52 protein-coding genes and 1 riboswitch (2 of these 53 cut by a window edge) are annotated in these 57,671 nt (G+C 64.2%); of the genes, 25 read left to right on the top strand and 27 right to left on the bottom strand.

Translation table 11 applies throughout. The annotated features are described in order from the left end of the window. The 6 genes in view from PKKP23_RS03920 to PKKP23_RS03895 are tightly spaced (at most 31 nt apart) and all read right to left on the bottom strand, a layout consistent with a single transcriptional unit that may run on beyond the window. Positions 1-559, bottom strand: the start of a protein-coding gene (locus PKKP23_RS03920; protein ID WP_126875850.1) for an MFS transporter. It extends 830 nt beyond the left edge of the window; only the first 559 of its 1,389 coding nucleotides appear in the window; the start codon lies at positions 557-559; its stop codon lies off the left edge, out of view. After that, complete coding sequence (locus PKKP23_RS03915; RefSeq protein WP_126875849.1) at positions 556-1,275, bottom strand: ABC transporter ATP-binding protein; 720 nt, start codon at positions 1,273-1,275, stop codon at positions 556-558. Before PKKP23_RS03915 ends, PKKP23_RS03920 begins: the two co-directional genes overlap by 4 nt. Further along, positions 1,272-2,057, bottom strand: a complete 786-nt coding sequence (locus PKKP23_RS03910) for an ABC transporter ATP-binding protein (RefSeq protein ID WP_126875848.1) — start codon at positions 2,055-2,057, stop codon at positions 1,272-1,274. Before PKKP23_RS03910 ends, PKKP23_RS03915 begins: the two co-directional genes overlap by 4 nt. Then, positions 2,054-2,941, bottom strand: coding sequence for a branched-chain amino acid ABC transporter permease (locus PKKP23_RS03905; protein ID WP_126875847.1), 888 nt, complete (start codon positions 2,939-2,941; stop codon positions 2,054-2,056). Before PKKP23_RS03905 ends, PKKP23_RS03910 begins: the two co-directional genes overlap by 4 nt. Further along, on the bottom strand, positions 2,934-3,827 hold the full coding sequence (locus PKKP23_RS03900; protein ID WP_126875846.1) for a branched-chain amino acid ABC transporter permease: 894 nt from the start codon (positions 3,825-3,827) through the stop codon (positions 2,934-2,936). The genes PKKP23_RS03905 and PKKP23_RS03900 overlap by 8 nt, the downstream gene beginning before the upstream one ends. A gap of 31 nt (positions 3,828-3,858) precedes the next feature. After that, complete coding sequence (locus PKKP23_RS03895; protein ID WP_126875845.1) at positions 3,859-4,953, bottom strand: ABC transporter substrate-binding protein; 1,095 nt, start codon at positions 4,951-4,953, stop codon at positions 3,859-3,861. A gap of 306 nt (positions 4,954-5,259) precedes the next feature. On the opposite strand from PKKP23_RS03895, the gene PKKP23_RS03890 reads away from it, so the two are divergent. From PKKP23_RS03890 to PKKP23_RS03855, 8 genes are all read left to right on the top strand, one after another. Continuing rightward, the gene (locus PKKP23_RS03890; protein ID WP_126875844.1) at positions 5,260-5,607 is read left to right on the top strand and encodes a RidA family protein; all 348 of its coding nucleotides are present in this window, start codon (positions 5,260-5,262) and stop codon (positions 5,605-5,607) included. A 33-nt stretch (positions 5,608-5,640) separates the two neighbouring features. After that, complete coding sequence (locus PKKP23_RS03885; RefSeq protein ID WP_126875843.1) at positions 5,641-6,885, top strand: D-amino acid dehydrogenase; 1,245 nt, start codon at positions 5,641-5,643, stop codon at positions 6,883-6,885. After that, positions 6,882-7,673: a maleate cis-trans isomerase family protein gene (locus PKKP23_RS03880; protein WP_017777818.1), complete on the top strand. Its 792-nt coding sequence runs from the start codon at positions 6,882-6,884 to the stop codon at positions 7,671-7,673. Before PKKP23_RS03885 ends, PKKP23_RS03880 begins: the two co-directional genes overlap by 4 nt. 126 nt (positions 7,674-7,799) lie before the next feature. Next, positions 7,800-8,522 carry a GntR family transcriptional regulator gene (locus tag PKKP23_RS03875; protein ID WP_017777819.1) on the top strand — a complete coding sequence of 241 codons (723 nt, stop codon included), beginning with the start codon at positions 7,800-7,802 and terminating at the stop codon, positions 8,520-8,522. A 117-nt stretch (positions 8,523-8,639) separates the two neighbouring features. Further along, on the top strand, positions 8,640-9,524 hold the full coding sequence (locus tag PKKP23_RS03870; RefSeq protein WP_126875842.1) for a glycosyltransferase family 2 protein: 885 nt from the start codon (positions 8,640-8,642) through the stop codon (positions 9,522-9,524). Between the two features lie 101 nt (positions 9,525-9,625). Continuing rightward, a complete protein-coding gene (locus PKKP23_RS03865; protein WP_017777821.1) occupies positions 9,626-10,561 on the top strand; it encodes a dihydrodipicolinate synthase family protein in 936 nt (311 codons plus the stop codon). Positions 10,562-10,755: 194 nt separating this feature from the next. After that, positions 10,756-10,905, top strand: a complete 150-nt coding sequence (locus tag PKKP23_RS34405; RefSeq protein ID WP_017777822.1) for a hypothetical protein — start codon at positions 10,756-10,758, stop codon at positions 10,903-10,905. Between the two features lie 1,172 nt (positions 10,906-12,077). Continuing rightward, complete coding sequence (locus tag PKKP23_RS03855; protein ID WP_240658717.1) at positions 12,078-15,749, top strand: autotransporter outer membrane beta-barrel domain-containing protein; 3,672 nt, start codon at positions 12,078-12,080, stop codon at positions 15,747-15,749. Between the two features lie 252 nt (positions 15,750-16,001). Here PKKP23_RS03855 and PKKP23_RS03850 read toward each other — a convergent pair whose 3' ends face one another. The 3 genes from PKKP23_RS03850 to PKKP23_RS03840 all read right to left on the bottom strand — a co-directional run bounded on the left by PKKP23_RS03850 (position 16,002) and on the right by PKKP23_RS03840 (position 18,988). Next, on the bottom strand, positions 16,002-17,357 hold the full coding sequence (locus PKKP23_RS03850) for a sensor histidine kinase (protein ID WP_168724521.1): 1,356 nt from the start codon (positions 17,355-17,357) through the stop codon (positions 16,002-16,004). Positions 17,358-17,466: 109 nt separating this feature from the next. Then, complete coding sequence (locus PKKP23_RS03845) at positions 17,467-18,159, bottom strand: response regulator transcription factor (protein WP_126875841.1); 693 nt, start codon at positions 18,157-18,159, stop codon at positions 17,467-17,469. Positions 18,160-18,169: 10 nt separating this feature from the next. Continuing rightward, the gene (locus tag PKKP23_RS03840) at positions 18,170-18,988 is read right to left on the bottom strand and encodes a MipA/OmpV family protein (protein WP_126875840.1); all 819 of its coding nucleotides are present in this window, start codon (positions 18,986-18,988) and stop codon (positions 18,170-18,172) included. A 292-nt stretch (positions 18,989-19,280) separates the two neighbouring features. Between PKKP23_RS03840 and PKKP23_RS03835 the strand changes: the two genes are divergently transcribed. After that, positions 19,281-19,580 (top strand): putative quinol monooxygenase, encoded by a 300-nt coding sequence (locus PKKP23_RS03835; protein WP_126875839.1) that lies wholly within the window; start codon positions 19,281-19,283, stop codon positions 19,578-19,580. A 361-nt stretch (positions 19,581-19,941) separates the two neighbouring features. Here the strand turns inward: PKKP23_RS03835 and PKKP23_RS03830 are convergent, their stop codons facing one another. After that, on the bottom strand, positions 19,942-21,072 hold the full coding sequence (locus PKKP23_RS03830; RefSeq protein WP_126875838.1) for a DSD1 family PLP-dependent enzyme: 1,131 nt from the start codon (positions 21,070-21,072) through the stop codon (positions 19,942-19,944). Positions 21,073-21,461: 389 nt separating this feature from the next. Between PKKP23_RS03830 and PKKP23_RS03825 the strand changes: the two genes are divergently transcribed. Next, entirely contained in the window at positions 21,462-22,196 is a 735-nt protein-coding gene (locus PKKP23_RS03825) for a cupin domain-containing protein (protein WP_126875837.1), read from the top strand. A gap of 3 nt (positions 22,197-22,199) precedes the next feature. After that, positions 22,200-23,525, top strand: coding sequence for an NAD(P)/FAD-dependent oxidoreductase (locus PKKP23_RS03820; RefSeq protein WP_126875836.1), 1,326 nt, complete (start codon positions 22,200-22,202; stop codon positions 23,523-23,525). 91 nt (positions 23,526-23,616) lie between these two features. Here PKKP23_RS03820 and PKKP23_RS03815 read toward each other — a convergent pair whose 3' ends face one another. Beyond that, the gene (locus tag PKKP23_RS03815) at positions 23,617-24,537 is read right to left on the bottom strand and encodes a LysR substrate-binding domain-containing protein (protein ID WP_017777831.1); all 921 of its coding nucleotides are present in this window, start codon (positions 24,535-24,537) and stop codon (positions 23,617-23,619) included. Between the two features lie 123 nt (positions 24,538-24,660). Between PKKP23_RS03815 and PKKP23_RS03810 the strand changes: the two genes are divergently transcribed. The 7 genes from PKKP23_RS03810 to PKKP23_RS03775 all read left to right on the top strand — a co-directional run bounded on the left by PKKP23_RS03810 (position 24,661) and on the right by PKKP23_RS03775 (position 33,307). Further along, positions 24,661-25,065, top strand: a complete 405-nt coding sequence (locus PKKP23_RS03810; RefSeq protein ID WP_017777832.1) for a RidA family protein — start codon at positions 24,661-24,663, stop codon at positions 25,063-25,065. Between the two features lie 53 nt (positions 25,066-25,118). Continuing rightward, positions 25,119-26,021, top strand: coding sequence for a GNAT family N-acetyltransferase (locus PKKP23_RS03805; protein ID WP_126875835.1), 903 nt, complete (start codon positions 25,119-25,121; stop codon positions 26,019-26,021). A 122-nt stretch (positions 26,022-26,143) separates the two neighbouring features. Continuing rightward, positions 26,144-27,421, top strand: a complete 1,278-nt coding sequence (locus PKKP23_RS03800; RefSeq protein ID WP_126875834.1) for an NAD(P)/FAD-dependent oxidoreductase — start codon at positions 26,144-26,146, stop codon at positions 27,419-27,421. Beyond that, complete coding sequence (locus tag PKKP23_RS03795; RefSeq protein WP_126875833.1) at positions 27,418-28,875, top strand: aldehyde dehydrogenase family protein; 1,458 nt, start codon at positions 27,418-27,420, stop codon at positions 28,873-28,875. The genes PKKP23_RS03800 and PKKP23_RS03795 overlap by 4 nt, the downstream gene beginning before the upstream one ends. Before the next feature lie 79 nt (positions 28,876-28,954). Next, positions 28,955-30,175: a M20 aminoacylase family protein gene (locus PKKP23_RS03790; protein WP_126875832.1), complete on the top strand. Its 1,221-nt coding sequence runs from the start codon at positions 28,955-28,957 to the stop codon at positions 30,173-30,175. Between the two features lie 180 nt (positions 30,176-30,355). After that, positions 30,356-31,522 (top strand): DUF4382 domain-containing protein, encoded by a 1,167-nt coding sequence (locus PKKP23_RS03785; RefSeq protein ID WP_126875831.1) that lies wholly within the window; start codon positions 30,356-30,358, stop codon positions 31,520-31,522. Between the two features lie 504 nt (positions 31,523-32,026). Then, positions 32,027-33,307 (top strand): NRAMP family divalent metal transporter, encoded by a 1,281-nt coding sequence (locus tag PKKP23_RS03775; protein ID WP_126875829.1) that lies wholly within the window; start codon positions 32,027-32,029, stop codon positions 33,305-33,307. A 67-nt stretch (positions 33,308-33,374) separates the two neighbouring features. Here PKKP23_RS03775 and PKKP23_RS03770 read toward each other — a convergent pair whose 3' ends face one another. Together PKKP23_RS03770 and PKKP23_RS03765 are read right to left on the bottom strand one after the other, a co-directional pair. Further along, a complete protein-coding gene (locus PKKP23_RS03770) occupies positions 33,375-33,851 on the bottom strand; it encodes a hypothetical protein (protein WP_017777839.1) in 477 nt (158 codons plus the stop codon). Between the two features lie 790 nt (positions 33,852-34,641). Beyond that, positions 34,642-36,585 carry a diguanylate cyclase gene (locus PKKP23_RS03765; protein ID WP_161978066.1) on the bottom strand — a complete coding sequence of 648 codons (1,944 nt, stop codon included), beginning with the start codon at positions 36,583-36,585 and terminating at the stop codon, positions 34,642-34,644. A 422-nt stretch (positions 36,586-37,007) separates the two neighbouring features. Here PKKP23_RS03765 and PKKP23_RS03760 point away from each other — a divergent pair, with 422 nt between their 5' ends. Next, the gene (locus tag PKKP23_RS03760) at positions 37,008-37,280 is read left to right on the top strand and encodes a DUF1488 family protein (RefSeq protein WP_026122051.1); all 273 of its coding nucleotides are present in this window, start codon (positions 37,008-37,010) and stop codon (positions 37,278-37,280) included. 13 nt (positions 37,281-37,293) lie between these two features. Here the strand turns inward: PKKP23_RS03760 and PKKP23_RS03755 are convergent, their stop codons facing one another. After that, positions 37,294-37,503 carry a hypothetical protein gene (locus tag PKKP23_RS03755; RefSeq protein ID WP_017777842.1) on the bottom strand — a complete coding sequence of 70 codons (210 nt, stop codon included), beginning with the start codon at positions 37,501-37,503 and terminating at the stop codon, positions 37,294-37,296. A gap of 486 nt (positions 37,504-37,989) precedes the next feature. On the opposite strand from PKKP23_RS03755, the gene PKKP23_RS03750 reads away from it, so the two are divergent. Beyond that, a complete protein-coding gene (locus tag PKKP23_RS03750) occupies positions 37,990-38,574 on the top strand; it encodes a Uma2 family endonuclease (RefSeq protein ID WP_081601942.1) in 585 nt (194 codons plus the stop codon). Positions 38,575-38,798: 224 nt separating this feature from the next. Then, positions 38,799-39,716: a sterol desaturase family protein gene (locus tag PKKP23_RS03745; RefSeq protein WP_126875827.1), complete on the top strand. Its 918-nt coding sequence runs from the start codon at positions 38,799-38,801 to the stop codon at positions 39,714-39,716. On the opposite strand, the gene PKKP23_RS03740 is transcribed toward PKKP23_RS03745, so the two are convergent. From PKKP23_RS03740 to PKKP23_RS03715, 7 genes are all read right to left on the bottom strand, one after another. Next, on the bottom strand, positions 39,713-39,982 hold the full coding sequence (locus PKKP23_RS03740; protein ID WP_017777845.1) for a hypothetical protein: 270 nt from the start codon (positions 39,980-39,982) through the stop codon (positions 39,713-39,715). The genes PKKP23_RS03745 and PKKP23_RS03740 overlap by 4 nt on opposite strands. 169 nt (positions 39,983-40,151) lie before the next feature. Beyond that, entirely contained in the window at positions 40,152-40,307 is a 156-nt protein-coding gene (locus PKKP23_RS34000) for a hypothetical protein (protein WP_017777846.1), read from the bottom strand. A gap of 35 nt (positions 40,308-40,342) precedes the next feature. Continuing rightward, positions 40,343-41,086, bottom strand: a complete 744-nt coding sequence (phbB, locus tag PKKP23_RS03735) for an acetoacetyl-CoA reductase (RefSeq protein ID WP_126875826.1) — start codon at positions 41,084-41,086, stop codon at positions 40,343-40,345. Positions 41,087-41,268: 182 nt separating this feature from the next. Continuing rightward, positions 41,269-41,841, bottom strand: coding sequence for a TIGR01841 family phasin (phaP, locus tag PKKP23_RS03730; RefSeq protein WP_017777849.1), 573 nt, complete (start codon positions 41,839-41,841; stop codon positions 41,269-41,271). Positions 41,842-42,039: 198 nt separating this feature from the next. Continuing rightward, positions 42,040-42,237, bottom strand: a complete 198-nt coding sequence (locus tag PKKP23_RS34895; RefSeq protein ID WP_026122052.1) for a hypothetical protein — start codon at positions 42,235-42,237, stop codon at positions 42,040-42,042. A 521-nt stretch (positions 42,238-42,758) separates the two neighbouring features. Then, a complete protein-coding gene (locus PKKP23_RS03720) occupies positions 42,759-45,110 on the bottom strand; it encodes an ATP-dependent DNA helicase (protein ID WP_126875885.1) in 2,352 nt (783 codons plus the stop codon). 5 nt (positions 45,111-45,115) lie between these two features. Beyond that, positions 45,116-46,951, bottom strand: coding sequence for a VRR-NUC domain-containing protein (locus tag PKKP23_RS03715; protein ID WP_168724520.1), 1,836 nt, complete (start codon positions 46,949-46,951; stop codon positions 45,116-45,118). An 83-nt stretch (positions 46,952-47,034) separates the two neighbouring features. Here PKKP23_RS03715 and PKKP23_RS03710 point away from each other — a divergent pair, with 83 nt between their 5' ends. From PKKP23_RS03710 to bamC, 4 genes are all read left to right on the top strand, one after another. Next, complete coding sequence (locus tag PKKP23_RS03710) at positions 47,035-47,373, top strand: nucleotide pyrophosphohydrolase (protein ID WP_126875825.1); 339 nt, start codon at positions 47,035-47,037, stop codon at positions 47,371-47,373. Positions 47,374-47,550: 177 nt separating this feature from the next. Then, on the top strand, positions 47,551-48,132 hold the full coding sequence (locus PKKP23_RS03705) for a hypothetical protein (RefSeq protein ID WP_126875824.1): 582 nt from the start codon (positions 47,551-47,553) through the stop codon (positions 48,130-48,132). A 174-nt stretch (positions 48,133-48,306) separates the two neighbouring features. Next, positions 48,307-48,534: a hypothetical protein gene (locus tag PKKP23_RS03700; RefSeq protein ID WP_126875823.1), complete on the top strand. Its 228-nt coding sequence runs from the start codon at positions 48,307-48,309 to the stop codon at positions 48,532-48,534. 214 nt (positions 48,535-48,748) lie between these two features. After that, positions 48,749-49,975 (top strand): outer membrane protein assembly factor BamC, encoded by a 1,227-nt coding sequence (gene bamC, locus PKKP23_RS03695; protein WP_126875822.1) that lies wholly within the window; start codon positions 48,749-48,751, stop codon positions 49,973-49,975. 631 nt (positions 49,976-50,606) lie between these two features. Here bamC and PKKP23_RS03690 read toward each other — a convergent pair. The 6 genes from PKKP23_RS03690 to PKKP23_RS03665 all read right to left on the bottom strand — a co-directional run. Beyond that, positions 50,607-51,569 carry a DMT family transporter gene (locus PKKP23_RS03690; protein ID WP_126875821.1) on the bottom strand — a complete coding sequence of 321 codons (963 nt, stop codon included), beginning with the start codon at positions 51,567-51,569 and terminating at the stop codon, positions 50,607-50,609. Positions 51,570-51,910: 341 nt separating this feature from the next. After that, complete coding sequence (locus PKKP23_RS03685) at positions 51,911-53,509, bottom strand: L-lactate permease (RefSeq protein WP_017777862.1); 1,599 nt, start codon at positions 53,507-53,509, stop codon at positions 51,911-51,913. Positions 53,510-53,733: 224 nt separating this feature from the next. Next, positions 53,734-54,174: a hypothetical protein gene (locus PKKP23_RS03680; RefSeq protein ID WP_126875820.1), complete on the bottom strand. Its 441-nt coding sequence runs from the start codon at positions 54,172-54,174 to the stop codon at positions 53,734-53,736. Between the two features lie 336 nt (positions 54,175-54,510). Then, a complete protein-coding gene (locus tag PKKP23_RS03675) occupies positions 54,511-54,735 on the bottom strand; it encodes a glycine zipper 2TM domain-containing protein (protein ID WP_017777865.1) in 225 nt (74 codons plus the stop codon). A 300-nt stretch (positions 54,736-55,035) separates the two neighbouring features. Continuing rightward, positions 55,036-56,967, bottom strand: a complete 1,932-nt coding sequence (thiC, locus tag PKKP23_RS03670) for a phosphomethylpyrimidine synthase ThiC (RefSeq protein WP_126875819.1) — start codon at positions 56,965-56,967, stop codon at positions 55,036-55,038. Between the two features lie 92 nt (positions 56,968-57,059). Next, a riboswitch (TPP riboswitch) is annotated at positions 57,060-57,176 on the bottom strand. Between the two features lie 134 nt (positions 57,177-57,310). Then, a protein-coding gene (locus tag PKKP23_RS03665) for a GreA/GreB family elongation factor (RefSeq protein ID WP_126875818.1) crosses the window boundary here: on the bottom strand, positions 57,311-57,671 show its 3' portion. 50 nt of this gene lie beyond the right edge of the window; only the last 361 of its 411 coding nucleotides appear in the window; its start codon lies beyond the right edge, outside the window; the stop codon is at positions 57,311-57,313.

Below are 57,671 nucleotides of genomic sequence, written 5' to 3'. Positions count from 1 at the left end.
GCAGGTTGACCCAGAAGATGCCGCGCCAGCCAATCGCGTCCACCAGCACGCCGCCGACACACGGCCCGAGGGCCATCGCGGCCGACACCAGCGCGCCCCAGATGCCGATCATGCGGGTGCGCAGCGGGCCGGGCGGGAACGCGAGCGTCAACAGGCTCAACGAACTCGGCATGAAGAGCGCGGCGCCCACGCCTTGCAGCAGGCGCGCGGCGATCAGCATGGCGGGTGTCGCCGCGAGCGCGCACAGCGCCGAGGCGGCGACGAACAGCGCGAGACCGAGCAGATAGATGGTCTTCGAGCCGTAACGGTTCGCCAGCGCGCCGCCCAACAGCAGCATCGCGGCGAAGCTGAGCGTGTAGGCGTCGACGACCCAGACGAGCGTCGTCAACGACATCGCGAGGCTGTTCTGCATTGCCTTCAGCGCGACGTTCACGATGGTCACGTCGAGCATCGCCATCACGAAGCCGCACGCAACGGCCACCATGACCGTCGCAGGGCGCGCCTGTGGTGCCGTGGCCGCCGCGGTCGGGCCGCTGGTGCCCGAGGTAGCCGGATTCATGCGGCTCTCCCGCCGAGGTAGAGCCGCCGCATGTCGTCGCTGTCGAGCAGTTCGGCGGCCGGACCTTCGAGCGCCACGCGCCCCATCGTCAGCACGATGCCGCGATCGGCAATGCGCAGCGCCTCGATCGCGTTCTGCTCCACCATCAGCACGGCGATGTGTTCGGTGTCGCGCATGCGGACAATCGCGTCGAATACTTCGTCCACCATCTTTGGCGACAGGCCGGCCGACGGTTCGTCGAGCAGCAGCATCGCGGGCCGCGGCACGAGCGCCCGTGCGAGCGACACGATCTGCCGCTCGCCACCCGAGAGCGCCGCGGCCGGCGCACGGTAACGGCGCCGCAGCACCGGGTATTGCTCGCACAGCTCCTCGATGCGGGCCTCGCGCGGAAACGACGACATGCCCTGGCCGCCCAGCATCAGGTTCTCGCGTACGGTCAGTGCGCCGAATACGTTGTCGGTCTGCGGTACGTAGCCGATGCCGTGGTGGCGAACCTTGCGATACACCGGCTCGCGCGCGAGGTCGCGGCCCTGCATCGTCACCGTGCCCGAGCGGGGCAGCACGAATCCGGCAATGGCCTTGAGCAGCGTGGACTTGCCGCAGCCGTTCGGACCGAGGATCGACACGATCTCCACGGCGCCGACACGCAGCGACACGCCATGCAGGATGTCGATGCCCTTGGTGTAGCCGGCAACGAGCTGGTCGACTTCGATCATGACGCCTCCAGCGGCCGGCGGCCGGCGCGCGCACGGCCGAGATACGCATCGAGCACGCGGCGGTTGCGCTCCAGTTCGACCGGCTTGCAGTTGGCGATGGCCGCGCCGCGATCGAGCACGATGCAGCGGTCGCACAGTTCGCGGATGAAATGCATGTCGTGTTCGATCACGACGAGCGTCACGCCGAGCCCGTGGATGCGCCGCAGTTCCGCGACGAGTTCGCCGCGCAGATTCGGATGAACGCCGGCCGTCGGTTCGTCGAGCAGCAGCAGCTTCGGCGCGGTCATCATGGCGCAGGCAATGCCGAGCAGCTTCTTCTGGCCGCCGGAGATCGATGCCGCGGGCAGGTGTGCCACGGCGGCGAGCTTGAGTTCGTCGAGCAGCGCGGCGGCACGGGCGCGCGTTTCGCGTTCGAGTGCGCGCAGCGAGGGGCCGCGCAGCAGCGCCGCGGCGAGTCCGTGGCGCGCCGACGAGGCAGCCATCGTCAGTTCGAGTACGGACATTCGGGCCGGCATGGACGGCAGCTGGAAGGTACGGCGAATGCCGAGTTGCGCGATGCGCTGCGGCGCGAAGCGGTCGATGCGGCGGCCGTCGAAGCGGATCTCGCCGCTTGCGAGCGGCGCGAAACCGGTCACGGCATTCAGCACCGTGCTCTTGCCGGAGCCGTTCGGGCCCAGCAGGCCCACAATCTCGCCGCTGCCGACCGAGAGCGTGAGTCCCGACAGCACGGTGTTGCCGCCATAGCGGATGGCGATGCCATCCAGCTCGAGAAGGGCGCTCATAGGTGAGTCTCCAGACGTTCGGGCAGCAGGCCGCGCGGCCGCCACATCAGACAGGCGAGCAGCATGAGCCCGACGAGGCCGAGCCGCACCGCGCCCGCGAGGTCGCTGCCCACGCCGAACCAGTCTTTCAGGAAAGGTGCGAAGGAATACACGGCCTGAACCAGCACCGCGCCCACCAGCACGCCGGCTTGGCTGCCCAGACCGCCCACCATCACGATGGTCCAGAGCGCGAAGGTTTCGGACGACAGCATCGTGTCCGGCCCGACGTAGCTGATGTACCAGGTGAGCAGCGCACCGGCCAGCGCGGCGGGCAGGGCGGCCGCGACACTCGCGCGCGTCTTCAGCGAAAGCGGGTCGTAGCCGAAGCAGACGGCGAGCGCCGGCTCTTCGCGCATGACCTTCAGCGCGCGGCCGAAGCGGCTGCGCACGATGCGGCGATAGGCGGCGTACACGAGCGCAAGGCAGCCGGCCGCCACGCCGAGGAACGCAAGGTCGGACCAGGGCGCGACGAGGCCGCCGAACAGCGGCGCGATGCCGCCGATGCCCTGCGCGCCGCCCGTCAGCCACGTTTCGTTGAGCGCGACGGTGCGCAGGATCTCCGCAATCGCCAGCGTTGCGATGCCCCAGTAGTCCGACGACAACTGGCGGCCTAGACGCGCAATCGCGACGGCCAGCGCGGCCGCCGCTGCGAGCGCGAGTGCCAACGCGGCGGGCAGCGTCCAGCCGAGCTGCGAGGCGATGCCGGCTGCGTACGCCCCGAGCCCGGCGAACGCGACGAAGCCGAAGTTGACCATGCCCGCGTAGCCCGCCTGCAGGTTGAGTCCGAGCGCCATCATCGCGGACAGGCAGGCCGAGGTCAGCAGATGGACGAGGAAGCTAGACACGCCGCACCTCCCTGTCGAAGATGCCGTACGGCCGGAACATGAGCGCGACGAGCAGAATCAGGAACGACACCGCGCTCACATAGGCCACGGGGAATGCCAGCTGCGGATAGCCCGTCAGCGCACCGAAATCGACGTTGAGCATTAGCGTTTCGGCGAGCGCGATCAGCAGCGCGCCAGCCGCTGCGCCGAGCGGATTGCCCAGACCGCCGAGGATCGCGGCCGAAAACACCGGAATGAGCAGCCCGTTGCCGAGGTTCACGTGCACGCTCTCGGTGAGGCCGAGCATCGTGCCGCCCAGCGCGGCGAGCACCCCGCTCGCGAAGGTGATGACGTTGGTGACGCGCTGGGCGTCGATACCGGTTGCGAGTGCGAGCGGACCATTCGACGCGAGTGCGCGCATCGAGCGCCCCAGATCGGTTCGGTACAGCAGCGCGGAGAACAAGAGCAGCGTGAGGGTGCCGCACGCAATCGAGTCCAGTTGCGCGCGCGACACGGCGATGCCGCCGATCAAGAGGGGCGGCGTCAGGTCCTGCGCGTACTGGAGCGGTCGCGAACCTGCCGTACCCAGCACGAGTGCGATGGCGATCAGCGACACCGCGAGCGAACCGATCATCGCGACCGCGCTGCCCGAACGCAGCAGTCGGGCGAATACGAAAACATTGAGCAGAACCGCGAGGCAGCCTACCAGCGTGCACGACACGGCGGTGGCCAGAACGAGCGGCAGTCCGGCGCGTTCGCAGCCGAGCGAGACGAACGCGCCCAACATCGCGTACTGCACGTGCGCGATGTTGGGAAAGCGGATCAGCGAATAGAGCGTGGACAGTCCGATCGAAACCAGCAGGAGGTCGGAGGTGCGGATCAGGACGTCGAGCAGGAATGGCAGCATGGCATTCTCCGTGAACGGCTGACGATGACGCTCACTGCGCGACGACGGCCTGTCTGAAGACCACCTTCTCGTAGGGCTGGACCGCGCGCTGGCCGTCGCTGTCGAACGCAATGTCTCCTGTCACGCCGTCGTAGCCCTTGCCGAGCGCGTCCATCGCCGCGCGAATCTTCGCCGGGTCCGCCGAATGCGCGCTGTTGATAGCCGCGGCGGCGAGCATCGTGGCGTCGTAGGCATAGCTGCCGAATGCCGAACGCGGCGCCTCCTTGTAGGCGGCCTGGTAGGCGTCGGCATACGACTTTGCGTTCGCTCCGCCCGCCGCAACTTCCAGACCGATCTGGCCTTGCGCGATCTGCGGCGTGGTATCGCTCGTGCACATGGTCAGATAGATGCCGTACCACGGCGCTTTGTTGAGTTGCATCTCGTAGGCCTGGCGATTCAGCGTGGCCGCTTCCTGGCCGTAGGCGCTGTAGACGTAGGCGTCGGGTTTCGCGCGTGCCGCCTGTTCCAGTTCGCGGCGATAGGTGGACTGCCCCTCGGTATAGAGCACGAGCGACACGACGGTGCCGCCGAGCGCCTCGAAGCGCTTCTTGAACTCGCTCGCAAGACCTTGCCCGTAACCGTTGTTCGGCGCGATGAACGCGACGTGGTGCAACTTGCGCGCGTACACGTCCTGTGCGGCGAAGCGCGCCGAGAGGTCGTCGAGTCCGATCACGCTGAACGAGCCCGCACCGATCTTGCGAATCTGCTGGCTCGACGAGCCGATGTTGACGTGCACCTCACCCTGTCTGACGAGGAACTGGCCGATGGGAATCGTCACCGACGACGAGAACTCGCCCAGCACGACGGGCACATGATCGACGGTAGCGAGCTTGCGCGTGGCGTCGAGTGCGGTATTGGCGGTGCCGCCTGAGTCCTCGATCTTGACCTGCAGTTTCTGGCCCAGCACGCCGCCCTGGGCATTGATCTTCGCGACAGCGAGTTCGATGCCGCGCCGCTGATCCTCGCCGATCGACGCGCTCGATCCCGTCAACGGCAACACAGCCCCAAGGCTGACATCGGCCCATGCGTTCGCCGCACACAGACACCACGCAGCGACGACTCCGGCACTCCAGCGATACAGCTTCATCGTGTTTCTCCTGATGGGTGATTGGACGTTTTGATATACAAAAGTGTGTACAGAATTGCTGATCAAAAATAGTTGTGCGATAAATTTTTGGTGGAATTTGGCGGGCTTGGGTCGAGCCGCGAATAGAACATGAAATGCCCATAAAAAGCGCACTTTATGCACGAAGAAGCATTCATGGATGCACCAATTCGAGTGGTCCGCTCAAGATTGGCGCACACGTCGGTTTTATTGAAAATGTGTATACACCGCTGAATTGTCGATGCTACGATCGACCTCAACTTGCGTAGGTCAACGAGAGGCGACTCAATGGAAATCAAGCGTTATGGAACGGGCGAGCGGATGAGCCAGATGGTGGTGGCGGGCGGATTCGCCTTCATCGCGGGGCAGGTGGCAGACGATACGTCGCTCGACGTCGCCGGCCAGACCCAACAGATTCTCGACAAGCTCGACCGCCTGCTGGAAGAGGCGAAACTCGACAAGCGCCACATCGTGTCCGCCAGCATCTGGCTCGCGGACCATCGCAGCTTCGCCGACATGAACCGGATCTGGGACGCGTGGGTGCCGAAGGGCGATGCGCCGGCGCGCGCATGCGTTGAGTCGAAGCTGGCTTTCCCGCAGTACACGGTGGAGATCGCGGCGATTGCGGCGTTCTAGATTCGGACTGGCTGAACTCGGCGGAGTATCGGGATGAAAACGGTTGTGCTGGGCGGCGGGATCGTGGGCGTGACGACAGCTTATTTTCTGGCGAAGGCGGGCGACGAGGTGGTGGTCCTCGACCGCCGCGATGGCGTCGCGCTCGAAACCAGTTTCGCGAATGCCGGCCTCATCGCGCCGGGGCACTCGTACACCTGGGCGTCGCCGCGCGCGCCGAAGATTCTGCTCAAGTCGCTGTTTACGGAAGGCCAGGCGCTGCGGCTCAAACCGAAGGCCGACTGGCGGATGTGGGCGTGGTGCTGGCTGTTCCTGCAGAACTGCACGGCTGAACGTTCGCGCCGTAATACGTCGATCAAGGTGCGGCTTTGCCGCTATGCGCAGCAGCAGCTCCAGCAGGCGACGCAGGAAGAAAGGCTGGCTTACGACCGGATCAGCGGCGGGCTGCTGTACCTGTATCGCGATCCCGCGTCGTTCGAACGCGGCGTGTCGAACATGGCGATCCTCGCCGACAACGGACTGCCGCTCGAAACGCTCGACCGGCAGGCGGTGATGGCGCGCGAGCCGGCACTGCGCGCGGGCGGCGGCGACATTGCCGGCGCGATCTACTGCCCCACCGACGAAAGCGGCGACGCGCATCTGTTTACCCGCGCGCTCGAACAGCGTTGCCGTGAACTCGGCGTCGACTTTCGCTTCGGCACCGCGATCGACGGCATCAGCGCGAGCGGGGATGCCGTGGACTACGTGCAGACGTCCGCAGGGCGGGTCACGGCCGACCGCTACGTGCTCGCGCTGGGCTCGTATTCGCCGTTGCTGGCTCGCGGACTCGGCTACCGGCTGCCGGTTTATCCCGTCAAAGGCTATTCGGTCACGCTGCCGATCGAGGCGTCGCACGAAGCGCCCACGCTGGGCGGCGTCGAGGAGAACCAGCTCGTCGCGTGGGCGCGCTTCGGTCAGCGGCTGCGCCTCACCGCGACAGCGGAGTTTTGCGGTTACGACACAGCGCACACGCCTGCCGATTTCACTCACATGCTCGGGACCGCGCGAGCGTTGTTCCCGAACGGCGCCGATTACGCGCGGCCTTCTTACTGGGCCGGATTGCGGCCGATGACGCCGGAGGGTACGCCGCTGATCGGCGCCACGCGACATCGCAATCTGTTTCTCAACACGGGGCACGGGCACATGGGCTGGACCATGTCCTGCGGCACCGCGAAGATCCTCGCCGACGTGATGAGCGGGCGGCAGCCGGACATCGATATCTCAGGGATGACACTACAGTGAGCGAACTTCTCTCGAATCGCGTCGAGCGCAGCCAGAGTCCCTATGCGCGTTTCGGCTTCTCGCTGGACGACGGTATCGCGCGGCGCGCCGCAATCGGCCTTGTCGTGCTCGCGACCGATCACACGATCGAATACGAATGGCGCCGGATGCTCGCGCTCGAAGGCGTTGCGTTCTACGAAAGCCGCGTCGCCAACTCGGCGGAAATCACGGCGGCCACGCTCGGGCAGATGGACGGCCGGATTCGCGCGGGCGTGGAGCTGATCCGGCCCGGCGAGCACCTCGATGTCGTTGCCTTCGGCTGCACGTCGGCATCGATGGTGCTCGGCGAAGAACGCGTCTTCGAGCGCATCCATGAGGCGCGCCCGGACGTGGCCTGCACGACGCCCATTACCGCGGCGCGGGTGGCGCTCGACGCGCTCGGTGCGCGAGGGGTGGCCCTCCTCACGCCCTACGAGCGGCCCATCAACGAAGCGATGGCGCGCTACCTGCGGGAGCGCGGCGTCGACGTGGTGCGGATAGGATCGTTCGAACATCGCGACGACAACGAGGTCGCGAGAATCGACCGCGCGTCCATCGAGCACGCGGTATTCGAGCTGGCGAGCGATCCCGCCGTCGACGCGGTGTTCGTATCGTGCACGAGCCTTCGGCTTGCCGACGCCATTGCAGGCTTCGAGGCGCGGCTCGACAAGCCGGTTTTGTCGAGCAATCATGCGTTGGCCTGGCATGCGCTGCGGCTGGCAGGCGTGACCGATTCGTTGCCGCAGTTCGGCAGACTGTTCACGGTCTGAAGCGTGCGCGCAACCGCGCCATGCGGCTACACGTGCCGCACGTGTCACGTGTAGCCACGCGAGAGTTGGCCTGAAGGCTGGAAGGGTAGTGATAATGAGCGGTGACAGATTGAACCAGGAGACAACATGACAGCGGATTCCGTGATTGCGCGGAACGTGCGTCCCGGCGGGCGGGACTCCGTTGCGCCGAAGCGCACGGGCATGACGGTCAACGAGATTTACGAGCAGTTGAAGCAGATGGCGGTGCTGTACAAGATCCGGCCGGGCGAGCGCGTCAACGAACTCGAGCTGGCGGAGCGCCTCGACGTGAGCCGTACGCCGATTCGCGAGGCACTCAACCGGCTGGTGGCCGAGAACCTGCTGGCGTTCGTGCCGAACCGGGGATTTTTCATCCGCGAACTGGGCGAGAAGGACGTGTTCGATCTCTTTGAATTGCGGCGTTCGATTGAATCGACGGCGGTCATGCTCGCGTGCGAGCGGGCTTCCGATGGCGACATCAAGACGCTGCGCCGCTTCTGGAAGCAGGTCATGAAGACCGCGGAGCGCATGCCGTCGGACGAGCTTGTCGTGAATGACGAGCTGTTCCACCTCGAGCTGGCGGCGATGTCCGGCAACGCAGAGATTGGCAGGGTGCTGCAGGGAATCAATGCCCGGATCCACTACGTCCGTTGGGTCGACGTCGATCAGCGCCGCAACGAGGCGTTCACCGAGCATCTGCAGATTCTGGATGCACTGGCGGAGCGCGATACCGCGCGCTGCGTGGCGTTGACGGATACCCACATCCGCTGGCGCATGGAAGAGATCACGCGCGTGGTTCACGCAAGCGTCGTGAAGCTGTACGCAAAATAACGGCGGCCACGGTAGGTGCTGTTCGTGGCAAGAAGGGACAGCAGCAATTGAAAGGAGGAAGCCGCCGCCCGCAGGCGAGGGCGGCGAACCATCATTCTTTTGCGATGAGGCGTCGTCATGAAACATGGCACGTTGATTACGCTGTACAAGCCGAGCGCTGAACAAACCGATCATCTGTTGCGCTTGCCCGCCTTAAGCCCCGTGGTCGTTGCGGTGGACAACTCCCCGCAGACCGATCCGGTCCTGCATGCGCGCCTTGCCGCCAACGGCATCGACGTCATCGCCAATCACAATCGCGGCGGCATCGCGGGCGCGTTCAACGCCGGTGCCGAATTTTTGATTGGACGCGGCTGCGACGTGTTCTTCATCTTCGATCAGGATTCGACGATCCCCGACGATTACTTTGCGCGAATGCTGGAAGGATGCGCGGCCGTCGGCGACAGGCGCTTTCTGGTCGGGCCGCGCATCTTCAACCTGAATGTCCGGCGCGACCTGCCGCTCTTCACCGTGCGGCGCTGGTCAGCGCAGATCGCGCCGATTCGGGACGGCGCGCATGGGTTGCAACCGTGCTCGGTCATCATCTCGTCCGGCACGGCGATTTCGCTCGAAGCGTATCGCGCGCTGGGCCGGTTCCGGGAAGACTTCTTCATCGACCATGTCGATGCGGAGTACTGCATGCGCGCCCAGGCGCACGGGGTGCCGGTATGCGTGAACGCGGACGTGTCGCTGCCGCACGAGCTTGGCAAACCGGTGCCGGCGCAGCACTGGCCGCGCGTCGAGATATTCGACCAAAGCGCGTTGCGGCACTACTACGCGGCCCGTAACTGCATCCTGGTCGCGCGCGATTACTGGCGCCGCTACCCCGCACTGTTGCTCATCAACCTGATCACGCTCAAGCATATTGCCTTCGTGCTGCTGCACGCACGGGAAAAGCGCATGAAGCTGCAGGCCATCTTGTGCGGCGTGGCGGATGGCCTGCGCGGGAAGTACGGCCGCGTCTGACGGCGAGGCGATTTTTCATTCGCCATGTGTCGCATGGCAAAACAGGGTGATGGACTTCATTAATCGTTATGTAATCCTTAATTAAAGGAAGAGGAAGCGAGATGAATCGTACAACGCCGATCAAGCGCCGCTACGCAGGCGCCTTCTCCGTTGCGCCAACCATTTTCACAGAGGAGGGCGCGCTCGATCTGGACGGGCAGAAGCGCTGCGTCGATTTCATCATCGACGCGGGTGCGGACGGCCTCTGCATTCTCGCGAACTACTCGGAACAGTTTTCGCTGACCGACGAAGAGCGCACGCTGCTGACAACCACGATCCTCGACCATGTTGCGGGTCGCGTGCCGGTGATCGTCACGACCACGCACTTCAGTCCGGCTATCTGTGCCGCGCGTAGCCGTGCGGCGCAGGCGGCTGGCGCCGCGATGGTGATGATCATGCCGCCGTATCACGGCGCGACGATTCGTTGCGGCGAGGCGGCGATCGAACACTTCTTCGAGGAGGTGGCGCACGCCATCGACATTCCGATCATGTACCAGGACGCGCCGATGAGCGGCACATCGGTATCGGCTGCGTTTCTTGCGCGGCTGGCACACAAGATCGACAACTTGCGCTACTTCAAGATCGAGGTGCCGCAATCGGCCGCGAAGTTGCGCGAGTTGATCGAGCTGGGCGGTGACGCCATCGAAGGACCGTGGGACGGCGAGGAGGCCATCACCTTGCTGGCCGACCTCGATGCGGGCGCGACGGGCAGTATCCTCGGCGGTGGCTATCCGGACGGCCTGCAGCCGATCCTGAAGGCCTATCTGGCGGGCAATCGCGATGAAGCGGCGGCGGGCTACGCACGCTGGCTGCCGCTTATCAACTACGAGAACCGCCAATGCGGACTGATTGCCTGCAAGGCTCTGATGAAGGAAGGCGGGGTGATCGCGTCGGACGCTGTGCGCCGGCCGCTCGTGCCGCTGCATCCGGCGACACGTGCCGGACTGATCGAGATTGCCCGGCGGCTCGACGCACAGGTCCTGCGCTGGGCTCACTGAGCAGAGCCGGCGCCCGTGCCTTTTCTCGTGCCCCGGGGAAGTCGACCTATGAGCATGTCAACGATCCGTGTGGCCGGGAACGGCTCGACGGTGACATCCCACCGTACCTTGACGTTTCGCCGCGCGATATCGTGCAGGCGAGCCGCTTGCCTGGGGCACCTATCATTTGTGCGGCACGCCCGTCACGACCCGGCATGGATTCGCACAAGCGATCTTCGCCGCCGCGCACCGTGCCGGGCTTCTCGCGTGCACGCCGCTCGGTCAATCATCCTGACCTCGGCGTATCCACGGCCGGCGCCGCGGCCGGCCAATTCGTCGCTCAACACCTGGAAGAGAACTCATGAATCATCGTCCGCAGCACGTGCTCGTCACCCGCGGCAATCGTCGGAAGCCAACTGGGTTCCTCTATACCTTGTGAAGTATTGGCGTTTGTGCCCTCAACGGTGTGGGCAACGAACTGAGGACAACGCGCGGCAGCGACGTTTCGCCGCCGCCGCCAGCTATCAGGCGTTATCCGGCGAACCGCCTTCGCAGACGAGGCGATAGATCGCTGGATGCGACCCTGGCTTCTGTCGTTGTGGACACGGCCGCTCGTGGCGTATCGAATCGGTCTGCTCCCGTCTGGTATCACCTGATCGACCCGTGCCCGCTTTCCTGCGGTTGCGTTGAGTACGACGCCGGGCGCCATGCATAGGGCTCACTGCTATGAGCCTCGCCTCAATTAGCGTCGACGAGGACGAATTTCGGTTTCCTTTCTGTATTAACGCAGCTCTCGTTTGCGCGGCAGATACGTTTTTACCTATAAAGGGACAGCTTTAGCATAATGCGATGTAAAAATAAAATCGCTTCTCCAGATGTTGGGATGCCATAAAGAATGTCGCGGCGCGAAACCCATCTGCCGCGACTCAATGAAATTGACGACCTGTGAAGGTAAAAGCACGGCGCACCTGCGCACGCGTTTCATCACGGTACGCCACTTCGCCATTCGCGCGAATAATCCCGATCCACTATGGCCGCGAGGTCACGCGACTTACTACCGCGGCCCGATGCTAGCACTCGCGACCACAGTGGCTACCAGACAGGCTCTCAGGAAGATGCCGCCGTGGGTGCGGACCCCCGTACAGCAGGCTGCCGAGGCCCGCCAGCCAACCGTTTGAGCTTTGTTGAGCATTCCCCTGCGTGGTTTTTCCGGGATATCGCCGCGCAATAAAAAGATAATCGCAAACGTTTGCGTATTTAAAGCGTCGAACGCCAATCGTTTGCGTCGCGGTAATTCATTGCTACTTTTTAACGATTGCAAGATGTGTAAGCGGTATATCCCTCTATTTAAGAAAATCGTTTAACGATCCTTTACATTCGCTTTTTTTAATTTCCCTATATTCCGCACTCGTGCAGGGACGTGATTTTCACGGATAAGCGGTCCAGTCCGTCGAATCCTTCAGCCGTCGTTCGAAGCACCGGCGTCCCGTGCTTCGAACATAGACGTAAAACAATCCCAAAAAGGCATACGCGGAAAATGAAAAAAGAGCGCTTACCCCACGAGGCGTCGCACTGTGGCGCCAATTTGCGCAGGAATCGGCATCAACTTTCCTGCATCACGCTGAACCCCCGTCCGAAGGCGACGACGCTCGCGGTTCTCGGCTATATCGCCCTCATTCCTGCGCTCGCTCACGCGAACTGCACGACGTCGGGCACGACGACCACTTGCGACACGACCTCGCCGTCGCCATGGACGACGATGATCGGCGCGGGCCCGACGGAAGCATCGGGTTCCCAGGTGACGGTGGGCCCCAATGCGCAGGTCGTCGTTGGCAACAGCAGCGCCATCGCGCTGTCGGACAGCGCGAACATCGTCGTGCAGTCCGGCGCACTGGTGCAGGGTAATGCGACGAACACCACCGGCACGTACGGCACGGGCGGCAATACGATCGATTTCCGGAACAACAGCACGCTGACGGTGGAGCAGGGAGCGACGGTGCTCGCCAACGGCACAGAGAGCGACGCGGAGGCCGTGAATCCGGAGGGCACCGGCAATACGATCATCAACAACGGGACCATTCGCGGCGTCAATTCGGCGGCCATCTGGTTTCAGAACACGTCGGGCACCAATACGGTCATCAACAACGCCACGGGTATCATTCAGGCCCCGGGCAACGTGATGGGGGCGTCGGGCAACGGCGCTGTGGTGTTCAGCAACCTCGGCAAGGTGGTGGGCAACCTGGTTTTTGCAGGCGGCAACGACACGCTCAACATGTACACCGGATCGAGCGTATCGGGCACCATCAACGGCGGAGGCGGCAGCAATCTGCTGACGCTCAACGGCACGGGCACCGACACGCTGCCCACGACGATCACCAACTTCCAGACGCTGCAAAAGAAGGACAGCGGTACCTGGACGATCACGAATCCGATCGGCAGCATGGGCGTCACCTCCGCCGAGGTCCAGCAAGGCACGCTGGTTCTGACCGGCAACAACGCGAGCTATACCGGTTCGATGCTAGTGGATCAGGCGGGCACGTTGCGGGCGAGTGCGCAGAGTCTGCCGGGCGCGGTGACGGACAACGGCCTCGTGCAGTTTCAGCAGGACACGGCGGGCAGCTACACCGGCCTCGTGAGCGGTTCGGGTGCCGTGGAAAAAGACGGGGCGGGCACGCTGACGCTGGCGCCCACCGCCGCCGGCGGCAACACCTATACCGGCGGCACGGTCCTCAGGCAGGGCGTGCTCTCGGTCGCGGCGGACAGCGCGCTCGGCGGTACGTCGGGTGGCGTGACCTTCGACGGCGGTACCCTGCAGTTCGGCGGCGCGTTCGACCTTGCCGGCACGCGCGCCGTCTCCGTCACCTCGAACGGCGGCACGATCGACACACAGGCCTTCGACTCGACGATCAACCAGAGCATCAGCGGTTCGGGCGCGCTCGACAAAACCGGGTCGGGAACACTGACGTTGAACGGCGCGGTGGTCGGTCCGATCGCCGCCGAGGTTCAGCAGGGCACGCTCGTGCTGAACGGCGACGGGTCGCAGTTCACGGGAAGCGTGACGGTGGACCCGCCGGGCGTGTTGCAGGCCAGCGCGCAAAGCCTGCCGCCCACGGTAACCGACAACGGACTCGTGCAGTTCGAGCAAGGTGTGGACGGCGTCTACACGGGCGCCATCGGCGGCTCGGGCGTGGTCGAGAAAGACGGGACGGGCACGCTGACGCTTGCGCCCTCCGCCGCCGGCGGCAATACGTACACGGGCGGCACCGTGCTGAAAGCGGGCACGGTCTCCGTGGCGGCGGACAGCGCGCTCGGCGGTACGTCGGGTGGCGTGACCTTCGACGGCGGCGCGCTGCAACTGGGCAGCAGCTTCGATCTGGCCAGCACGCGAGCGGTATCGATCACGTCGAACGGCGGCACGATCGATACGCAGGGCTTCCAGTCGACCATCGCGCAAAACATCACGGGCGCGGGCGCTCTGGCGAAGCTCGGCACAGGCACGCTCGTGCTCGATGGCGTCAACACCTATTCGGGTGGGACCTCAGTGGCGGCCGGCACGCTCGTGGTGGGCGATGCGTCGAGCGCGGGGGCGTCGGTTGCGGGGGCGTCGGTTGCGGGGCCGGTGGCCGTTGCAACGGGCGCTGTGCTCGGCGGCTACGGCACCGTCAATGGCGACGTGACGAACAACGGGACAATCGCGGTGGCCAATGCGTTGCCGTCGGCCGCAGCCGACGCGCAGGGCAGCTTCACGATCAACGGCCAACTGGCGAACGCGGGCCTCGTGCAACTCGGCAGCGGTTCTCAGGCCGGCAACACGCTGAACGTCAACAGCTACGTCGGGCAAAACGGCGTCATCGCGCTCAACACCGTTCTCGCCGCGGACAATGCGGTTTCGGACAAGCTCGTCATCAACGGCGGCACGGCAACGGGGGCGACCACGCTAAAGGTGACGAACGTGGGCGGCCAGGGCGCGCCGATCGTGTCGAACGGCATCGAGGTCGTTGCGGCCACCAACGGTGCGACCACCGATACGAGCGCGTTTACGCTCGCGGGCGGCACGGTCAAGGGCGGCGCGTACGAATACTATCTGGCGAAGGGCGGTGTGAGCGCGGGCACGTCGCAGAACTGGTACTTGCGCAACACGGTGCCCGCCGCGAGCAGCGCAGCGGTGACAAACGCGAACGGTAGCGGCGCGTCCACCGTGGGCGCGGCAGCGGGCACGCCGGCTTTGCCGGCAGCGAATGCCCATGCGGTCACGCTTTACCGCCCCGAGGTCGCGCTTTACGCGCAGGTTCCGGACGTCATGCGCCAACTCGACTGGATGCAGATCGACGAGTTCCATCTGCGCCAGGGCGACCAGATGCTGCTGAACGAAAAGGGCAGCCTGCCAGCAGGATGGGGCCGTGTCTGGGGCGCGCATAGCGTGCTGTCGGAAGGCGGCGATGTGAGTCCGCAATTCGACGGCTCGATGGGCGGCGTGCAGGTGGGCCACGACATCTATGCGGACGGCACGCAAGGCGGCCATCGCAACCACTACGGCTTCTATCTCGGCATGGCGCGCGCAACGGGCGATGTCAGCGGGTTTGCGGTGGGCGCGCCGGGCGCCGGCGTCGGACATCTCGCGGTCAACGCATACAGCCTCGCCGGCTATTGGACACACATCGGGCCGGGCGGCTGGTATACGGATACGGTCATTTCCGGCAGCGCGCTCACGGCGGATACGACATCGAGCGACAACATCCGTTCGGGCACTCACGGTACTGCCGTCACGGCCTCAATCGAAGGCGGTTTGCCGCTGTCCATCGGGCATGGACTCACGGTGGAGCCGCAGGCGCAGCTGGTCTACCAGCATCTGTCGATCCGCGATCTGAACGACGGCGCCTCCAGCGTGGGGTTCAGCAGCGGCAATAGCGTGCTGGCAAGATTCGGCGTGCGATTCGAGGGCACGTGGGACGCGCTTGGCGCCGCATGGCAGCCCTATATGGGGTTCAACGTGTTGCACGCGTTCGCGAGCAGCGACCACCAGACCTATGACGGCGGAACGTCAGTCGCAACGCCGGTCAACCAGACAACGGTCCGGATCGACGTCGGCGTGGTCACGAAGTTTTCGAAGCACGGCAGTGCGTATGCGGCTGTCAACTGGGGCACGAATCTGGACGGCGAGCACGTCCGGACTGTTGGAGGAAATGTCGGCGCGCGTTGGTCGTGGTGATTCTCAAGCGGCGATGAACACCGCCGCCTTCCGCGCCATCCGCGGGGGCGGCGGTGTCGCTGAGGCGCGCTGAAGTCGCTCAAAGCGAGCGGCGCCCTGCGCTGCCGTCCGGGATCGATTCGCGTGCTCGACCGCACCACTATCGAAGCAGCTGAGTGTGGATGCCATGTCGTGCTCGAAAGGGAGTAGGACCGTATCACGAAGCCTACGAGAAGAGCAGCTGGATCAGGATCGGCACCGCGAGCAGCGCGATCACAACCACACAGTGAAGCCCGTTCCAGCCGAGAAAGCGCTCACGGTTAACCGCCAACCATGCGCCAGCGCAATTTCCTTGCATATCGCGAGCCCAAGACCGGCACCTTCGTGCCTGGCATCGGGCGCACGCCAGAATCGCTTGAACAGAAAGGGAAGATGATCCTCGCGTATGCCGGGCCCTTCGTCACTGATTCCGATCGACGCCGCGTCGATCGTTAACAGCACGATGCCATTCGCGGGCGACGCATGAATGGCGTTTTCGACGATGTTCTTGAGGAGGATGAAGAGCGCGCCTTTGTCGGCCCAAATAGCGGGTAGTGCGGCACGTTCTTCGATACGCAGGCTCACCTGCTTGTCATCCGCTTTACGGGCGAGATACCCAATCACTTCGTGCGCCACGTCGGCGGTGTTGACTTCGCCGAAGGTGAAATTCTGGGCATCGCTGACTTCGGCGAGATGCAGCAGTTGCCGGACCTGTCGCGACATCAGATCGATCTCGCGGAACAACAGGTCTTTTTCCATGATCTCGGATTGCAGCTCGATCTGGCCGCGGATCAGGGTGAGCGGCGTTTGAAGCTCATGCGCCGCAGTCGCAAGGAATTGCTGCTGGACCGTAAAGCCGTTCTCCAGTCGTTCAAGCGCTTCGTTGAATGCATTGATCAACGGCTTGATCTCGCTCGGAATGCCGCGAGCCGAAAGACGCGTCTTCAGATTGCGCGGCGTAATCTGCGCTGCTGCATCGGACGCGTCACGCAGCGGCTTGAGCACCCTGCGAATCGTGAAGGGCAGTGCCAGCCCGAAGATGACGACGGCGACCAGCAGGATGATTCTCACCAGGGCCGGAATCGGCTTGACTTTCAGACTGACGAGCGCCTTGATGAAACGTACGCTCGTCGCGGTCTGCACGTAGTACACGGAGCGGCCTCGCGCGACCTGCTGCGTCGCCACGGAGAACCGCTGCCCCCCGATCGTCGCGTGCACGATCTTGCTTGCGTCCACGGAAAGGTCGTCGGCAAGCCAGGGGCCAGCGCTTTTGTCTCTGTCCGAAGCCAGCAGGATGTGTCCTTGGTCATCCAATACCCGGTATTTGAGTTCGGTGGACGCCACCCGGAACAGCCAGCCCTCGCGCTCCGGAAGTCTGACGGAAACAGGAACGCCCCCGTTGTCGAAGTTGATTGCGTCAACCACGGTACGGACGTTTTCCACCAGTTCCCGTCGACCTAGCGTCTGCTCCGGATAGCGATCGAACACATAGATCACGAGCGCAGCCAGGGCTGTCAGGCTGGTGGCCAGTGCCACGACGGTTGTCACCCATAACCGCGCAGACAGACTTCGAATCCAGTGATCGAGCACGACGCTCCTTTGCTGAAAGCGGTATGGGTCTGGGCGGCCGGATGACGGGACACGTCACGCATTTCCGTCAATCTCGACCGCCCGATGGGTGGAACGAAGAACGCCCCGGTTATACGCGCTCATCGTCGGGGGCTTCCTGAAGGGTGAAGCCCGTGCCGCGAAGATTCACGAGTCGCACCGTTGCGTTGATTGCGGCCAGCTTCTTGCGCAACCGGTGCACGGTCACCTCCAGTGCATTCGGTGTGACTGCTTCACCGAGTCCCCATGCAGCATGCTCGAGCGCCGCATGCCGAACCGTCCGGCCGCCCGCCTCGATGAGGCACGACATGATCTGCAGTTCTGCCGGCGCGAGCAGAACGGACGATGCGCCACACCGCATCTCGCGTTGCCGAGGGTCCACCGTAACGCCCCGGAACGACATGACCAACGCCGTCAGCAACGCCGGGCGGCGCATCAGCGTACGCACTCGCGCAACCAGCTCGCTCATGGCAAACGGCTTGGTCAGGTAGTCGTCGGCGCCGCTTTCAAGACCCTCCACACGATCGTGCAGGGCATCGCGAGCGGTCAGCATAAGACACGGTGTCATCTGGTGCGCCTTGCGCAGCGTGCGCAGGAAGGTGAGCCCATCGCCATCAGGCAGGCCACGATCCACGATCAACACCGCGTAGTCTGCCCGGCGCATGCCGTAGGCCGCCTCGGACACCGTGTGGAACAGGTCCGCCTCGATGCCCACGCCGGCGAGAGCCTGTCTCACCATGTCGGCGAGACGTTCGTGGTCTTCCACAATTGCGACTCGCGCCATGGAATTGAACTCACTTGAACTGGTAAATGTAGCCGAGCCTGATATCTGGAATGAACCGCTTGCCGACCAGCGGACTGTCCGTGATGCCGCTGCCGAGGTGCGATACGCCCACGTCCAGCACGAAGCGCTGGTGCTTCGTGACGTTGTAATCGACGCGTGTTCCGAGCGACGTGCGCCAGGTTGCCGTGCCCGTGTAAGCCGGACGTCCGGGGCGCGTTTCGGAAGGGCGCACGCCGTAATAGTAATTCACGTATTTTCCGCTTAGCCACTCGATGCCCACGTGCGGTGTAAGCGAAAAATCGCCGACATCGAAGGACTTGCTGTAATCCAGAGCGGCCTTCTCGCCCTTGTTTCCGCCCAGCAGATAATTGCCGGACAGCGTGCCGAACGCGGTGTGCCATGCGAGCGCCGGACCGTACCAGAAAGCGCCGTTCCGATCCTCCATGCCATTCAGGACCGGAGCATCCGATTGCTTGTAGCCATCGCCCAGCGAATACTTTCCGCGAAGTGCAACGCTCACGCCATGCCAGGTGCCGACTTTCAGGTCAAGCGTGGTGCCAAGGAGATGCACCCACTTGTCGTCGAAGTAAACCAACGGCAACGGTTCAACTTTCGTCCCGTATCCCTTGTATGGCGATTGCCCGACACCCACTCCCGCACCCAGGCCCCAGCGCGTCACGTTCGTCGCATTGTTCAGGATCGTAAGTCCCGAGCTTGCCGCATCGGCCTGGTCGAGACCCTCTCCTTCGGCCCACGCCGTCTTCGAAAGGAGCGCAAGCAAGGCGGTGGCGAGGATGACGGGCCGAACCGGCAGATGGTTTTTTTTCACGATTGCTTCCAGGGAGTCAGCTGACAAGGGCGGACTGACTTTATGGGAGCTCGACTTACCAATCACTTACCGGTTAATTGGCGGCCAACTGTGTTCACAGATAGCGCGCGTCTGCGCGCTGACTTCAATGGACGTGGCGTGACACCGGCCGCGGGCCACGCTGTTGCTGGAGGATCAGGCGGCTGTCCGATTGCACCGACACCGCACCCCGCCGATACAAAACGGTTGCAACCTGGCGTCGCTGGACGCAAGCTTTCGACCTGCTCGATTCCATTTCGAAAGGAGTGACAAGATGGCGCTTCACGTAATTGCTTCCCTGTTCCTGAAGCCGGAGCACGCGCAGGCCGGCGAAGCCGAGTTGCGCAGCATGGTGGTCAAGACGCGTGCCGAACCGGGCAACCAGCGCTACGACCTGTTCCGCGAACAGGACGGTTCACCACACCTGCACCTGTACGAGATCTACGACGACCAGGCAGCGTTCGATGCACACGTGGCCAGTCCGCACTTCAGGGAGTTCCGTACGAAGTCGGCCGACTGGTTCGCGGCGCCACCGGTCATCAGGGTGTTGTCCGCAATCGACGTGGCCGGGTAAATAAGCTGAGTCGCCGTCGCGGCCTGCTCTCGCACTGGGGGCGCGCGGATGCCGTCACGCATGAGGGCATCCGCGACGTTCGTCGCCTGTGGGTCGGGCCGCCGTCATGTCGAAGTACGCCAGCGCAGTCTGGAGGCGGGGAGGTGGGTTCGATCTTCGTGCTCACCCGTTCGAGCGTCCGGCTTCCTGCAATGGCATCGAATGCGTCATGCCGGATCCAGATTATCGAGAAGACGCATTTCTCACGTGTTGCCGGACTGCTGGGCCAGAAGTGACGAAGTGCGGGGCACACGTGGACAGCCCTGAAAGTCGTCATCTGAATCGATGCGTTGCATGTTCTCGCTTTTAATACCGACGTTCATTACCAGCCATAGAACCGCGGCCAGGTTTCGATCTGTCCGTCAGCACGTACGGCATGATAGGCGGGATGTTGCGCGCCGGTGGCGCACGCATGGTTGGGCAGGACTCGCAGACGTGTTCCGATGGGGAACCGCTGATCGATTTCGTGATCGGGTGCGCCGCATCGCGAGACGATGCCATGCTCCTGGTTCGCGCCGCTCATCAGGTATCCGTCCAGTACGCTGCCGTTTTCATGACAGACGAGTCCGTAGCCGAAATCCCGCTTCTGGCGCTGCGTGCCGCGGTCGCGGCTCATTGCCATCCAGCCCGCGTCGACGATGGCCCAGCCTTTCTCTTTCTGGTGGCCAATCACAGTGGTCAATACGCTCAACGCGATCTCGGAGGTCTCGTTCACGCCCACGTTGTGCATGACGAGATCGAACATGACATAAACGCCTGCCCGAACCTCGGTGACACCTTCAAGATGCTCAGCAGTCAGCGCGGTGGGTGTCGAGCCGATGCTGACCACGTCGCATCGCAGTCCGGCGGCCCGCAGACGATCGGCGGCGCGCACGCAACCCGAACGCTCCTGTTCGGCGATGCGGACGAGGTCGTCATGTGCATCGTAGTCATAGCTGGATCCTGCATGGGCCAGCACGCCACCTAGATGCATGCCGCCGTTGCTGAGTGTTGTTGCTACATCAAGGAGTGTGTCGTCATCAGGCACGATGCCTGAGCGATGGCCGTCCACGTCGATTTCGATCCAGACCTCGAAGGCTTCTTCGTGTTCGCGACCGAAAGCGACGATCGCTTCGGCACAGGCGACGCTATCGGCGACGATCTTCAGGTCGCAGCCTTGCCGGCGTAGCGCCAGTGCTTGCTGGAGTTTCGTCGGGGCGATGCCGACGGCGTAGACGATGTCGCGAATGCCGCTTGCAAAGAACTGTTCGGCTTCCTTGAGTGTGGACACGGTGATACCCCGCGCACCGGCGTTCATTTGCGCCTGAACCACCTGTTCGCATTTGGTTGTCTTGACGTGCGGCCGGAACCTTACGCCGAGCGCATTCATGCGCTGCTGCATCCGCTCAATGTTGTGCTGCATGCGCGCGACATCGATCAATGCGGCCGGGGTGTTCAACGACTCCAGATTCATGTGCGACTCCTGGCTATTCTTCGCGCGATCGACGTCGGATGCAGGTATCGCGCCTAGGCAGAAGCCACTATAGGAGTTTGTCGAGAAGTTGTGCTTAACGACTGATAAACCAGCCATTAAGCGTCCGTGAATGTCGATGTGTCGAAGACGATGCTGCGTCAGAGGCGCGAGATTCGAGCGTTTCGCTATCGCATGGAGTGGTCGGGGCCCGTTCGGCATGCCGGATAGTCGTCGCTTTTCGACCAGGAACAACGATGGGACAGGTGCCGGATCGGCCTCTCATTAATTAGCGTTTAACCCTCGCTTGTCCGAAAATTAACCACACGAACACGCTTGCGCCGCACAATTGCGCGCATCAACGATGAGCCGTGCCGTCGACAGGAGAAAAAGTGACCACAGCATTCATATTGCACCGTGCCGACGGAGCGCCTTGTTCGACCGTGTTCCGCAGACAGGCATTCGGTGGGAACGACCCATTCGCGCAGCATCGGGAGATCGCATGGGAGGGGCCCGACTCGATGGTCGCAGGTCGTATCGACTTCGTTGGCGAGGTTGACGTACCGAGCTTTCCGCACATTGAAACCATCGTGGTCGTGGAAGGCGAACTCACGCTGGAAGCGGCCGGAATGGCACCGTTAGTGCTCGGCCCACAGGAGGGCGCCGTTATCGGAGGCGGGACCGCACTTCGGGTGAGTGCCGGGTCCCGAGCACGCTTCGTATTCTGCGCGGCCGATTGCCAGAGCCCTACGCGACGCGGCCTTTTTCCCTTGCGCGCCGACGCCGACTTCAAGCCGTCTTCATCGCTGCCCGCGGAGCTGCTGCTGGGCGCGGCCCCCCAATGCCGCAGCGACAACGTCTTCACCGAGGAGGGCGCAGAGTACCGCGCCGGTACGTGGGATTCGACGCCTTACCATCGAATTGTTCGCGCGCATCCCGTGAACGAGTTCATGCAGCTTCTGGCCGGCAGCGTGCGGTTCGCTGCCCCTGATGGCAGTGTGCTGTCGCTCGGCACGGGCGACGCGCTCTTTGTGCCTCGCGGTACGTCGATGGGATGGGAAAGCAGCGATCACGTGGCGAAGTTTTACGTTGTCCAAACTGTCCGCGCTTCAATCGAACGAGATTAAATCATGTCGCCTCCGCTGCGCCACATACAGACTTCGCCCACGCTGCCAGCCGCCGCCGACGTGGTTGTGATCGGCGGCGGCGTGATCGGGGTCTTTGCTGCCTACTACCTGGCTCAACGCGGGGTTTCAGTCGCCCTGGTAGAGAAGGGGAGGATTGGAGCCGAGCAGTCAAGCCGCAACTGGGGCTGGTGCCGGCAGCAGAACCGTGACGCTCGCGAATTGCCGATGGCCAGCAAGAGTCTCGATCTGTGGGAGCGATTCGCTCGCGAATCGGGCGAAGATACCGGCTTTCGCCGCTGCGGGCTGCTGTATCTCAGCAATGACGACGCCGAGTTGTCCCGTTGGGCCAGTTGGGGCGACTTTGCAAAGACCGCTGGGGTGACCACCTACATGCTCGATAGCCAGCAGGCCACCCAGCGGGGCGGCGCGACTGGCCGAGTCTGGAAAGGCGGTGTTTTCTCGCCCAGCGACGGCACCGCCGACCCCGGCAAGGCCGCGCCGGCCGTGGCCGTTGCACTCATGAAGCTTGGGGGCAGCGTCACCCAACAGTGCGCGGCCCGAGGCATCGAGCTGGAGGGCGGGCGGGTTGCCGGTGTTGTCACCGAAGCCGGTGTCATCAAGACGAAGACGGTTGTGCTCGCGGGTGGCGCGTGGGCGTCGTCGTTCTGCCGCCAGCTCGGCATTCGTTTTCCTCAGGCGTCGATTCGCCAGTCCATCCTCAGTGTGTCGCCTGTAGAAGGTCGCGTGCCGGATGCGCTATTCACCTCAGGCGTATCGATTACCCGCCGCAGCGATGGAGGCTACGCGCTGGCCATCAGCGGGCGGGCACGCGTGGATATGACGCCTCAGTTGCTGCGGTTCGCTCCGCATTTCGTGCCCATGTTTGCGAGGCGCTGGCGCAACCTTCTGCCGGGAGGGCTGGAAGGTATTCGCGGCGGTCATGAAATGCTGAAGCGGTGGCGGCTCGACGTACCAACACCCATGGAGCGCGTGCGCATTCTGGACCCGAAGCCTGATCGGGCGACAGTGGCCGAAACGCACCGCCGCGCGGTCGACCTTCTGCCTGAGCTTCGCGAGGCCAGAATCACGCATGCCTGGGCCGGTTTCGTCGACAGCACGCCGGACGGCGTGCCAGGAATTGGAGAGGTGCCAGGCGTACCGGGACTCATCCTGGCAGCGGGCTTTTCGGGGCACGGCTTCGGAATAAGCCCTGGCGCCGGCCATCTGATCGCGGATCTCGCAACGGGCACTGAACCGATTGTGGACCCCGTACCGTATCGGCCCAGCCGGTTCGCCAATTCCGCATGGGGCAAGGTGGCTGATTTCTAGCGCGAAGGTCGACGGTAGGCGTTCGCCGCGAATGCCGGCTCAACAGCAGGAAGGCGGGTCGGCGGGTTGGCGGGCAATGTTCCGTGCCGGGTCAATTCCGCCAGGGCACCGGGTGGAACGCCTGCTTCGCGGCCTCCAGAAATACCCGCTGACGGACGGTCAAGCCCTGACGCGTGGGCGTAAGCGCCATGATCGGTGCGGGTTCAAGGCGCCACGCGGGCAAGACCCGCTTCAGTTTTCCCTCTGCGACTAGCCGTGCGCAGTCCCATTCGGATCGCGCGACAACGCCAAGGCCGTCAACGGCCCAGTCGCGAACCACGGTGCCGTCGTTCGACGACAATGCGCCGTTCAACCGAACCGTGACGGCTTTGCTTACGCGTTTGCCCGCAGCATCGTGCTGAGTGAAACGCAGACGGGTCACGTCTTCGTCGTTCTCCCGTAAGGTCAGATATGCGTGCCGTGCGAGTTCGGACGGATGCTTGAGTTTCGACAGGCTACGCGCAAGCGCGGGGCTCGCGCAAAGGAAGCGGTCGTTCGGGGCCAGGAAATGGCCTACCCAGGAAGACCCTTTGATGTGGCCGATGGAAACGACTACGTCCGCACCCGACGCGGCGGAGAGCGGACTTTCGACGAGGATCAGCGAGATCGCCAGATTCGGATGCGAGCGATACAGGTCTCGAACGAGCGGCCCGACATATTCCCTGCCGAACCCGAACGGTGCCACCACGCGTAAATGCCCGCTTACTCCGCCCGATTCTCCCGAAACGCGGGACGGAATGGACTCGATTCGCTCCAGGATGTCGATCGCTTCCTGAACCAGGCGGTGGCCTTCGTCGGTGAGGGAGATGCCTCTGGCCGCGCGCGTCGCGAGGTTCACGCCCACACGTTCTTCGATGCGCTGAAGACGTACGGTGACCGCGGGCGGCGTCAGGTTCAATAACCTTGCCGCGGCCGCAAGCGATTGCGATACGCCGAGCGCACGGAGCAACTGCATGTCTTCCAGCTGGAGCATTAAGGGTCCGTTAACGGTCAATTCATTGGAGATTAAACACGACAAAAATATTTTTTTCTATAGTGGGTCGCATTCACGTGGCCATCTCTGTGGGCAGCGTGCTTTCTACGTGGAGCGGTCGTCATGGATCAGCATGAAAACGGTGCGCAGTGGCCCCAGACAATGAATCCCGCTGGGCTGGCAACGCCGGGTGGCCACTACAGTCACGTTTCGGTCGCGAATGGTCTGGTCTTTGTGTCGGGACAACTTCCCATCGATGCTGCCGGCCGAAGGCTCACGGACGCGTCTTTTGAAGCTCAGGCCGACCAGGCTTTGGCAAACCTGGCTTGCGCACTTGCCGGTGCAGGCAGCGATGTCAGGAAACTTGCCCAGGTTCGTGTCTACATCGTCGACATCGAGCATTGGGCGAGTTTCAACCAGATCTATGCACGCTGGGCGGGCGATGCGCGGCCCGCTCGCGCCGTGGTGCCGGTTCCTGCATTGCACTTCGGTCTGAAGATCGAAATCGAAGCGGTCGCGGCGATATAGGGCGGGGCGGTTCGATTCGTGACGGAACGAATATATTTGGCAGGACAGATCAAATGAAACGGGAATCCATTGCGAGCGTTCCGTCTTCCACGGCGGGTATTCGGTATCGAACGTTTACCCCGGCCGATGTGCCCGCGGCCCACGCGCTTTCCATGGCGCTTGCCTGGCCATACAGGCAGGAAGACTGGCAATTCTCCGCTGAGACTTCGACGGGATTCGTTGCTGAAGAAAAGGGTGTCGTCATTGGCACGGCGATGTGCTGGAAGTTCGGCGCGGACCGGGCCTCTCTCGGGCACGTGATCGTGTCGTCCCGGCACCAGGGCCGGGGCGTCGGCCGCGAGCTGATGAAGGCGGTGCTCGACGAGTTGGGGCCGCGCGTCACCTTCCTCCATGCGACGCTGGCTGGTCGCCCCCTCTACGAAAAGCTTGGCTTCAGCGAGTGCGGATGGTTGGATCAATGTCAGGGGAGCGTCGACAAGGCTGTTCCAGTCGCGTTGCTGGATGGCGAGCGGCTGCGTGCGGGGACTTCTGCCGACTTCCCTTACCTCGTCGAACTGGCCTCGCGCGCGTGCGGTCTGGAGCGTCGTTCGCTCTTGATGGCATTGCTCCAGCGCGGCGAAAGCGTGTTGCTTGAACGCGATGGCGAGATCGTCGGATTCTCGGTGCTGCGCCGTTTTGGCCGGGGGCATGTGATCGGCCCTGTGGTTGCGCTGCGTTCACAAGACGATGCACGCGCAAAGGCGTTGATCGGCCATTGGCTGACCGCACGCGAGGGCGAGTTCATTCGCATCGACGTCCCTGTTGAAACAGGTTTGACCGGCTGGCTAAGCGAGCAGGGATTGAAGCGAGTGGACACCTGTCCGAAGATGGTTCTGAACGCGTCTGCCACTGAACACCGTGGAGCGCCCGACCCGGTCTGCCGGCTGTATGCGCTGGTGAGTCAGGCCATGCTTTAGGTTTGCGCTGCGAACGGCGGCTCCGAAGCCACGAATTTGCCGCCGACTTTTAAGCACCGCTTTTGTTGCCCGTGCGCATGGTTCGGGGTTTGAGCACCAATGCGCCTGCTTTGGAGTGTGTGATGCATCTGGGTTCTTACTGGCTGGATACCTCCGAGCCCTTCGCCGGCAGCACGCCCGAGATCGCCGGTGGAGAATGCGACGTCGTCGTGGTGGGCGGTGGAATCACGGGCTCGGCAGCTGCACTGGCGCTGGCAAAGAAAGGTGCGCGCGTCATTGTGTGTGAAGCAGGAACCGTGGGACAGGCTGCGTCGGGCCGCAATGGCGGCATGTGCAACAACGGCTTTGCGCAGGACTACGCGTCGCTCTCGCAGCGCATTGGCACCGAACTGGCCAACCGGTTGTATCGCGCGTTCGACGCCGGTGTCGATACGGTCGAGCGGCTGGTTCGGGAAGAGTCGATCGATTGCGATTTCGTGCGCAGAGGAAAACTCAAGCTCGCAGCGAAGCCCGAGCATTACGACAAGCTGGTGCGAAGTCAGGCATTGCTCGCCGCGGGCGTCGACCCGGATACGCGCGTCGTGACGAAGGCCGAGCTTCGTAGCGAGATCGGTTCGAACCGGTATCACGGCGGATTGATCCTGGAGAAGAGCGCGGGGATGCACGTGGGGCGTTATGTTCGCGGTCTCGCGAAGGCTGCGCAGGCACGTGGCGCACACATCCTTGAACACGCGCCGGTGCTAGGTTTGCAGCGCGAAGCTCGCGGCGCATACGTGGCGCGAACGCCGCATGGAACGATCCGCGCGTCACAGGTGTTGCTCGCAAGCGGCATCTCGCAGGTGGGACCATTCGGCTGGATTCGGCGCAGGATCGTGCCGGTCGGCGCTTTCATCATCGTCACCGAGCCGTTGTCGCAAGAGCTGCTCGACCGGTTGCTGCCAACTCGCCGGATGGCGACCGATACCAAAAACTTCGTCAACTTTTTTCGTGTCACGCCCGACAACCGGATGCTGTTTGGTGGTCGCGCGCGTTTCGCGACGTCGAACCCTGCGTCCGACGAAAAGAGCGGACTGATTTTGCGCGCTCAAATGGCCACGGTGTTTCCGGAACTGGCAAACGTGCGCGTGGACTATTGCTGGGGCGGCATGGTCGATATGACGGCCGACCGCCTGCCGCGCGCGGGGCAGAAAGACGGCATCTACTATTCGATGGGATACAGCGGCCACGGTACGCACATGGCCACGCTGATGGGTACGCTCATGGCGGAAATCATGGATGGGCGCGCCGACCTCAATCCGTGGAACGACTTCGCCTGGCCTGCTATTCCCGGTCATTTCGGCAAGCCATGGTTTTTACCGCTGGTGGGTGCCTGGTACCGGCTCAAGGACACATTGCAATGAATTCACCTGTTCGTCACCTGATGCAAGCTGGAAGGCTGGATCGGTTCTACATCGACGGGGAATGGACGGTGCCCGACGGCACCGACCGAATCGCCGTGGTTTGCCCGTCTACCGAAGACACGGTCTGCGAGCTCGCTGCTGGAAACGAACGCGATGTGGACCGGGCAGTACGCGCCGCGCGCAGGGCCTTCGCTTCGTGGTCCGTAACGTCGCCGCAACAGCGTGCGGCCTTGCTCGACCGCGTTCATGCCTTGGTACTCGAACGTGCGGAGTTGTTTGCCACGGCACTGGCCACGGAAATGGGCGCGCCGATCAGTTATGCCCGTGGCGCGCACGTACCATTTGCGGCCGAACACATTCGGGTCGCGCGCGACAATCTGGCAAATTACCCGTTCCGAACGCAGCGAGGAACGACCGCGATCGTGCGCGAGCCCATCGGCGTGTGTGCGCTGATTACGCCATGGAACTGGCCCATTTATCAGATCACAGCGAAAGTGGGCCCGGCGCTCGCGGCGGGGTGCACCGTGGTCCTGAAACCCAGTGAACTCTCGCCGCTCAGCGCCCTGCTCTTTGCAGAGGTGATTGCGGACGCGGGCGTTCCCGCGGGCGTATTCAATGTGGTGAACGGAACGGGCGCGGTAGTGGGCACATCGCTTTCGTCTCATCCGAAGGTCGACATGGTTTCGATCACCGGTTCGACACGTGCTGGTGTGCTGGTTGCGCAAGCGGCGGCACCCACCATCAAGCGCGTGGCGCAGGAGCTCGGCGGCAAGTCGCCGAACGTTGTGCTGCCCGATACCGATCTGTCGCGCGCCATCGCGCCTGGCGTTGCCGCCGCGTTCCGCAACATGGGCCAGTCGTGCAGCGCACCCACGCGGCTCATCGTGCCGCGCGGCGCGCTGAAGCGCGTCGAGGAACTGGCCGTCGCAGCCACACGGCAGATGATTGTCGGCGACCCGTTCGTCGAGGCGACCACGCACGGACCGCTGGCCAATCGCGCGCAGTTTGACCGCGTGCGCCAGATGATCGAAGCGGGTATCGACGAAGAAGCGACGCTGATTACGGGCGGCCCCGGAAGACCCGCAGGATTCGGCCGAGGCTTGTATGCGCAGCCCACGATCTTTTCCGACGTGCGCACCGATATGACCATCGCCCAGCAGGAGATATTTGGTCCTGTACTCGCCATCCTTCCTTACGATACCGTCGAAGAAGCGATCGCCATCGCGAACGACACGGTGTACGGGCTCGGCGCGCATGTGCAAGGCACGGACAAGGCACTCGTGCGTTCGGTGGCTGCGCGCATCCAGTCGGGCCAGGTGCATCTGAACTATCCGGCATGGGACCCGCAGGCGCCGTTTGGCGGCTACAAGCAATCGGGGAACGGTCGCGAGTATGGGATCGAAGGTATGGAGGAGTACATGGAGGTGAAGTCGATCGTCGGGTTCTACGATTAAAGCGGCGCCCACGCCTCGCGCGATCACAGTACAGAATTGAAGTCATTTGCTTGCTAAAGGTGCCGAGATGGTGCCGAGATTGGAACCCTCCGTGATTCCCGAGACTTCGTTGAAAACGCATCACGCGCACTGGGCGAAATTGCGACGTGACCTGCATGCCCATCCCGAGTTGCGATTCGAAGAGCACCGAACCGCCGACGTGGTTGCCCGCGAGCTCGAAGCCTTGGGCTATGCCGTGTCGCGCGGGCTGGGCGGTACCGGTGTGGTCGCGAGCCTGCCTGGCGCGTCGGCCGAGTGGGGAATCGTGCTGCGCGCCGATCTGGATGCATTGCCGATACGGGAGGCCAACGATTTCTCGCATGCATCGTGCGCGGATGGCGTCATGCATGCTTGCGGGCACGATGGGCACACAGTGATGCTGCTGGGTGCGGCGCGCATCCTGAAGGAACTGCCGCAGTTGCCTGGCACCGTTCACTTCGTGTTCCAGCCGGGCGAAGAGGGCGGGGCCGGCGCGCGCAAGATGATCGATGACGGGTTATTCGAACAATGCCCAACGCAAGCGGTGTTTGGCATGCACAACTGGCCCGGTTTGCCGGCGGGACATTTCGGTTTGCGCACGGGTCCCATCATGGCTGCCGGCTCCAGATTCAGGATCACGATAACGGGCAAGGGGGCGCATGCGGCGCAGCCGCATCTGGGCCTTGATCCCATCCCGCTCGCCTGCTCGATGGTGCTGCAGTGCCAGACCATTGCCGCGCGGCACAAGGACCCTGCGGATCCTGCTGTTATTTCCGTCTGCATGTTCCATGCGGGCGATACGGACAACGTCATTCCGGACAGTGCCGAGCTGCGGGGTACGATCCGCACGTTGTCGTCGGGGCTGCAGCAGCAATTGCAGCGAGACATCGAGCGCATGTGCGAAGGGCTGGCTTCGGCCTATGGCGCGCAGGTCGAGGCTACTTTTTTTCAGTACTATCCCGCGACGATCAACACGCCGAACGAGACGGCGTTGTGCGAAGCGGTGATTCGGCAGACGTTTGGAGAGGCCTGTCTTGATAGCGACGTCCCGCCGAACATGACCTCCGAAGACTTCGGTTTCATGCTGGAAGAGCGGCCCGGCGCGTACGTGCTGATCGGTAATGCCCCGACGGGAATGGCTGCGCCCGGCCTGCATCACCCGAAATACGATTTCAACGATGACATCATTCCCGTAGGCGTCCGGTATTGGGTTGCATTGGCGCAGCGTTATTTCGCTATGGCGCAGGGGAAGGGCGTGCAGCGGCCGGAATTTTCCAATTAAGACCGGGACGGAAATTGGGCTAGCCTCACTAAGCGGCCCAAGAAGCGACCCAGGCGACCTTTGCGCAACCCCAACTTCGCCGCCATTCCAACAAGTTACGCTTTGTTTCAAAGTGCAAAAGTTGCGGCTTTCGCGGCAACGTATTCTTCCGGCACCACTCACAAAACAACAGGTGTTGCCATGAATGACTGGAGGAAGACACTGCTTGCTGCTGCTTTTGCATCGGCGGCATTAGCCGCGTGCGGCGGAGGGGGTGGAGGGGGAGGTGGCACGCCGACCGGTACCGTCAACGTTCAGATGACCGATGCGCCTTCGTGCGGCTTCGATCACGTCTATGTGACGGTCAGCCAGGTGCGTATCAATGCGAGTTCGAGCGCGGGCGACAACGACAGCGGATGGACCAACATTACGCTTGCCACTCCGGAGAAGATCGATCTTCTCTCGCTCACCAACGGGACGATGGCCACACTTGGGCAGGCGTCGCTTCCTGCCGGGCAATACCAGCAGGTGCGCCTCGTGCTGACCCAGAACCAGGGTAATACGGTGGCCAATTCGGTCGTGGTTTCAGGCACGACCAACGAACAACCGCTGGCCACGCCGAGTGCGACGCAGAGCGGCCTCAAGATCATCCGGCCGTTTGACGTGGCCGCGAACGCGACGGTCGATCTCGTTCTCGACTTCAACGCCTGCAAGTCGGTCGTCCAACAGGGCAACGGTTCCTACACGCTGAAGCCCGTGATTACGGCGACGCCCACCAACGTGGCCGGCATCATCGATGGCTATGTCGCGCCGGCCGAGGCGGGCGCCACGGTGTACGCGGAGCAGAGCGGCAAGATGATCAGCGGAACGGTTGCGGACAGCACGGGGCATTTCGTTTTCTCCACGCTCGTGCAGAGCTCCACGAACGGCAATTACGACATCGTCATTGCGCAGCCCAACGAGACGACGGGCATCATCACGTCGGTACCGGTCGTGGTCGGGGCAACGACGCACGTGTCGACTTCGTCGGCGCCCGTCACGTTGCCGGCCTCTACGATGAATACGGTGAGCGGCACAGTGACGGCATCCGCGGATGCGAGCCTGCGTGCGCTGCAGAAAACGTCGTCGGGCACCTATGAGATTGCATCGGCCAACGCCAATCTCGATACGGGCGCCTATACGACGAGCTTGCCGGTCGCGGCCCCGATGGTGGCGGCCTATACGGGCACGCTGCCGGTCGCGTTCGCTGCGGCTGCGTCGTCGGCCGGTCAGTACACGATAGAGGCCGATGCGGCGTCGGGCGCGACGCAGTCCACGGCGGTCAGCATCACGAGCGGCAGTCAATCAGGCATCAACTTCACTTTCTGACAAACAAGGCGTAACGGAGGGGCATGCCCCTCCTCGCGGGGATTCCATGAAAAAACTCATCGCAGTCGCCGCCGTGGCGACGGGCATGTTGGCAGGTTGCGCGGTGTACGTGCCGGACGCACCCGGCGTAGTCGTTCACCCGCAAGGCGGCCCAGGTAACGGATTCTGTCCACCGGGGCAGGCCAAGAAGGGCAACTGCTAGAGAAGTAAGGCAGAAAAACGAAGGGCGCCGCTGGCGCCCTTCGTTTTTGCGTCGCTGGGACGCTCAGGCTTTGTAACCGATAGTAAGTTATGCGTACGCAATATGTGCCGAGGTGCGGTGCGTCATGCAGTTCCGCGCGGCTCGATCACGCCTCGGGGAATTGCATTGGACAACACAATAATGTGCGCCGCGGCCCCATGCTGTCCGTTCTCCGACGCAAGCGTGGCGAATGACTGCACCGAGCGCCCTTCACGGGAACACGCATTGCGAGGATCACGCCACACTGTGCTCGGGACCCAACGATGGACAACGTGCGCGAACCAGAAACCGCCGACACGGCGAACCCGTTCTGGCTGAAGAGGCTGGGCCCCGGCCTGATCACCGGGGCGGCGGACGACGACCCGAGCGGTATCGGCACCTACACGCAGGCGGGTGCGCAATTTGGCTTCAGTCTGCTATGGACCGTGCTGCTCACCTATCCGCTGATGGTGGCAATCCAGATGATCAGTGCACGGATCGGGCGGGTGACCGGCAGGGGGCTCGCATCGAACATCCGGCAGTTCACGCCGCGCTGGGTCGCGGTGCTTCTCGTGTTGCTGCTCGTGGCGGCGAACACGATCAACATCGCGGCGGACCTCGCGGCGATGGGAACGTCGGTGCGTCTGGTGACGGGCGGTCCGCAGCAGCTCTATGTGGTCGTGATCGGCGTGGTTTCCGTCGTGCTGCAGGTTTTCGTGCCCTACGAGCGGTATGCGCAGATACTCAAGTGGCTCACGCTGGTGCTCTTCTCGTACGTTGCCGTGGCACTCGTCGTGCCTATCGATTGGCGCGAGGTGGCGGTGGCCATCGTCCATCCGCAGGCAACGCTCTCCGCGGATTACCTGACCGCCGTGGTCGCCGTATTCGGCACGACGATCAGCCCGTATCTGTTCTTCTGGCAGGCGTCGCAGGAGGTCGAGGAGATGCGTGCGGCCCCGGGCGACGCGCCACTCAAGCACGTGCCGCAACAGGCCGCCGCCCAGTTTGCGAGGATCAGCGCGGACACCTGGACCGGCATGGCCGTCTCGAACGGTATCGCGTTCTTCATCATGCTCACGGCGGCGTCCACCCTGCACAGCCATCACGTCGAGATCAAGACATCGGCCGACGCTGCTCGCGCGCTTGCACCGATCGCCGGCAAATGGGCGTCGCACGTTTTTGCGCTGGGCATTCTGGGCACGGGGCTGCTTGCGCTTCCGGTGCTCGCCGGGTCGGCTGCGTACGGGATGGCCGGCGTGTTCCGCTGGCGCAGCAGCCTTGCGCTGCGCCTCGTGCTCGCGCGCGAGTTCTACGCGGTGATTGCGGTCGCGATTCTGGGCGGCGCCGCCATGACCTTCTTCCACTTCGATCCGGTGAAGGCGCTCTACTGGAGCGCCGTGATCAACGGTGTCGCTGCCGTGCCGGTCGTGATCGTGGTGATGCTGATGGGCACGAACACCCGCGTGATGCGCGAGTTTGCGGTGACGGGATGGCTCAAGACCGCTGGCTGGGCGGTGGCCGGCATCATGGCGATCGCTGCGGCGGGTACGCTGCTTCCGGGTTAGACACCGCGCCGCGCGCTTCGCTATCGGCGTAAACGGTAGCTATGCCGCTGCAACGCCGCGCATGTTGTTACTTCGAGCCGGCTGCGATGCGCTCGCTGAGGAACCGCGGGAACCCGTTCTGCGTGGCGACGATCTTTCTGGCGCAATCGTCGTAGTCGGAGCCCATGGCGCGGTTCGGGCCGTACATGCCGCGGCATTGCGCGTAGAGCGTGATGGTGGCGCCGCCACTATGCGGCACGCGCGTCGCGGAAAAGGTGGCCTTGCCCGATCCGCCGGGCACGTCGGTATCGATGGTTTCGCTGCTGGTGCTGACGATTGACGTGGCCGAGCGCTGTGCGATGTAGTCGCGCGTCAGCGCCCAGGCCTTGTCGCACTGCGATGCGTCGCGGCATGAGACCGTTGCGGCCCGTTGCGCCGCTTCCAGCGCATCTTCGGTGCGATTGAAATCGCGCTCGCGCTGCGTGTCCTTGTCGGCCGACGACATGCAGCCGGCAAGCGCGAATGCAATGGATGCCGCGAGCGCGGCGGCGATGATGGTCCTCACGGATCGAACTCCCCAGTCTGGTTCGACCGCGATTATAGAGCGCGAGGGGAGGGTGCCGCGATTGGCGCCCGGTGCAGGATGCACGAATGGATACGGCCGCTCGCGTCCTTGCGGATTCGAGCGGCCCGAACTGCGTACTCAACTACATGCTGAACTGCGTGCTGCCTTGCTTGCTACAACCGGTACTACAGACTGCAACTGCTTCGTGCAACAACAGCGTCAAATACGTGAAACGGACTGCCACAACAAACCGCCACAACAAACCGCCACAACAAACCGCCACAACAAACCGCCACAACAAACCGCCACAACGAACCGCCACAACGAACCGCACCCCACGGACAACAACCCATCACAACGAACCGCGACTACGCAAACTCACAACAACGAACTACCGCTACGCAAATCCACCACAACGAACTGCCACTGCACAAACTCACTCCAACGAGAAGCCACTGCACAAACTCACTGCGTGTTACTGCAACTTCAAGACTGCACGTGCTGCAACTGATATCAACGGTACTGGTTCACAACACCACCGGAGGGGAGCCGGGGATGGAGCCGATGTCGCGCTCCATGGAAAACAGTGTAGGCGCTGCGCACGCAATCCAATTGGTCGAAAGGGGCAAGGTATGGCGGCTAATTTGGGCAATTGATCGAAGCCGGGTGCAACGGCGCAAGTCCTGGCGTACCTGGCGTACCTGGCGTACCCGAGTCCCGGCACAGCACAACATCCCCACAGCGGGCCGCAGGGCGGTCCGAACCTTTAGCCGCTATCGCATCAGTGCACTCAAACCTCGGCCGTCAGCCATCCCTGACTGGCAATGCGGTTTCTGCCGAGGCGCTTCGCCCGATACAGCGCCGCATCGGCTGCGCCCACCAGCATGCGGACGGTGACCTCTGCGCCGCCCCTTGCGGCCGCCACGCCGACACTCACCGTCACCGTTTGCCGGTTGCTCGCCGCGTGCGGAATGCGCTGCAGCTCGACGCCGCAGCGAATGCGTTCGGCCGTCTCGAGAGCGTCATCAGGATCGCTTTCACCGAGGATGATCGCGAACTCTTCGCCGCCGTAACGCGCCGCCATACCGGTGTGCGGCACTGCGGCTGCAATGGCGCTCGCCACGGCCCGCAGGCAGTCGTCTCCGGCCTGATGGCCGTAGGCGTCGTTGTAGGCCTTGAACTCGTCGATGTCGACGAGCAGTAGCACGACGCCCGCACTCGCATTCGCCGCGTCGGCCGAAAGCAGGCTGCGCTTGAGCTCGATGTCGAAGTGGCGCCGGTTATAGAGCCCCGAGAGGCCGTCGACATAGGCAAGACGTTTGAGCTCGATCTGCTCGGCATCGCGCCGCTGGTCTTCGAGTGTGCTGGCGTTGATGTCGCGCATGGTGAACGCGAGCGCGTCGAACGGGCGGTGCGGGGGCGTGAACGCCGGCGAAAGCAGGCTCTGCATCCAGATATGCGAGCCATTGGCGTGCCGCGCGCGGTAGCGGATCGCGACTTCGCCGCGGTCGCACTGCACGGCTTCGATTGCGGACTCCACAGCGGGGCGGTCCGCCGGATGAACGAGGCCGAGCACGCCTGTGCCCATGAGCGCAGCCGGCAGGTAGCCGAGCTTCGACTGAACGCGCGGCGATACGTAGGTCACGGTGCCGTTCAGCGAGAGTTGCATGACTACGTCGTCGGCGTTTTCGGCCAGCGCGCGGTAGCGCTGTTCGCTTTCACGCAGCAGATCGAGCAGCTTGCGGCGTTGCGCCTGGAGTGCGTTGATAGGAAACGCGATACCCAGGGCCGCGAGCACGAAGAGCTGCAGCGCGAGGATGCGGGCGTGATTCGACTCGTGATGAGGCTCGATCCACAGCGCGCCCTGGCCGTGGATCGTGAAAGCCATCGCAATCGCAATCAACAGCAGCACGCCGACGAACACCGCGGCGAGTTCGGCCTCGAATGCGAGCACGGCCACGGGCGGCAGCGCCCAGTACGTGAGGCGCCAGGTGCCCTGACTAAAGACGGCAAGCGCAACCACGGCGAGCAACGCGAGCAACGCAAGCGTGCGATTGCGCCGTTCCGAGCGCCAGAGCGCGCGCAATTCGCCGGAGAAGAACACAAGCGCCGCGGGTGTGAAGATCGTCATCCCGAGGGCGTCGGCGACGACCCAGTCGCGAAACGAGGAGAACGGATGGGCGCCGAACCGCGCGTGAAGCAGCGACACCGCAACGGCCCCGGATGCGACCGGCGCGAGCGCGACGGCGCCTGCCACGAAGCGCAGGCAGCGACGCGGCCGCGCCAGTTCGGCGGTGCACGCAACGCGCGGTGCGAAGAGCAGTGCGATGACGACCTCGACGATATCGGCCGCCATGAACGAAGAAGACACGTAGAGGGAGTCGCCCCGCGCCAGGTTGGCGCCGAGAAAACCCAGCGCGCCGCCCAGCAGCACATGGAGCCGGCACGGTTCGCGAGCCGCGAGCGCCTGCGCGAGCAGTACGCCGTTGGCCACCCAGATCGGCAGCACTTCGCCCGACATGGCCCTTGCTGCGCCGCTGCCGAGGCAAATCAGAAAGACGAGTACGGCGGCCAGCGCGAATGCGCCGAGGCGTGTGTCCCGTGCGGGCGGCAAAGACGCGGCAGCGGACCGCGCATCGTCCGCAGCGTCGGGCGGCGCGAGTGGCGCAGTGGCCGCGGCGACGTCTGCGAAATCGTATTGCGCATCGGCGACTCGCCGGAGTTCATGCAGCATGCCTGCTCCCGATTCAGCGGTCGCCCTCTGTTTGTCCATATTCTGTGCACGCTTTAACCGATGTATACGGCATGCGCCGCCGGTTATTTAGGCTGATGAATACGCAATCGCGAATACGACAAGGTGCCGGGGAAGTTTCGAATGGGACTTGAGACGCGTGGCCGGACGATCGTCTTTACCTTGTTTGCCGTGCGCGCAGTGAGGGCATGACGGCACTTTTACCGCTTGCTCGAACCGCTTGCCCTGCGCGGTTGTGCGGGCGATATGCACGCCGCGTGCAACGTCGCGCGGCCAGCTGGTTTTGCTTGAGAATGAGGTTGTCTCGCCTGTACGATATGGTGCAGGTGAGGTGCAGGTGAGGTGCAGGCGGGGTGCGGGTCGGGGCGCAGGTCGGCCAAAAAAAATTCTGGCGAGTTCTCATCGTGGAAACCCTTGAACGTGAACCCGGCGTTTCGCCGGATGGACGCACTGTGGTCTTTTTCCTGTCGAGTCGAGGTCGCGACATCGAATGCGCCATTACGCGCGACGCACTCGAACAGCATTTCTGGGTACAGCCGGGCGACAGCGAATTGCGCGTTCTCAAGGCATTTACCGATGGTCGCAAACGCATCGTCGCCGTCGCCGAGCGCAAGGTGCTCACGCATCCCGGCGAGCGGGTCGTGCTGACCGTCGCCGACTTCGGCGTGCGCAAATAGCCCGCTCGATCCTCTACTGCGATTCGAGCGCGTCACAGCGCGCCTGGGCGGTCTCGTCCGGGTACTGGTCGCGATACGCGTCGAAGATCTCTGCGCACAGTTGCGCAAGCGCCGCCACGTTGACGGCCTGATCCGCATGCTCGACTTCCCTCGCGCCCAGTATGTCGTCGAGGACCGGAGCAAGACGGCGCAGTCGATGAAAAGTCGCGTCGTCGAGTTTCATGGTGGACCTCCGGTAGGTGGCGCCGGACGGTGGCAAGACATGCTGTGCTGCTGTGCCCGCCGGCGAGCCTTGGTGTTCGCGTGATGCATGAGCGGCACGTTCCAGCCGTACACCGTGGAACGGCACCGAGATGGCCGGCATGGTTGCCATCCATCCTCGCGGGAACCCGCCAGGCCGGTTTCGGCGGCAGCCCCCGGTGATTCGGCGTGTCGCAACGTGCGCTCGTCAAATGGCGGCTGTCGCGCCGCACAACGAAGTCTCTACGTCTTCGACTTCGAATTCGGACCCCATTTTTGAGTCATGCGGGTGGCGGCTCTGCGGCACATAATGCAGACCGGCTGCACGGAAGCGTCCATCAAAACCCCCGCTTGAAGGGCCTCGAAGCTACGTTGAGCATACCCTGGATTGTGCGCTGCACACATACTTAATAATTGTTAAGAGGCGGGTAGAGGGTATACGCTTAGGTGACTTCCCGACGAGACGCTTATGGGTACGCCTTCTCTTCTGGACCGCAATGGACTGTTAGCCTCCTGGCACCGGCTCGGTGCGGATGCGGGCTGGACTGCACCAAGCGGGCATGAACGGTATGAAGTCGACGAGGCCGGTGAAGCGGTGATCCATTCCCCGCCGTCCGCGCGGCGGCAGATCGTGCTCACGGACGCCTATTGCCAGCTCACCGAACAGATCGGCCATCTCGCCGTGATGTCGGCTGCGGTGACCACGCCCTCGTATGGCATACGAATCGCCGACGTCGTCTGGATGCCGTGCGAGAAATGGGAAACGTTCGACCGGGACGCGCCCGTGCCGTTCGTTCCCGACCTGTGCGTCGAAGTGCTGCTCGATCGCGACCGGCGCGACGACGTGGAACGCCGCGTGGCCGCCTATTTCGAGGGCGGCTGCAGCGAGGTGATTCTCGTGGATGCACGCGGCCAGGTGCAATTCTGGGGCGCGAGCGGACGCCGGCAGGCGTCGGTATTCGGCATCGTGCTCGCGTTCGATCCTCTGTATTTCGAGCTCGCCCACGGGGCGACGGCGGAGCCTCACAGCCGCGACGCCCGCTTCGGCCGCTGAAGCCTCGGTGTGGTGGCGTGGCGGCTATGTGCTAGCCGTCGCGTGCGGCTTGCCGCTACGCCGGCTGCCGCACACGCTGCGGCATCGTTCCGCACCGGGTCAGTTTCTCTGCAAGGGCAGGCCGGTCCCGCTCAAGATTCCCCACCATCTGCCGACACTCAGACAGACAACGAGGCATTCGCCACGCGCCGCATCGTGCGCGCCGCAAGGGGACGAAAACGACAATGAGCAACGGCTTCTCCGCCGACGCGGCACACTGGCTCGCAGCCCTGCCGGCAGATTTCCTCGCTTCGCTGGCGACGGCAGGCGCCGTGCTCGGTGTCGCAATGGCGATCGAGGCACGCGTTCCGCATGCGCAGGCGGCCTCTGCAAAGCATGCGTGGTTCAACGTCCGCTACATGATCGCCATGCTCGCGGCGCTTGCCTTGTTGCGACCGTTCGCGCTTGGTGTTTCCCTGGCGCTTACGCGGGCGCTCGGCGGCGGATGGGTGACGTTCCGCGAGGGCGTGGTGGGCTGGTGCGAAGCCTTTGCTGCCGTGCTGTTGATGACGGATCTGCTCGAATACCTGTTTCATCGCGCACAGCACCGGTTCGCGGTGCTGTGGCGCATGCACGAACTGCATCACAGCGCGCCGCATTACGACGTCACGCTCGGCTACCGGCACTTCTGGCTGGAGCCGGTCATCAAGACCGCGCTGCTGTATCCGCTTGTCGGAATCGTATTCAAGGCGCCCACGAGCGTGGGGATGGCGGTGGGCATGGTGTTTCTCGTGAACCACCACGTGGCGCACCTGAATCTGCGGTTCTCTCCGCGGCGGTTCGGTCTCGTCGTGAGCCATCCGCAGTATCACCGGCTGCACCATTCGCGGCATGCTGCCGACTACAACCGCAATTTCTGCGACCTGCTGCCGCTGTGGGACATGGTGTTCGGCACGCTGCGCCGGCCGCGGCCTGACGAATTCGTCGAGATCGGTCTGGATTCGCTCGCGGCGCCACAGAGCATCGCTGATGCGTTGCTGTGGCCCTGGCGCCGCGAGTCATATGCGTCGCGTGCCTTATGTGATTCAGGCGAGGCAGGCGATTCAGTCGATTCAGCGGCATCGGCTGTGCCCGCCGTTGCCGCGCTGCTGGAGCGCCGTTAGCCGCGCTCGCCGGTATCGGGACTGACCTGTGCCGCGCCTTCGAGGAAGCGCCGCGTCGCTTCGAACGACTGCAGCATCTGGTCGGGCCATGGCGTCTGCAGCATGACGGCCTGGTGGTTTTCGAACGCGGCCGAGAGGAGTTTCGCGAGTTCCGGCGAGCGCAGGTGCCGGAGCAGCACGCTGACCGCGATGGCGGTCGCCTGGCTCGCGCCGGCTGTTTGCAGTTCGGAAGTAGTGAGTGCGGCGAGCTGTTTGTTGATGTCCATACGATTGCCTTCAGGTTTCGCTGCGCCGATCAGCCGGCGCAGCGGCCCGATTTTGCCACGGACGGTGGCCCCGGACCGGCAGGGCGGCGGCTCGTGCGTGCCGTGGCCGTGGCCCGGGTCCGTGCCCCGATGCGCCGCGACGGCCGCTCACGATGGCACGCGGCAGCGCTCAATGCCGCCCGTGTCGCCAATGCCGGCGCACGTCGATCAGCCCGAGCCCCAGTTTCTTGCGCCGCCACTGCTCCAGACGGTAGTGTCCCGCGACGAAGATCGCGGCCATGGCGAGCGCGCACGATCCCACGACGATAGCCGTCGTTTCGTTCATTGCAGCCCTCCGTAGACGGTTTAGCGTACGCGCCGTTACTGGAGATACTGCCCGCCGTTGATGGCGATGTTCGCGCCCGTCACGAACCCGGCCTCGCGCGAGCACAGATAGGCGACGAGCGCCGCGACTTCGTCTGGGTCGCCCAACCTGCCCACCGGAATCTGCGGGATGATCTTCGTTTCGCGGATTTCTTCGGGCACGGCCATCACCATCTTCGTCGCGATGAAGCCGGGCGACACGGTGTTCACCGTGACGCCTTTCTTCGCCACTTCGAGCGCGAGTGCCTTCGTGAAGCCGTGCATGCCGGCCTTCGCGGCCGCATAGTTGGTCTGCCCGAAGCCGCCCTTGCTGCCGATGATCGAGGAAATGTTGACGATGCGCCCCCAGCCGCGCTCCACCATGCCGTCGCATACCGGCTTGGTCATGTTGAACACGGAGTCCAGGTTGGTGCGCAGCACGGCGTCCCAGTTGACCTTGTCGAGCTTCTTGAAGCTCGCATCCCGGGTGATGCCGGCATTGTTGATCAGGATGTCCACCGGTCCCACTTCGCTCTGGATCTGCGCGACGCAGCGCGTGCAGGAGTCGAAGTCGGCCACGTCCACCGGATAGGCGCGGAACTGTCGGCCTTGCGTCTCCATGCGGGCGAGCCAGCCGGAGGCGTCGGTGTTGCTGGGGGAGCAGGTGACGACCACGGCGTAGCCCGCGTCGTGAAGCCGGATGCTGATCGCTTCGCCAATACCGCCCATGCCGCCCGTCACTACGGCGATCTGCTTTGCCATCGGTTTTTCCTCAAAAACGGCTGCACCGGGAGCAGGCGCTCGCGGCACGGCCTTGGGTCAATACGAAATTCGCATCGGCGCGAGCGAGGCGCCGGTGCCCCGATATGCAATCAGCTTGAAATAAGGAATCCTGCCTTTGCAGGACGAAACCAGCAGCACGGGCGTGAGCGCCCGTGCTTCGTTTAGCGCTTTGCCGTGCCGGCGGCGGCTTGCTCGGCGCTGCGCCGCGCGGCCTTCGAGGCGGCGGTGGTGAGTGCTTCGAGATTGCTTTCGGTGACCTGCATGGCCTGCTTGCTGGCTTTTTGCAGCGTGTCGTAGAGCGTGGAGGTGGTGCCGATGGCCGACTTCCATGCCGCGATGGCCGCCTCGGACCCGGCCGGCGCGCTCTTGCCGGCTTCTTCCACGAACGCCTGGAAGCGTCCGTTATAGCGCTCGTATTGCCCCTCGGCGATCTGCGCGAGCGAGCCCTGAGTGGCCGACGCGATGTCGAACACATGGCGGCCGTAGGCCATGACCTTCTCGGTGAGCGGCGCGACGAGCGCGGCTTGCAGCGCGACCCATTCCTGCGGGTTGGCCGAGCACTCGACCGCCTTGAGCGCATTGCCTTGCGCTTCGGCGAGATTCGACTTCGCCGCCTGCAGGTTCAGCGCAGCGAGCTTTTCCATGCCTTCGAAGAGCGTGTTCGCAAACGCGAAGAACGCGTCGGCATTAGCTTTCTGTGCGGTAACGATCTGGTCCTGACCCGGTAGAGCCATGATGAAACTCCTCTAGAGCCGGTGCCACGCGAGCCGTTGACGATAGCGGCGCGCAGGGCGACGGCGGGTGGCGATGTCGGAACGCCGATGCACGGCATGCATGGACGTCACGAGCGATGAAAGCTGATCGAACTTCGTGTACAGCAAGGCGGTGGCGCCGAGTCAGGGCGGCGCCGCCGCGCGCGAACGCTGTGCCTTTCAATGCGAGCGGTCGAACGCCTTGAGAAAGGAGTCGCCGTCGCTCGTCAAGCGGGCGCGACGTTGGCCGCAGGCCAATTCTTCGAGCGAGACGAGCTGCCGTTCGAGCAGCGCGTCCAGTTCGGCGCGGCTGAAATCGACCTGGTCCGGCGCCTCTTTAACCAGCATCAAAGTGGCAAATTCATGTGGACTCAGCATTGCGTCTCCAGTCTCAAGCGTGCCGGGTTGGCCGGGTTTGTCGGGTTTGTCGGGTTTGTCTTTTCCCAGGCAGGAATTACCTGAAAGCCAATGGGCGAGGAAAAATCGGGTAATTCCGGTAAATCGGCGTATCTCGGCAACGGGAGTGCCATGATAACCGCACAATTTTAGAATGCAATATCGGCGGTACATTTTCTTGCACCCGGACAAAACGCCGCCGTATTAATCGAACGGGCGTACGCGCGCGCGGGCAGACCCTGTCGGGCCGAGCGTGGTGCGTCGAGTAGTTATGTATGATGAATTCAATTCAAATCGAATAATAGCACTTTATTGCCCAGAAAATGCTGCCGAATGGGTTTTAATGTAGGGCTGAATTGAGTAACTTTTATTACACGGGTGCGGAGTTCGTCTCTGATCGGTTATGCATATCCGAATGGGCGGGCATTCGCCCGCCGACGGAATTTATGCTCACCTTTTCGTAATCGCAACGGGAAGCGGCAACGCGACCGCTCAGGCGCGCTTCAGGGCTGCAGCGTGGCGCCCGTAGCGCCCGTAGCGCGACTCGCTTTGACGGACCACGTCTGCACACGCCACCACGCGGGCAGCAGCGCGCGCACGTCGGCACGTGCAAAGCGGTCGTCAAGCAGATACACCACGCCGCGATCTTCCGGCGTGCGGATCACGCGGCCTGCTGCCTGTACTACTTTGCGAAGACCGGGAATGAGATACGCATAGTCGAAGCCGGCGCCATAGAGCTGTTGCATGCGCTCGCGCATCTGCTCGTTGACGTCGTTCACCTGCGGCAGGCCCAGCGTCGCGATGAAGGTGCCGATGAGCCGCGTGCCGGGCAGATCGATGCCCTCGCCGAAGGCGCCGCCGAGTACCGCGAAGCCTACGCCGCAGCCGTCAGGCACGACGCGCGCGATAAAGGCCTGTTGCGCCGCTTCGTCCATCGTGCGCGACTGCTGCCAGACCGGCACATGCGGATAGCGCGACGCGAAGGCGTGGGCAGCGCGTTCCAGGTAGTCGTAGCTGCTGAAGAAGCACAGGTAATTGCCGGGCTGCCGCGCGAACTGGTCGCCCACCCGGTCCGCAATGGCGGCAAGCGACCCCTCGCGGTCGCGATAGCGCGTCGAAATGCCATGCGTCACGTAGACGTCGAGCTGCGCCGCGCTGAATGGCGAGCCGATATCGATGCTCACGGTCTCGTCAGGCAGGCCGAGCATGTCGGCGTAGTAGCCCGAGGGCGCGAGCGTGCCCGAGAACAGCGCGACACAATGCGCCTGCGCCATGCGCGGCCGCAGCGCGCCGGCCGGCACCACGTTGCGCACGCACAGCGTGGAGCGCTTGCTGCGCGCGCCGCGCACCGGGTGCGGCGGGGCGAGCGTGATGTCGAAGAGCGAGTGCTTGTCGAAGCGCTCGGCGAGGCGGGCGAAATGCAGGGCGTCGAAGTAGAACCGTTCGAGTTCGGCGTCGTGCGGCTGCGGATGGTCCGCGAAGTAATCGCCGATCGTGGCGCAGGCCTGCTCGAGCGCGGCGATGAATTCGGCTGGCAACGTGTCGCCTGCGCGATACGACTCGTGCTGGTCGGCGTGCAGCGCGTTCCAGCGCCGATGCACGCGCATGAGCGCGCTCGCGAGCGGCTTGGGTGCGCCACGCCGCACGGCGTCGAGCCGGGTCTGCGCGAGTTCGGCCGAGTACATGCTGCGTGCGCGGTCGGGCAGGTTGTGCGCCTCGTCGACGAGCACGCCGACGCGCCAGCCGTTCTGCGCGCCCAGCATGGGTAGCAGGGCGCTCACGTCGAAGTAGTAGTTGTAGTCGCCCACCACGACGTCGCTCCAGCGCACCAGCTCCTGGCTCAGGTAGTACGGACATACGTCATGGTCCAGCGCCACCGCGCGCAGCGCGGCGCGGTCGAGCCGGCCTGCGGCGACAGCGGCGCTGCGCGCGGCGGGCAGGCGGTCGTAGAAGCCGCGCGCAAGCGGACACGACTCGCCGTGGCAAGCCTTGTCGGGATGCTCGCAGGATTTCTCGCGCGCTACGAGTTCGACGATGCGCAACGGCAGGGCCGCGGTTGCGGCGCCGGCAGAGCCTTCGACCTGCGCCTGCGCGAGCTTTTCCAGCGTATCGAGCGCCACCTGTCGCCCCGAACTCTTCGCGGTGAGGAAGTAGATCTTGTCGAGTCCCGCGCGCGGACACGCCTTCAGAAGCGGAAACAGCGTGCCGATGGTCTTGCCGATGCCCGTGGGCGCCTGGGCGAGCAGGCTGCGCCCGCTCACCGCGGCGCGATAGACCGACTCCGCGAGCGTGCGCTGGCCGCTGCGAAAGTCGTCGAAAGGCAGGCGCAGCGCCGTGAGCGCGGCGTCGCGCGCGGCACGATGCGCCATCTCTTCGCGGGCCCATGCGAGAAAGCGGCCGCAGTGGTCGTCGAAATGCGCCTTGAGGGCGGCCGCGGTGGCGGTCTCGGTCAGCACGGTTTCCCGCTGCGAGCCGATGTCGTAATAGACGAGTGCCAGTTCGATGGCATCGAGCCCGAGTTTCTCGCACAGCAGCCAGCCGTAGATGCGTACCTGCGCCCAATGCAGCGCGCGATGGTTTTCGCGCATCGCATTCAGGTCGCCGCGATAGGTCTTGATCTCTTCGACGCGCCGGGCCAGCGGATCGTAGCCGTCGGCGCGTCCGCGCACGGTGAGTTCGCCCCACGTGCCGGACACAGCGACCTCGGTCTCGTAATGCGCGGGGCGGCGGCCGGCGACGGCGAGATGGCCGGCGCGTCCTTCGTCCGCGGTGGGCGACGGCGTGAAGCGCAGGTCGAGGTCGCCGCGCTTGGCGGTGTACTCGCACAGCGCGCGCACGGCGACGGTCCAGTTCACGCAGTTCACGGCAGCGGCTCGCTGGCAGCCGCAGCGCTGCCGGGCGCGGCTTCGGCCGCGGTCTGTGCCGCTTCTTCCCAACGCACGTGCAGCACCGACACCGGCATGCCATGCGCGGCGCAGTATTCGAGCCAGCGCAGCTGGTTGTCCTGCAGACGGTCGCCAGGCCCTTTCACTTCGATCAGCGCGTAGCGCCGCTCGGCAGGCCAGAAGCGTACGAGATCGGGCAGGCCCGAACGGTTCGTCTTCAGATCGGCGAGCAGCCGTTCGAACCATAGCCGCAGATGGGCCGCCGGAAAGCAGTGCAGCGCGAGGTCGAGCAGGTCGGGCGTCAGCATGCTCCACGCGACAAAGGGCGACTGCATGCCGGCTTTCGCCGCAAAGTTGGCCGTGATGGTCTGCACGTACTCGCCCGTTTCGAGTTCGGCGAGACAGGCGGCGAAGAGCGCCGCGCGCCGGGCGACGAAGTCGGGTGCGTGCAGATCGGCCGGGCCGCGCTGGAACGGGTGGAAGAACGCGCCCGGCAGCGGCGCGAAGACGGCACGCCAGCACAGCAGGCCGAAGAGCGCGTTGATGAGCGTGTTCTCGACGTAGAAGGCCGGCGCGTCGGCCGAGGAAAGTTGCTCGCAGGCAATGTCTTCGACGCGCGTCGGCTGCTCCGGCGCCGGCACCTGTAGCTCGTCGCGTACGACGGACGAGCCGAAGCCGCCATCGTGCCGGCGCAAGCGGTTGCGTTGCAGGCGCGCGAGCGTGCGGGCGTTGCGCTGGGCTTCCTCTTCGCTCTCGGGGGCTGTGGCGATCTGCTGGGCGAGAACCAGCGCATCGCTGCGGCGGCCCAGCGCTTCGAGCACGCGCACGCGCCGGTAGCGGGCGCCCGGATAGCGGCAACGCTCGTAGACGTGCAGCGCCAGATCCCATTGACGGTAGCGCTCGCTCTGCTGGCCGATGGCGAAGAGCAGCTTCTCGCGACGCGTCTGGAGCCAGGGGTTATGGCTCGCGCAGCCTTCGGCGGCTTCGATCAGTGCCATGAGCGCGTGGGGCTCGTCCGCGCTTTCGAGCGCGTCGCGCAAAGCGTCGAGCGCGAGATAGACCTCGACGTCGGCACGCTCCTGAAACGCTCGGGACGTGCTGTCGAACGGCACTGTCTCGTAGCGCAGCACGCCCAGGTCGGCGAGCACGAATTCCGACCAGTCTTGATGAAGGTTGCCGAAGAAGAGCAACCGCAGGCGCTCGCAAAGCGGCGCGACGGCGAGATGAAAGACGTGATCGTCCGCGCTGGGGCGCCAATGGCGGTAGGGGCGGCAGGTGCGGCAGGTGCCGTGTGCGGTATCGGTGCGAGGCGTGTCGCTGCCCGCATCGGATAGCACGTTGGCCACCAGAGCTTCGACCAGCGCAGTCTTCGTCATGCGCCCATGCCCTGGCGGCAGCCACGCGGTGGGCAGATCCCGACTCAGGTCCGCTACGGCCGTCACAACAGACGGTAATTCGCCGCGCGTGAGCAGCGCGGCGAGTTCGTCGACAGCAAGCAGCGGGTCCGAATCGATCCAGCCGAGCGCGACGAGCGGTTGCGCGGCCGCCATGGGGCAGCCAATCTCGTCGTAGCGCAGCCGGCTCGTGCGAAAGAGCGGACCCCGGCGCATGAGCATGCGCGTGAGAAGCGCCTGGGAAGGCTGCGCGAGCGTGGAGAAGCGGTCGATGAAGTGCCGCTCCTCGACGCCGAGCAGGTCGGCTGAGCGCGCACCGATCCACGCGAGCGCCCGCTGGAAATTGGCCAGGTAATAGAAGGAGACGGAGAAGGAGGAGGTATCCGGGACAAACGGAGCCGGGAGGGTCGAGCGCACGTTGCGACAACTGTATGGATATACAGCTATGATAGCAGCCGTCGCGCGCGAGGCGGCGTGCAGCGGTACCCATGGAGAACGGCATGAAACTGATCGACATCGACGGGCTGCAGCGCACGGCGCTCGCATTCGCCGAGGCGCGCGGCTGGCGCAAGTTTCACAACCCCAAGAACCTGGCGATGGCGCTTTCCGTCGAGGTGGCGGAACTCGTCGAGATCTTTCAATGGAAGACGCCGGAGGAGTCCGCGGCTGTGATGGAAAGCGGCGAACGCGAGCACGTCGAGCAGGAACTGGCCGACATCGCGATCTATCTGTCCGAGCTCGTGAGCGTACTGGGCGTGGATCTCGATGCCGCCGTGCGCGCCAAGTTCGAACTCAATGCGCGCAAGTATCCGGCTGCGGACGGCACGAGCGACGTTTGAGGCCGAGGTCGATACGTCAGGCAGTCGCCTCGCGGGGCATGGGGCCGGTGGCGCATGGGCTCGGGGCGAGCGCCCGGGCGGCGCTGCCTTCGCCTGCGGCGCCTTGCGGGGACGCGTGCAGGTGCTGCCGGCCACGCCTCGTCGGCTACAATTGCGGCTCCCTGAAACGGAACAGCAATGAAAATTCGCACTCTTTGCGTCGCCGGCCTCGCGACCGTTGTCGCGCTCACAGCCGGATGCGTCGCCCTCTACACGAACCCTGGCCAATGCGAAACGGTCATGCGTGAACGGCTTGCCGAAACGCCGCTGGGCGCGATGTCGGTGACGCACACCTCGGTGGCGTACCGCGGCTCGCGTGTGGTCGTGGAAGGCGAGTTGCCGCGGCCGGCTTCGGCGGCTGTGGCAGCGTCGGCGGCTGTGGCTTCGGCAGCCGATTCCGCGGATGAGGGGAAAGAGGCGGACGCTGCCGACGCAGCCGCTGCTTCGGGCGTTTCCGCTACACGAGGCGAGGTGGCGCGCGCGTCGGGGACGTCGGGCGCATCCAACGACGTGGCACGCGCGGCGTCGCCGGTGGGCGCCGCGAGCGCGCCCGAGGCCGCGAGTGCGCCTGCCTCCGGCTTCAAGGCCTGGTTTGCACGCTTGAAGCACAAGCCCGGCAAACCCATCGCCGCGGAGTGCACGTTCAACGAATCGGGACTGACGTCGTTCCGCTGGCTCGCGCCGCCCGAACTCGCGAAGACCACGGCGGACGAAGACTGACCGGCTGTTCGCCGTCCGGGGGTTTCATCCATCGATGAGTGCGCCGTGAGCGGCGACGCATCTCACTTGCCTCGCGGCCATCTGCCGTACCTTGCGCGCCGGCGCCCCCCGCGATTGACCGCTGCCTGCAAGCCCCGGTGCTACGATCGTTTCGTGGTGACGAAGGAGGGCGACATGGACGGCTACGTGACACACCAGATCGAAGGCGCATCGGTCGACATCGACGTGATGCCCGTAAAACCACACGGATTCTGCGCGCGTTTTCGCATTTTTCGCGACGCGACAGACGCGCCTGCGTGGCATCAGGTGCATGTTTCGGGCAGCGTGTTCGATACGGCGCAGGCGGCCGAAGAAGCGGCTTTGTCGACGGCGCTCGAGCAGGTTCTTGCGCGCGGCTCATAAGCGGGCAGGCGCGAGTTGCCGCGCTTGGCCCGCAACGCCTTGCTTGCGTGCTGCGCGTTGCACGGGCTGGTTGCTTCGCCGTCGGGCACGCGTTCGGAGCCCTGAGCAAAACGCCCGGCGTAGCCGGTTTTTGCCATTCGCCGTTGCGCACCGGTAGAATGGCAGGTTGATCCACGGGTAGAGGCCGTGGTGTAGCCGAAGGATTACCCCGAACATGACTGATTTCTATCAACGTCTTGCCACACGGACGGCCGCTCTGTTGATGGCAGGCGGGCTGGTCGCCGGCTGCAGCTCGCCGACGCCGGGTGCTATCGATTACCGCAGCGACACGAGAGCCAAGCAGTCCACGCTTGCCGTGCCGCCCAACATGCTGGAGGAAACCGCCGACCAGCGCTCGCTGCCCCCGCAAGGTGGCGCAACCACGCTCTCGCAACTGGAGCAGGTGCAAAAGGCGGCGCCCCAATCCGGCACCGTGTCGGTCGTACCGGCCGTCTCGGGCATGCATCTGCAGCGCGACGGCACAGAAAGCTGGCTCGTCGTCGACAACAAGACGCCCGACCAGCTCTGGCCGCAGATCCGCCGCTTCTGGCAGGAGCAGGGTTTCCTGCTCGTGGTCGATCAGCGCGACAAGCGCGTGATGGAAACGGACTGGAACGAAACCCATCCGCAGATCAACGAAGGGTTCATCCGCAACACGCTTTCGAAGGCCATGGGCAATTCGTACGTGACCGCGGAGCGCAACAAGTACCGCACACGTCTCGAACAGGCGCCCGGCGGCGGCACCTACGTCTTCGTCAGCCAGAAAGGCCTGCATGAAGCGCTCGCCGGCCCGAACAACGAAACGAGCAAGTGGGTCGAGAAGCCCAACGATCCAGGCCTCGAAGTGGAATATCTGAAGCGGCTCATGGCGTCGCTGCAACTTGCCGACTCGCGTTCTGCCTCGGGCGACACGCAAGGCGCGCCGATCGCGACACAGGTGCCGGCGCCTGCATCGGGTGCGGCGAAGTCCGCAGCGGCCGCAACCGCTGCGCAGAACGCCGCGCTCGCCGCGCAACAGCCGCTGCCGGAAGAGTCCACCAAGGCGACGTCCGCACAATACACGGCGACGGAACTCACGCTGGGCGAGCCGTATGACCGGGCGTGGCTGCGTGTGGGCCTTGCGCTCGATCGCAGCAACTTCACCGTGGACGACCGCGACCGTAATCGCGGCCTGTACTTCATCCGCTACGTCGATCCGAAGGACATGAGCTCGGCCGAGCAGGGCTTCTGGAGCCAGGTGTTCCATGGCCGCAAGGAGAAGGTCGCGAAGCAGTACCGCATCAACGTGCGGGCGGTGACCGAGAACCAGACGCGCGTGGCCGTGGTGGACGACCAGGGCAATGTGGACACGTCCAAGCCCGCGAAGCAGATCATGAGCCTCGTGGTCGATCAGTTGCACTGATCGAAGATATCCGGAGTGATTGTCCGGCGCGCTCGTGCCGGACGCCCTCAGGAAAATCGAAACCCGCCTTGCTGCCGCAGGCGGGTTTTTTTGCGCCTGCGTTTCGTTCGGAGCGCGTGAGCGCCAGAAGGCTGGGCACCCGTCGTGTAACGTGACGTTACCCCGTAACGCGCTAGCGGCGCCCGTCGCCGCGTTTGCCGCCGCAACACCTCTTGCCGCTGCCGATTCGCTTCTCAATCAAGCACTTGGCGGCCATCTCCGGACACGTTTTCCCGCTGGCATACAAGCTGCTTTTCAGGTTGCGCAAGCGTCTCGCGCCCCCGCGCAACCTTGTGCCCGATGACGTTACATGAAAGAAGCGGTGTCGATGTGCGAGTGCGTGCGCATAAGCGCGCCACGAATCGACCGCGTTGCGTGTACCGGCCCGCGAACCGGCGCGCTACCCGACGACGACCTGTGCGAATCACCTGGAGCGCGTTCGCGCGAGGTCTCGATGGCCCCGTCGCCTATCCTCGTAGGGCGACGGTTTTGCCCGCACTCCGATGGAGTGCGGGCTATTTTTTTACCCGAGATCGGGTCAGACGGACGGACGCATCGAATTCTTCGAAGACCAGGTGGGTGCCGTCGCTCGTCACCCCCGCGTTTCCCCCCGGCCCACTGCTCTCGACTCGCGCGGCTGCAATCCCGGAATGCGCCGGATCGCCCCCGTCGCGAGGGCCGTGCCCGCCAGAATCACGCCGCAGCCTGCCAGCATGCCGGCCGATACGTGCTCGTCCAGAAAGAGCGCGCCCCACAGAATGCCGAACACTGGAATGACGAACGTGACGGTCATGGCCCGCGCCGGTCCCGCTGTCGCGATCAGATGAAAGTACATGATGTACGCGATGCCGGTGCACGCCACGCCGAGCGTGATCACAGCGCCCCAGGCGTCGAGCGGAATCGGCGCCGAGGGCCATGATGCGATGGCCGGCGGCAGAAGCAGAACCGTGGCGCCCGTCATGGTGCCCGTGGCGACAGTGAGGGCGTCCACGCCTGCCAGATACTTCTTCGTATAGTTGGCCGCGATGCCGTAGAGCAGCGTCGCGCCGAGCGCTGCAGCGGCGGCAAGCGCCGTGGCGAACGGCGACGCTGCCGATGCTGCGGGGCCCGCATGCGGCGTCGCGATCTGATCCCACACCAGCATGAGCACGCCCGCGAAACCCAACGCCATACCGATGCTGCGCAGTGCGCCGAGCCGGTCTTTGAGCCACAGAAACGCGACGAGCGCGCCCCACAGCGGCGTGGTCGCATTGATGACCGAGGTCACGCCGGCCGAGAGCGTGAACTCGGCATACGAGAAGAGGCAGAACGGCGCCGCTGAATTGAGCACGCCGACCACAATGAGCGGCAAGGCACGCTGGCGCAGCGTGGCCAATGCTTCGCGCGCGGGGCGCCGGGCGAACAGCACGACGAGAAGGAACAACGCGCCGATACCCACGCGCACGGCAACGAGCGGTGCCACGCCGAAACCGGTTACGCCGACGCGAATGAAGAGGAAGGAGGCGCCCCACAATGCGGCGAGAATGACGAGCTGGAAGACGTTCTTGATATTCATGAGGGGTGCGGCGCGCACGGTTGAGTCGCGACGTGCGACGCATGGTATCACCGCGCATGTGGCCGACGTTTCACGCCGCAATGAAACGGCAAGATTCGGGAGAGCGCATGAGGGCAAGCGAGCCGATGAGGCAGAGCACGCGAGACAGCCGCAGCAAAACCGCAGCAGGGGAGCCGCCGCTGCGTGCACGCCCGGATCGGCATCGGCACGCAGCGAGCCCGGGAGACACGAAGTTCAACCAGACGAAAGTGTCACAAAGAGCGGGCAAAACTTCCGCTGCCCGCTATCCGTCGCCCGCTATCCGTCGCCTGCCGCGGCGCGAGCGGCCGCAGCGATGGAAATCAATGCGGAATCATCCCCGGCACGACGTTCTGCTGAATCCACACGAGAATGCCGAGCAGGATGGTGAGCAGGATCGAATGCTTGAACGTCTTTGCAAAGACGTGGCCTTCCTGGCCTTTGAGATTGGTAGTCGCCACACCCGTCGAGATGTTCTGCGGCGAGATCATCTTGCCCATCACGCCACCCGACGAGTTGGTCGCCGCCATCAGCACCGGATGCAGGTTGAGCTGCCGCGCGGCCACCACCTGCAGGTTGCCGAAGAGCGCATTGCCCGAGGTATCGCTGCCCGAGAGGAACACCGCCACCCAGCCGAGAAACGCGGAGACGAGTGGAAAGAACGCTCCCACCGACGCCACGCCGAGACCGAGCGTGTAGTTGAGCCCCGAGTAGTTCATGAGATACGCGAGCCCCACGATCGTCGCCACCGTGAAGATGGCGATACGGGTCTGCACCCAGGTATCGACGATGGCGCAGCCGAACTCGCGCGGCTTCAGCCCCACGACGAAGGCCGTGATGATCGCGGCCACCAGAATCGCGGTGCCGGTGGCGAGCGGCTGGAAGTCCCACACCGCGCCGTACGGTGCGTTGTAGAGCGTGATGTAGACGGCCTTGTCGAGTCCTGGCCACGGAATCTTGACGTCGCCGATCGCGAAGATCTTCGCCACCGTCCACACGATCACGACCGCCGACACGATGAGCCACGGGTACCAGCCCGCCATGCCACTGATGTCGCCGCGCACTTCCTTCTCGCGGTCGACGTTGATGGCGAAGTGCGGATCCGGCGCCGGCTTCCAGACCCGCACGAACGCGATGGTGAGGATCAGCGAGACGAGCGAGGAGAGCACGTCGGTGAGGCTATAGCTGATGTAGTTCGAGGTGACGAACTGCGTGAGCGCGAACGAAAGGCCCGAGACCAGCAGCACGGGCCACACGCGCAGCATGTTGCGAAAGCCCGCGTACACCGCGATCACGTAGAACGGCAACAACAGCGCGAAGAACGGCAACTGGCGGCCGACCATTTTGCCGAGCGTGTCGGCGGGAAGATGGGTGACCGCACCCAGCACCGTAATTGGCACGCCGAGCGCGCCGAACGCGACCGGCGCGGTGTTGAAGATGAGCGTGAACGTGAGCGCTTCGAGCGTCGGGAAGCCGAGCAGGATCAGCAGCGAACTCGTGATCGCGACCGGCGTGCCGAAGCCCGAAATGCCTTCAAACAGCGCGCCGAACGAAAAGCCCACCACGACGAGCACGACGCGCCGGTCGTTCGGCATGTTGTCGAGCAGCCACATGCGGAACGCCGCGAAGCGTCCCGAGCGCTGCGCGATGTTGTAGAGCAGGATCGCGGCGAAGACGATCCACATGACCGGCCAGATCGCGAACACGGCGCCGGCCGCCACGGCATTGAACGCAAGTCCCACGGGGAACTGCCAGCCGAAGATGGCGACGACCAGCCCCACGATGAGCCCGGCCAGTGACGCCTGCCAGGCCGGCCGCCTCGCCCAGCCGAGCAGCACGAGCACGACGATGATGGGTAGCGCGGCCACGATGAAAGACGGCAACAGGGCGTTGCCGATAGGGGTGAGCAATTGATGAAACATCACGTCTCCTTCGTTGTTGTTCGAATCGTCGCGAACACCGCGCGGGTTGGGCGCGACGGGACTGGAGCAGGACGGATGGCGTCCCCGGCATCCGCGCGCTCATGCGCGGCGTGTGTGGACGTCTTTTAAGGCGGCGTTTCAATGGCCATACGCAGCATAGGAAACGGGCGTGCCGCGTCAAGCAGGGAAACTACGGGAGGCTGGGTTATAGATGCGCGGCGAGGTCAATGATGGCGCCCGCCATGGCCGCCGTGCCAGCCGCCGCCATGCCAGTAGCCGAAATTGAACGATACCGACGGGCCCCATCCGTACCCGCCCCAGGGGTAAGGGTAGTAAGCCGGATATACGGGCCACGACGGATAGACCGGCACGGGCGCGACCACGACAGGCGGTGGCGCGTACAGCGGAGCGGGATACTGCGCGTCAGGTGGAACGTCAGACGGAGAAACGGTCTGCGCCGACGTGACGGGTGCCAGGGAAGACGACGCGGCCGAAGGCGCCGACGATGCCGAAGGCACGGTCGGCACCTCGCGCTGCGTAGCCGCGGTTGGCACCGGCGGCGCGTAATAGTACGCGGGGTAGTACGGGTAATAGTAGTAGCAGCCGGACAGCGCAAGCAGTGCGCCGGCACTGGCTATGCGGGCCGCAGCGGGGAACAGCTTCATGATGAGGCGCTCCTTCTCGATGCTTCTTGCCGCATTCCGTCAGGACGATGGCGCTGCCGCTGATCAACCTGATCAACGCGGGTCGCGCGGCCGGGCCTGCTACGCGCGGCGCATACGTGGCGTGTGTCGAACAGATCGAGCATACGTCGCCGTCGGCACGTCGCCTATTGCAAAGCCGTAACGCCCTGTTTCACATCATTTCAGCTGCGCGACCCTAATAAAAACGCGGCGCACCCCGTGTTCGGGTGTGCGCCGCGCGAATCTCCCTGATTGGTGCCGCCGCTGATGATCGTTGTGTTATTCAGCCTCTGATGCTGCCGGACACTCCTGCGTGCGTTACTTGCCCACCTGGTTGCCGATGATGCCGCCTACGGCCGCGCCGCCCAACGTCGAGAGCGCATTGCCGCCGATGGCCGCGCCCGCCACACCGCCTACACCTGCACCGATGGCCGTATCGCGCTGCCGCGTCGTCATGTTGTCGCAAGCCGAGAGGCTCGCCACGAGAGCCACAACCGCCGCCAGCACACCAAGCCGTGCACCCGGATGCCGAACCGCTTTCATGATCGCTACTCCTTCTTGTTGAAAGACGCGGTGCCGGCGGGCAGGCCCGCCCGGCACCTGATAAAACGATCTTATCTAGGAGGGCCGTATCAGGGTGTGTACGCTTGTCAGCAGATTGTCGGATCGGTAAATAAATGTTTCGGGCGGTGGCGCTGCAGCGCAATTTCGCTGCAGCGCACACCGCCCGAATTGGCCTGCACCAAGGCCTGCACCCAAGACCTGCGCCGCCGTCCTGCCGTGCCATGCTGCAGGGCGCAAGCTCGAACACGCAGACGGCGCAGGGCAAAGCCCGCGCTTACGTCATTGCCGCCGGTAGATTTCGGCGCCTTGCTTGACGAACTCGACGGCCTTCACTTCCATGCCTTTCTTCAGCGCTTCGTCGTCGCTCAGGCCTTCTTTTGCAGCGTATTCGCGCACGTCCTGCGTGATCTTCATCGAGCAGAAGTGCGGGCCGCACATCGAGCAGAAGTGTGCCACCTTCGCCGAGTCCTTCGGCAGCGTTTCGTCGTGGAACTGGCGTGCCTTGTCCGGGTCGAGGCCCAGGTTGAACTGGTCTTCCCAGCGGAACTCGAAGCGGGCCTTCGAAAGCGCGTTGTCGCGCACCTGCGCGCCGGGGTGTCCCTTCGCGAGATCCGCCGCGTGCGCCGCGAGCTTGTACGTGATGATGCCTTCCTTGACGTCGTTCTTGTCGGGCAGGCCGAGGTGCTCTTTGGGCGTCACGTAGCAGAGCATCGCCGTGCCGAACCAGCCGATCATCGCCGCGCCGATGCCCGACGTAATGTGGTCGTAACCGGGCGCGATGTCGGTGGTGAGCGGCCCGAGCGTGTAGAACGGCGCCTCGTCGCACCAGTCGAGCTGCAGGTCCATGTTCTCCTTGATGAGCTGCATGGGCACGTGTCCCGGGCCCTCGATCATGGTCTGCACGTCATGCTTCCACGCGATCTGCGTGAGCTCGCCGAGCGTCTTGAGTTCGGCCAGTTGCGCTTCGTCGTTGGCGTCGTAGATGGAGCCGGGACGCAGGCCGTCACCCAGCGAGAAGCTCACGTCGTACGCCTTCATGATTTCGCAGATCTCTTCGAAGTGCTCGTACAGGAAGCTTTCGCGATGATGCGCGAGACACCACTTGGCCATGATCGAGCCGCCGCGCGACACGATGCCGGTCATGCGCCTGGCCGTCATCGGCACGTAAGGCAGGCGCACGCCGGCGTGGATCGTGAAGTAGTCCACGCCTTGCTCGGCCTGCTCGATCAATGTGTCGCGGAAAATTTCCCACGTGAGTTCTTCTGCTTTGCCGTGAACCTTTTCGAGCGCCTGATAGATCGGCACCGTACCGATGGGCACCGGGCTGTTGCGAATGATCCATTCGCGCGTTTCATGAATGTGCTTGCCGGTGGAGAGATCCATGACCGTGTCGCCGCCCCAGCGGATGGCCCACGTCATCTTGTCCACTTCCTCGCCGATCGACGACGTCACCGCCGAGTTGCCGATGTTCGCGTTGATCTTCACGAGGAAGTTGCGGCCGATGATCATCGGCTCCGTTTCCGGGTGATTGATGTTCGCCGGGATGATGGCGCGGCCGCGCGCCACTTCCTCGCGCACGAAGTCGGGCGTGATCTCTTTCGGCGCATTCACACCGAACGCCGTGGCGCCGAACGCCTGGCCCGGATGCTGACGGCCCATCATCGCGGCGAGTTTTTCGCCGTTCGGGCCGCTCGCACGCAGGCTTTCCAGATATTCGGCGCGGCGCTGGTTCTCGCGGATCGCGATGTACTCCATTTCCGGCGTGACGATGCCCTGGCGCGCGTAGTGCATCTGCGTGACGTTGCGGCCGGCTTTTGCGCGACGCGGCGTGCGGTGCAGGCCCGGAAAGCGCAGTTCGGCGGTGGCGGCGTCGGCGGCACGCTCGCGGCCGTAGGCGCTCGAGAGGCCCGGCAGCGCTTCTGTGTCGCCGCGTGCTTCGATCCAGCGCTGGCGCAGCGCGGGCAGACCCGCGCGGATGTCGATGCGCGCTTCGGGGTCGGTGTAGGGGCCGGAGGTGTCGTAAACGTAGACGGGTGGATTCTTCTCGCCGCCGAACGCCGTTGGCGTGTCGGCCTGGGTGATTTCGCGCATCGGGACGCGGATGTCGGGCTGCGAGCCGGTCACGTAGACCTTGCGCGAGTTCGGCAGCGGTTCGACGGCGGCGGCGTCCACACGCGCGTCAGCGGAAAGGAATTTTGGGTTCGCGTTCATGCATCTCTCCTGATGTGGGTTCGCTACGCAGGAGACGAAATGAACGTGGACGGATTTCGCGAGAAGAGGTGGCCCGAAAGCCGATGAAACCGAGGCGAAACCCGGACGCTTCCCTGCGCTGGCATTATCCAGATCAGGTTCAAAGGGTATTTCTCACCCGCGGCAGGCATCGCCGAAGCGACGCCGACGCAGGACCCCCGCGCAAGCAGCCGTCAAGATACACCGGGCGGTTGCAGCTTGGCAACCCGTTCCGCACCCCGCCTTGTACCGGTCTTGTATAGGCATCTGGACCCGCTGTCAGACCTTTTCGGCGCACCAGAGGCAGCGCTGCGCCGCGGCAATTTCACGACGCGGTGTCGTTGGCCGCCTCGGGCTGATACAGGATCTTGTCGACCTTCATCGCCTTCTGCACGCCGCCCGGCGTCGTGAAGTGAATGTGCTCGCCACGTTTCGCACCAAGCAGCGCGTGGCCCGCAGGCGAAAACACGTTGAGCCGTCCGTGCGCCACGTCGGCCTGCGGTGGGTAGACGACGGTCCACGTCATGGATTCGCCCGTCTGTTCGTCGAGCAGCACGACCTGCGATCCGATCGTCACCACATTACGCGCAATCTCGTGCGCATCCACGATGGCCGCATGCTCCAGCAACTCATCGAGCAGTGGTTGACGTTGATGCGCGAGCGCGGGCTCGGCCGCAAATTTCGTC

Source organism: Paraburkholderia kururiensis JCM 10599 = LMG 19447 (assembly GCF_003986935.1).
Classification (GTDB): Bacteria; Pseudomonadota; Gammaproteobacteria; order Burkholderiales; family Burkholderiaceae; genus Paraburkholderia; species Paraburkholderia kururiensis.
The sequence above is the reverse complement of the archived record's forward strand: the minus strand, read 5'-3'. Positions and strand labels throughout refer to the sequence as shown.

Bases quoted from the DNA above. Each gene is read 5' to 3' on its own strand.
- PKKP23_RS03915 (WP_126875849.1), bottom strand. From the start codon at position 1,275: ATGATCGAAGTCGACCAGCTCGTTGCCGGCTACACCAAGGGCATCGAC.
- PKKP23_RS03910 (WP_126875848.1), bottom strand. From the start codon at position 2,057: ATGAGCGCCCTTCTCGAGCTGGATGGCATCGCCATCCGCTATGGCGGC.
- PKKP23_RS03900 (WP_126875846.1), bottom strand. From the start codon at position 3,827: ATGCTGCCATTCCTGCTCGACGTCCTGATCCGCACCTCCGACCTCCTG.
- PKKP23_RS03895 (WP_126875845.1), bottom strand. From the start codon at position 4,953: ATGAAGCTGTATCGCTGGAGTGCCGGAGTCGTCGCTGCGTGGTGTCTG.
- PKKP23_RS03890 (WP_126875844.1), top strand. From the start codon at position 5,260: ATGGAAATCAAGCGTTATGGAACGGGCGAGCGGATGAGCCAGATGGTG.
- PKKP23_RS03885 (WP_126875843.1), top strand. From the start codon at position 5,641: ATGAAAACGGTTGTGCTGGGCGGCGGGATCGTGGGCGTGACGACAGCT.
- PKKP23_RS03875 (WP_017777819.1), top strand. From the start codon at position 7,800: ATGACAGCGGATTCCGTGATTGCGCGGAACGTGCGTCCCGGCGGGCGG.
- PKKP23_RS03870 (WP_126875842.1), top strand. From the start codon at position 8,640: ATGAAACATGGCACGTTGATTACGCTGTACAAGCCGAGCGCTGAACAA.
- PKKP23_RS03865 (WP_017777821.1), top strand. From the start codon at position 9,626: ATGAATCGTACAACGCCGATCAAGCGCCGCTACGCAGGCGCCTTCTCC.
- PKKP23_RS34405 (WP_017777822.1), top strand. From the start codon at position 10,756: ATGGATTCGCACAAGCGATCTTCGCCGCCGCGCACCGTGCCGGGCTTC.
- PKKP23_RS03855 (WP_240658717.1), top strand. From the start codon at position 12,078: ATGAAAAAAGAGCGCTTACCCCACGAGGCGTCGCACTGTGGCGCCAAT.
- PKKP23_RS03845 (WP_126875841.1), bottom strand. From the start codon at position 18,159: ATGGCGCGAGTCGCAATTGTGGAAGACCACGAACGTCTCGCCGACATG.
- PKKP23_RS03835 (WP_126875839.1), top strand. From the start codon at position 19,281: ATGGCGCTTCACGTAATTGCTTCCCTGTTCCTGAAGCCGGAGCACGCG.
- PKKP23_RS03830 (WP_126875838.1), bottom strand. From the start codon at position 21,072: ATGAATCTGGAGTCGTTGAACACCCCGGCCGCATTGATCGATGTCGCG.
- PKKP23_RS03820 (WP_126875836.1), top strand. From the start codon at position 22,200: ATGTCGCCTCCGCTGCGCCACATACAGACTTCGCCCACGCTGCCAGCC.
- PKKP23_RS03815 (WP_017777831.1), bottom strand. From the start codon at position 24,537: ATGCTCCAGCTGGAAGACATGCAGTTGCTCCGTGCGCTCGGCGTATCG.
- PKKP23_RS03810 (WP_017777832.1), top strand. From the start codon at position 24,661: ATGGATCAGCATGAAAACGGTGCGCAGTGGCCCCAGACAATGAATCCC.
- PKKP23_RS03805 (WP_126875835.1), top strand. From the start codon at position 25,119: ATGAAACGGGAATCCATTGCGAGCGTTCCGTCTTCCACGGCGGGTATT.
- PKKP23_RS03800 (WP_126875834.1), top strand. From the start codon at position 26,144: ATGCATCTGGGTTCTTACTGGCTGGATACCTCCGAGCCCTTCGCCGGC.
- PKKP23_RS03795 (WP_126875833.1), top strand. From the start codon at position 27,418: ATGAATTCACCTGTTCGTCACCTGATGCAAGCTGGAAGGCTGGATCGG.
- PKKP23_RS03785 (WP_126875831.1), top strand. From the start codon at position 30,356: ATGAATGACTGGAGGAAGACACTGCTTGCTGCTGCTTTTGCATCGGCG.
- PKKP23_RS03775 (WP_126875829.1), top strand. From the start codon at position 32,027: ATGGACAACGTGCGCGAACCAGAAACCGCCGACACGGCGAACCCGTTC.
- PKKP23_RS03765 (WP_161978066.1), bottom strand. From the start codon at position 36,585: ATGCTGCATGAACTCCGGCGAGTCGCCGATGCGCAATACGATTTCGCA.
- PKKP23_RS03755 (WP_017777842.1), bottom strand. From the start codon at position 37,503: ATGAAACTCGACGACGCGACTTTTCATCGACTGCGCCGTCTTGCTCCG.
- PKKP23_RS03750 (WP_081601942.1), top strand. From the start codon at position 37,990: ATGGGTACGCCTTCTCTTCTGGACCGCAATGGACTGTTAGCCTCCTGG.
- PKKP23_RS03745 (WP_126875827.1), top strand. From the start codon at position 38,799: ATGAGCAACGGCTTCTCCGCCGACGCGGCACACTGGCTCGCAGCCCTG.
- PKKP23_RS03740 (WP_017777845.1), bottom strand. From the start codon at position 39,982: ATGGACATCAACAAACAGCTCGCCGCACTCACTACTTCCGAACTGCAA.
- PKKP23_RS34000 (WP_017777846.1), bottom strand. From the start codon at position 40,307: ATGAACGAAACGACGGCTATCGTCGTGGGATCGTGCGCGCTCGCCATG.
- phbB (WP_126875826.1), bottom strand. From the start codon at position 41,086: ATGGCAAAGCAGATCGCCGTAGTGACGGGCGGCATGGGCGGTATTGGC.
- phaP (WP_017777849.1), bottom strand. From the start codon at position 41,841: ATGGCTCTACCGGGTCAGGACCAGATCGTTACCGCACAGAAAGCTAAT.
- PKKP23_RS34895 (WP_026122052.1), bottom strand. From the start codon at position 42,237: ATGCTGAGTCCACATGAATTTGCCACTTTGATGCTGGTTAAAGAGGCG.
- PKKP23_RS03710 (WP_126875825.1), top strand. From the start codon at position 47,035: ATGAAACTGATCGACATCGACGGGCTGCAGCGCACGGCGCTCGCATTC.
- PKKP23_RS03705 (WP_126875824.1), top strand. From the start codon at position 47,551: ATGAAAATTCGCACTCTTTGCGTCGCCGGCCTCGCGACCGTTGTCGCG.
- PKKP23_RS03700 (WP_126875823.1), top strand. From the start codon at position 48,307: ATGGACGGCTACGTGACACACCAGATCGAAGGCGCATCGGTCGACATC.
- bamC (WP_126875822.1), top strand. From the start codon at position 48,749: ATGACTGATTTCTATCAACGTCTTGCCACACGGACGGCCGCTCTGTTG.
- PKKP23_RS03690 (WP_126875821.1), bottom strand. From the start codon at position 51,569: ATGAATATCAAGAACGTCTTCCAGCTCGTCATTCTCGCCGCATTGTGG.
- PKKP23_RS03685 (WP_017777862.1), bottom strand. From the start codon at position 53,509: ATGTTTCATCAATTGCTCACCCCTATCGGCAACGCCCTGTTGCCGTCT.
- PKKP23_RS03680 (WP_126875820.1), bottom strand. From the start codon at position 54,174: ATGAAGCTGTTCCCCGCTGCGGCCCGCATAGCCAGTGCCGGCGCACTG.
- PKKP23_RS03675 (WP_017777865.1), bottom strand. From the start codon at position 54,735: ATGAAAGCGGTTCGGCATCCGGGTGCACGGCTTGGTGTGCTGGCGGCG.
- thiC (WP_126875819.1), bottom strand. From the start codon at position 56,967: ATGAACGCGAACCCAAAATTCCTTTCCGCTGACGCGCGTGTGGACGCC.